General features: G+C 61.7%; 56 protein-coding genes and 2 pseudogenes (2 of these 58 only partly in view). 25 read left to right on the forward strand and 33 right to left on the reverse strand.

Going from position 1 to position 55,282, the window contains the following annotated elements:
• The 4 genes in view from AC07XZ_RS01815 to AC07XZ_RS01830 are tightly spaced (at most 36 nt apart) and all read left to right on the forward strand, a layout consistent with a single transcriptional unit that may run on beyond the window.
• Window positions 1–234, forward strand: partial view of a COG3014 family protein gene (locus AC07XZ_RS01815; protein ID WP_007951845.1) — the end only. 1,161 nt of this gene lie to the left of the window's left edge; 234 of the gene's 1,395 nt are visible here — the last part of the coding sequence; its start codon lies beyond the left edge, outside the window; the stop codon is at window positions 232–234.
• Window positions 235–249: 15 nt separating this feature from the next.
• Complete coding sequence (locus AC07XZ_RS01820; RefSeq protein ID WP_011336502.1) at window positions 250–624, forward strand: YcfL family putative periplasmic lipoprotein; 375 nt, start codon at window positions 250–252, stop codon at window positions 622–624.
• Between the two features lie 36 nt (window positions 625–660).
• Window positions 661–1,248, forward strand: coding sequence for a penicillin-binding protein activator LpoB (gene lpoB, locus AC07XZ_RS01825; RefSeq protein ID WP_007951848.1), 588 nt, complete (start codon window positions 661–663; stop codon window positions 1,246–1,248).
• A gap of 3 nt (window positions 1,249–1,251) precedes the next feature.
• Window positions 1,252–1,995, forward strand: a complete 744-nt coding sequence (locus AC07XZ_RS01830; protein WP_102685846.1) for a penicillin-binding protein activator LpoB — start codon at window positions 1,252–1,254, stop codon at window positions 1,993–1,995.
• 60 nt (window positions 1,996–2,055) lie between these two features.
• Here the strand turns inward: AC07XZ_RS01830 and AC07XZ_RS01835 are convergent, their stop codons facing one another.
• From AC07XZ_RS01835 to AC07XZ_RS01845, 3 genes are all read right to left on the reverse strand, one after another.
• Complete coding sequence (locus tag AC07XZ_RS01835) at window positions 2,056–2,688, reverse strand: LysE family transporter (RefSeq protein WP_102685847.1); 633 nt, start codon at window positions 2,686–2,688, stop codon at window positions 2,056–2,058.
• A 115-nt stretch (window positions 2,689–2,803) separates the two neighbouring features.
• Window positions 2,804–3,385 carry a mechanosensitive ion channel family protein gene (locus AC07XZ_RS01840; protein ID WP_007951853.1) on the reverse strand — a complete coding sequence of 194 codons (582 nt, stop codon included), beginning with the start codon at window positions 3,383–3,385 and terminating at the stop codon, window positions 2,804–2,806.
• Window positions 3,385–5,295 (reverse strand): ATP-binding cassette domain-containing protein, encoded by a 1,911-nt coding sequence (locus AC07XZ_RS01845; protein WP_102685848.1) that lies wholly within the window; start codon window positions 5,293–5,295, stop codon window positions 3,385–3,387. Before AC07XZ_RS01845 ends, AC07XZ_RS01840 begins: the two co-directional genes overlap by 1 nt.
• Before the next feature lie 50 nt (window positions 5,296–5,345).
• Between AC07XZ_RS01845 and AC07XZ_RS01850 the strand changes: the two genes are divergently transcribed.
• Complete coding sequence (locus AC07XZ_RS01850) at window positions 5,346–5,807, forward strand: TIGR02444 family protein (RefSeq protein WP_102685849.1); 462 nt, start codon at window positions 5,346–5,348, stop codon at window positions 5,805–5,807.
• Here the strand turns inward: AC07XZ_RS01850 and AC07XZ_RS01855 are convergent.
• The gene (locus AC07XZ_RS01855) at window positions 5,804–6,970 is read right to left on the reverse strand and encodes an AlgP family protein (protein ID WP_102685850.1); all 1,167 of its coding nucleotides are present in this window, start codon (window positions 6,968–6,970) and stop codon (window positions 5,804–5,806) included. The two genes, AC07XZ_RS01850 and AC07XZ_RS01855, sit on opposite strands and share 4 nt — an antisense overlap.
• A gap of 192 nt (window positions 6,971–7,162) precedes the next feature.
• On the opposite strand from AC07XZ_RS01855, the gene AC07XZ_RS01860 reads away from it, so the two are divergent.
• A complete protein-coding gene (locus AC07XZ_RS01860; RefSeq protein WP_085746772.1) occupies window positions 7,163–7,828 on the forward strand; it encodes an FKBP-type peptidyl-prolyl cis-trans isomerase in 666 nt (221 codons plus the stop codon).
• 60 nt (window positions 7,829–7,888) lie between these two features.
• Here AC07XZ_RS01860 and rsd read toward each other — a convergent pair whose 3' ends face one another.
• The 7 genes from rsd to AC07XZ_RS01895 all read right to left on the reverse strand — a co-directional run bounded on the left by rsd (window position 7,889) and on the right by AC07XZ_RS01895 (window position 14,288).
• Window positions 7,889–8,347, reverse strand: coding sequence for a sigma D regulator (gene rsd, locus AC07XZ_RS01865; protein ID WP_102685851.1), 459 nt, complete (start codon window positions 8,345–8,347; stop codon window positions 7,889–7,891).
• Window positions 8,348–8,532: 185 nt separating this feature from the next.
• Window positions 8,533–9,084 carry a disulfide bond formation protein B gene (locus tag AC07XZ_RS01870; protein WP_085746773.1) on the reverse strand — a complete coding sequence of 184 codons (552 nt, stop codon included), beginning with the start codon at window positions 9,082–9,084 and terminating at the stop codon, window positions 8,533–8,535.
• A 219-nt stretch (window positions 9,085–9,303) separates the two neighbouring features.
• The gene (locus AC07XZ_RS01875; protein WP_102685852.1) at window positions 9,304–10,542 is read right to left on the reverse strand and encodes a heme biosynthesis protein HemY; all 1,239 of its coding nucleotides are present in this window, start codon (window positions 10,540–10,542) and stop codon (window positions 9,304–9,306) included.
• Window positions 10,539–11,681, reverse strand: coding sequence for a uroporphyrinogen-III C-methyltransferase (locus AC07XZ_RS01880; protein ID WP_102685853.1), 1,143 nt, complete (start codon window positions 11,679–11,681; stop codon window positions 10,539–10,541). Before AC07XZ_RS01880 ends, AC07XZ_RS01875 begins: the two co-directional genes overlap by 4 nt.
• Window positions 11,682–11,697: 16 nt before the next feature.
• A complete protein-coding gene (locus AC07XZ_RS01885; RefSeq protein WP_102685854.1) occupies window positions 11,698–12,465 on the reverse strand; it encodes a uroporphyrinogen-III synthase in 768 nt (255 codons plus the stop codon).
• Window positions 12,462–13,403 carry a hydroxymethylbilane synthase gene (gene hemC / locus AC07XZ_RS01890; RefSeq protein ID WP_007951874.1) on the reverse strand — a complete coding sequence of 314 codons (942 nt, stop codon included), beginning with the start codon at window positions 13,401–13,403 and terminating at the stop codon, window positions 12,462–12,464. The genes AC07XZ_RS01885 and hemC overlap by 4 nt, the downstream gene beginning before the upstream one ends.
• 138 nt (window positions 13,404–13,541) lie before the next feature.
• Window positions 13,542–14,288 carry a LytR/AlgR family response regulator transcription factor gene (locus AC07XZ_RS01895; protein ID WP_007951875.1) on the reverse strand — a complete coding sequence of 249 codons (747 nt, stop codon included), beginning with the start codon at window positions 14,286–14,288 and terminating at the stop codon, window positions 13,542–13,544.
• 474 nt (window positions 14,289–14,762) lie between these two features.
• Between AC07XZ_RS01895 and argH the strand changes: the two genes are divergently transcribed.
• The gene (argH, locus tag AC07XZ_RS01900) at window positions 14,763–16,157 is read left to right on the forward strand and encodes an argininosuccinate lyase (RefSeq protein ID WP_011336517.1); all 1,395 of its coding nucleotides are present in this window, start codon (window positions 14,763–14,765) and stop codon (window positions 16,155–16,157) included.
• Between the two features lie 127 nt (window positions 16,158–16,284).
• Here the strand turns inward: argH and AC07XZ_RS01905 are convergent, their stop codons facing one another.
• Window positions 16,285–16,944 carry a glutathione S-transferase family protein gene (locus AC07XZ_RS01905; protein ID WP_102685855.1) on the reverse strand — a complete coding sequence of 220 codons (660 nt, stop codon included), beginning with the start codon at window positions 16,942–16,944 and terminating at the stop codon, window positions 16,285–16,287.
• Between the two features lie 123 nt (window positions 16,945–17,067).
• Here AC07XZ_RS01905 and AC07XZ_RS01910 point away from each other — a divergent pair, with 123 nt between their 5' ends.
• The 3 genes from AC07XZ_RS01910 to AC07XZ_RS01920 all read left to right on the forward strand — a co-directional run bounded on the left by AC07XZ_RS01910 (window position 17,068) and on the right by AC07XZ_RS01920 (window position 20,827).
• Window positions 17,068–17,352: a hypothetical protein gene (locus AC07XZ_RS01910; RefSeq protein ID WP_007951881.1), complete on the forward strand. Its 285-nt coding sequence runs from the start codon at window positions 17,068–17,070 to the stop codon at window positions 17,350–17,352.
• Between the two features lie 191 nt (window positions 17,353–17,543).
• Window positions 17,544–17,789: a TIGR02647 family protein gene (locus AC07XZ_RS01915; RefSeq protein ID WP_007951883.1), complete on the forward strand. Its 246-nt coding sequence runs from the start codon at window positions 17,544–17,546 to the stop codon at window positions 17,787–17,789.
• 194 nt (window positions 17,790–17,983) lie between these two features.
• Entirely contained in the window at window positions 17,984–20,827 is a 2,844-nt protein-coding gene (locus AC07XZ_RS01920; protein WP_102685856.1) for a class I adenylate cyclase, read from the forward strand.
• A 6-nt stretch (window positions 20,828–20,833) separates the two neighbouring features.
• Here the strand turns inward: AC07XZ_RS01920 and rnk are convergent, their stop codons facing one another.
• From rnk to cyaY, 3 genes are all read right to left on the reverse strand, one after another.
• Window positions 20,834–21,244, reverse strand: a complete 411-nt coding sequence (rnk, locus tag AC07XZ_RS01925; protein WP_102685857.1) for a nucleoside diphosphate kinase regulator — start codon at window positions 21,242–21,244, stop codon at window positions 20,834–20,836.
• A 128-nt stretch (window positions 21,245–21,372) separates the two neighbouring features.
• Complete coding sequence (locus tag AC07XZ_RS01930) at window positions 21,373–21,597, reverse strand: DUF1289 domain-containing protein (protein ID WP_045121669.1); 225 nt, start codon at window positions 21,595–21,597, stop codon at window positions 21,373–21,375.
• A 4-nt stretch (window positions 21,598–21,601) separates the two neighbouring features.
• Window positions 21,602–21,934 (reverse strand): iron donor protein CyaY, encoded by a 333-nt coding sequence (cyaY, locus tag AC07XZ_RS01935; RefSeq protein WP_007951887.1) that lies wholly within the window; start codon window positions 21,932–21,934, stop codon window positions 21,602–21,604.
• 239 nt (window positions 21,935–22,173) lie between these two features.
• Here cyaY and lptM point away from each other — a divergent pair, with 239 nt between their 5' ends.
• The 6 genes from lptM to AC07XZ_RS01965 are packed head-to-tail and all read left to right on the forward strand — an operon-like array spanning window position 22,174 to window position 26,781.
• Window positions 22,174–22,347, forward strand: a complete 174-nt coding sequence (gene lptM / locus AC07XZ_RS01940) for an LPS translocon maturation chaperone LptM (protein ID WP_007951888.1) — start codon at window positions 22,174–22,176, stop codon at window positions 22,345–22,347.
• Window positions 22,348–22,356: 9 nt separating this feature from the next.
• The gene (lysA, locus tag AC07XZ_RS01945; protein ID WP_102685858.1) at window positions 22,357–23,604 is read left to right on the forward strand and encodes a diaminopimelate decarboxylase; all 1,248 of its coding nucleotides are present in this window, start codon (window positions 22,357–22,359) and stop codon (window positions 23,602–23,604) included.
• Between the two features lie 4 nt (window positions 23,605–23,608).
• On the forward strand, window positions 23,609–24,439 hold the full coding sequence (gene dapF, locus AC07XZ_RS01950) for a diaminopimelate epimerase (RefSeq protein WP_102685859.1): 831 nt from the start codon (window positions 23,609–23,611) through the stop codon (window positions 24,437–24,439).
• 13 nt (window positions 24,440–24,452) lie between these two features.
• Window positions 24,453–25,178: a DUF484 family protein gene (locus tag AC07XZ_RS01955; protein ID WP_007951894.1), complete on the forward strand. Its 726-nt coding sequence runs from the start codon at window positions 24,453–24,455 to the stop codon at window positions 25,176–25,178.
• A gap of 2 nt (window positions 25,179–25,180) precedes the next feature.
• Window positions 25,181–26,080 carry a tyrosine recombinase XerC gene (xerC, locus tag AC07XZ_RS01960; RefSeq protein ID WP_007951897.1) on the forward strand — a complete coding sequence of 300 codons (900 nt, stop codon included), beginning with the start codon at window positions 25,181–25,183 and terminating at the stop codon, window positions 26,078–26,080.
• The gene (locus tag AC07XZ_RS01965) at window positions 26,077–26,781 is read left to right on the forward strand and encodes an HAD family hydrolase (RefSeq protein ID WP_085746783.1); all 705 of its coding nucleotides are present in this window, start codon (window positions 26,077–26,079) and stop codon (window positions 26,779–26,781) included. The genes xerC and AC07XZ_RS01965 overlap by 4 nt, the downstream gene beginning before the upstream one ends.
• Window positions 26,782–26,847: 66 nt before the next feature.
• Here the strand turns inward: AC07XZ_RS01965 and sutA are convergent, their stop codons facing one another.
• From sutA to glnK, 4 genes are all read right to left on the reverse strand, one after another.
• Entirely contained in the window at window positions 26,848–27,174 is a 327-nt protein-coding gene (gene sutA, locus AC07XZ_RS01970) for a dormancy-specific transcriptional regulator SutA (protein ID WP_007951900.1), read from the reverse strand.
• Between the two features lie 102 nt (window positions 27,175–27,276).
• Entirely contained in the window at window positions 27,277–27,702 is a 426-nt protein-coding gene (locus AC07XZ_RS01975) for a secondary thiamine-phosphate synthase enzyme YjbQ (RefSeq protein ID WP_011336526.1), read from the reverse strand.
• Window positions 27,703–27,917: 215 nt separating this feature from the next.
• Window positions 27,918–29,255: an ammonium transporter gene (locus tag AC07XZ_RS01980; RefSeq protein ID WP_007951904.1), complete on the reverse strand. Its 1,338-nt coding sequence runs from the start codon at window positions 29,253–29,255 to the stop codon at window positions 27,918–27,920.
• Window positions 29,256–29,292: 37 nt separating this feature from the next.
• Window positions 29,293–29,631 carry a P-II family nitrogen regulator gene (gene glnK / locus AC07XZ_RS01985; protein WP_002555808.1) on the reverse strand — a complete coding sequence of 113 codons (339 nt, stop codon included), beginning with the start codon at window positions 29,629–29,631 and terminating at the stop codon, window positions 29,293–29,295.
• A gap of 398 nt (window positions 29,632–30,029) precedes the next feature.
• Between glnK and AC07XZ_RS01990 the strand changes: the two genes are divergently transcribed.
• Window positions 30,030–30,290 (forward strand): accessory factor UbiK family protein, encoded by a 261-nt coding sequence (locus AC07XZ_RS01990; protein WP_007920416.1) that lies wholly within the window; start codon window positions 30,030–30,032, stop codon window positions 30,288–30,290.
• A gap of 302 nt (window positions 30,291–30,592) precedes the next feature.
• Here AC07XZ_RS01990 and AC07XZ_RS01995 read toward each other — a convergent pair.
• A pseudogene (locus tag AC07XZ_RS01995) lies at window positions 30,593–30,846 on the reverse strand (HigA family addiction module antitoxin).
• 486 nt (window positions 30,847–31,332) lie between these two features.
• Between AC07XZ_RS01995 and AC07XZ_RS02000 the strand changes: the two are divergent.
• Window positions 31,333–32,826, forward strand: coding sequence for a YifB family Mg chelatase-like AAA ATPase (locus AC07XZ_RS02000; RefSeq protein WP_102685860.1), 1,494 nt, complete (start codon window positions 31,333–31,335; stop codon window positions 32,824–32,826).
• Window positions 32,827–32,931: 105 nt separating this feature from the next.
• On the opposite strand, the gene AC07XZ_RS02005 is transcribed toward AC07XZ_RS02000, so the two are convergent.
• The 3 genes and pseudogenes from AC07XZ_RS02005 to AC07XZ_RS02015 form a co-directional block, all read right to left on the reverse strand.
• Window positions 32,932–33,792 (reverse strand): methyl-accepting chemotaxis protein, encoded by an 861-nt coding sequence (locus tag AC07XZ_RS02005; protein WP_371921017.1) that lies wholly within the window; start codon window positions 33,790–33,792, stop codon window positions 32,932–32,934.
• Window positions 33,787–34,908 (reverse strand): annotated as a pseudogene (locus AC07XZ_RS02010) (Cache 3/Cache 2 fusion domain-containing protein); the annotation flags it as partial. The gene AC07XZ_RS02005 and the pseudogene AC07XZ_RS02010, both read right to left, overlap by 6 nt.
• A gap of 180 nt (window positions 34,909–35,088) precedes the next feature.
• Window positions 35,089–36,009 carry a LysR substrate-binding domain-containing protein gene (locus AC07XZ_RS02015; RefSeq protein ID WP_085746790.1) on the reverse strand — a complete coding sequence of 307 codons (921 nt, stop codon included), beginning with the start codon at window positions 36,007–36,009 and terminating at the stop codon, window positions 35,089–35,091.
• 157 nt (window positions 36,010–36,166) lie between these two features.
• Here AC07XZ_RS02015 and AC07XZ_RS02020 point away from each other — a divergent pair, with 157 nt between their 5' ends.
• A complete protein-coding gene (locus tag AC07XZ_RS02020) occupies window positions 36,167–37,561 on the forward strand; it encodes a NorM family multidrug efflux MATE transporter (RefSeq protein WP_102685862.1) in 1,395 nt (464 codons plus the stop codon).
• Window positions 37,562–37,603: 42 nt separating this feature from the next.
• On the opposite strand, the gene AC07XZ_RS02025 is transcribed toward AC07XZ_RS02020, so the two are convergent.
• Window positions 37,604–39,274: a putative bifunctional diguanylate cyclase/phosphodiesterase gene (locus AC07XZ_RS02025; protein WP_085746792.1), complete on the reverse strand. Its 1,671-nt coding sequence runs from the start codon at window positions 39,272–39,274 to the stop codon at window positions 37,604–37,606.
• A gap of 264 nt (window positions 39,275–39,538) precedes the next feature.
• Between AC07XZ_RS02025 and rep the strand changes: the two genes are divergently transcribed.
• Complete coding sequence (gene rep / locus AC07XZ_RS02030; protein WP_085731399.1) at window positions 39,539–41,548, forward strand: DNA helicase Rep; 2,010 nt, start codon at window positions 39,539–39,541, stop codon at window positions 41,546–41,548.
• 57 nt (window positions 41,549–41,605) lie between these two features.
• Window positions 41,606–42,178, forward strand: a complete 573-nt coding sequence (locus tag AC07XZ_RS02035; protein WP_007954497.1) for a xanthine phosphoribosyltransferase — start codon at window positions 41,606–41,608, stop codon at window positions 42,176–42,178.
• 69 nt (window positions 42,179–42,247) lie between these two features.
• Here AC07XZ_RS02035 and AC07XZ_RS02040 read toward each other — a convergent pair whose 3' ends face one another.
• From AC07XZ_RS02040 to dadA, 6 genes are all read right to left on the reverse strand, one after another.
• On the reverse strand, window positions 42,248–44,170 hold the full coding sequence (locus AC07XZ_RS02040; protein ID WP_102685863.1) for an acetyl-CoA hydrolase/transferase C-terminal domain-containing protein: 1,923 nt from the start codon (window positions 44,168–44,170) through the stop codon (window positions 42,248–42,250).
• Window positions 44,171–44,306: 136 nt separating this feature from the next.
• On the reverse strand, window positions 44,307–44,723 hold the full coding sequence (locus AC07XZ_RS02045; protein ID WP_102685864.1) for a c-type cytochrome: 417 nt from the start codon (window positions 44,721–44,723) through the stop codon (window positions 44,307–44,309).
• Window positions 44,724–44,905: 182 nt separating this feature from the next.
• Entirely contained in the window at window positions 44,906–45,454 is a 549-nt protein-coding gene (locus tag AC07XZ_RS02050) for a cupin domain-containing protein (RefSeq protein WP_003229444.1), read from the reverse strand.
• Between the two features lie 88 nt (window positions 45,455–45,542).
• Window positions 45,543–46,616, reverse strand: a complete 1,074-nt coding sequence (gene alr, locus AC07XZ_RS02055) for an alanine racemase (RefSeq protein ID WP_102685865.1) — start codon at window positions 46,614–46,616, stop codon at window positions 45,543–45,545.
• A gap of 95 nt (window positions 46,617–46,711) precedes the next feature.
• The gene (locus tag AC07XZ_RS02060) at window positions 46,712–47,065 is read right to left on the reverse strand and encodes a RidA family protein (RefSeq protein WP_039765240.1); all 354 of its coding nucleotides are present in this window, start codon (window positions 47,063–47,065) and stop codon (window positions 46,712–46,714) included.
• A complete protein-coding gene (gene dadA, locus AC07XZ_RS02065) occupies window positions 47,037–48,341 on the reverse strand; it encodes a D-amino acid dehydrogenase (protein ID WP_007954487.1) in 1,305 nt (434 codons plus the stop codon). The genes AC07XZ_RS02060 and dadA overlap by 29 nt, the downstream gene beginning before the upstream one ends.
• Before the next feature lie 154 nt (window positions 48,342–48,495).
• On the opposite strand from dadA, the gene AC07XZ_RS02070 reads away from it, so the two are divergent.
• Window positions 48,496–48,984, forward strand: coding sequence for an Lrp/AsnC ligand binding domain-containing protein (locus tag AC07XZ_RS02070; protein WP_003177284.1), 489 nt, complete (start codon window positions 48,496–48,498; stop codon window positions 48,982–48,984).
• A 4-nt stretch (window positions 48,985–48,988) separates the two neighbouring features.
• Here the strand turns inward: AC07XZ_RS02070 and AC07XZ_RS02075 are convergent, their stop codons facing one another.
• On the reverse strand, window positions 48,989–49,342 hold the full coding sequence (locus AC07XZ_RS02075; protein ID WP_007954485.1) for a YkgJ family cysteine cluster protein: 354 nt from the start codon (window positions 49,340–49,342) through the stop codon (window positions 48,989–48,991).
• A gap of 145 nt (window positions 49,343–49,487) precedes the next feature.
• Between AC07XZ_RS02075 and AC07XZ_RS02080 the strand changes: the two genes are divergently transcribed.
• Window positions 49,488–50,798 carry an NAD(P)/FAD-dependent oxidoreductase gene (locus tag AC07XZ_RS02080; protein WP_102685866.1) on the forward strand — a complete coding sequence of 437 codons (1,311 nt, stop codon included), beginning with the start codon at window positions 49,488–49,490 and terminating at the stop codon, window positions 50,796–50,798.
• A 34-nt stretch (window positions 50,799–50,832) separates the two neighbouring features.
• Here the strand turns inward: AC07XZ_RS02080 and AC07XZ_RS02085 are convergent, their stop codons facing one another.
• Window positions 50,833–51,078, reverse strand: coding sequence for a DUF1127 domain-containing protein (locus AC07XZ_RS02085; RefSeq protein WP_102685867.1), 246 nt, complete (start codon window positions 51,076–51,078; stop codon window positions 50,833–50,835).
• A gap of 179 nt (window positions 51,079–51,257) precedes the next feature.
• On the opposite strand from AC07XZ_RS02085, the gene AC07XZ_RS02090 reads away from it, so the two are divergent.
• Window positions 51,258–52,679, forward strand: coding sequence for an aminotransferase-like domain-containing protein (locus AC07XZ_RS02090; RefSeq protein ID WP_102685868.1), 1,422 nt, complete (start codon window positions 51,258–51,260; stop codon window positions 52,677–52,679).
• Between the two features lie 60 nt (window positions 52,680–52,739).
• Window positions 52,740–54,308 (forward strand): phospholipase D family protein, encoded by a 1,569-nt coding sequence (locus AC07XZ_RS02095; protein WP_102685869.1) that lies wholly within the window; start codon window positions 52,740–52,742, stop codon window positions 54,306–54,308.
• 21 nt (window positions 54,309–54,329) lie between these two features.
• Here the strand turns inward: AC07XZ_RS02095 and AC07XZ_RS02100 are convergent, their stop codons facing one another.
• Window positions 54,330–55,282, reverse strand: the 3' portion of a protein-coding gene (locus AC07XZ_RS02100) for an MFS transporter (RefSeq protein WP_007954456.1). The gene runs 193 nt beyond the window's last position; the window shows 953 of its 1,146 coding nt (coding positions 194–1,146); its start codon lies off the right edge, out of view; the stop codon is at window positions 54,330–54,332.

Genomic DNA, 55,282 nt, shown 5'->3' on the forward strand with positions numbered 1-55,282 from the left:
TGGCGCACCCTGCCGGACACCACTCAAGTGGTACGTCTGCGCTTGAAGAAAGGTGAGCACCAAGTCACTCTGCCGAGCGCCGTCGGTGGCTCTCAGGTCAAGGTGACCGTCGATCAGCGTTATCAGGTGATCACCCTGCGCGCCGTCGGCAATCAGGTGTTCGCCGCAGGCCTCGCCGCCCACGTGACCCCGAGCGCTGGCGCCACCGCCGTGGCCAGCCTCAAACAACCTTAAGAACGGAGTCTTTGCATGCGCTTCAAACTCATCGCCGTCGCCGCCCTCGCCCTGCTGGCGAGCGGTTGCGCCACCCCGCCACCACCGGAGCCGGGCAGTGCCGCGAGCAAGGTCGTGGCCATGGGCCCGCAGAAACACATCGTGGTCGGCGCGATGCGCGTGGCCCGCGAAAACGGCTTCATGACCGTCAACGTGCAGTTGAGCAACACCCTCAACAGCAACAAGACGTTCTACTACCGCTTCGCCTGGCTCGGGCCGGAAGGTTTCCCGATCGCCGAAGAAGAAGTCTGGAAGAGCCAGATGATGTACGGCGCCCAGACCAGCTTCATCCAGGGCATCGCCCCGACGCCGAAAGCCGTGGATTTCCGTCTGGAACTCAAGACGCCTTAAGCCCGACACCCTATTCCCGATTCAGAGAGCATTCCCATGTTTGCACGCTTTTCCTTCATCGCCGTCCTCGCCCTGCTGGCCTCCGGTTGCGCCAACACTTCGCCGACCCTGGGCAGCAAGAACATCAGCTACGGCGACACCAAGGCCGTTGAAACCGTGACCAACGAGTTCGGTTCGACCGACCTGCAGATGATCGCCGAGTCGATGACCCGTTCCCTGGCCCAGTCCGGCATTCTGCAGGGTCGCCCTGTGGTCCAGGTCTACGACGTGAAGAACAAGACCAGCGAATACATCGACACCCGCGAAATCACGACCAGCATCAAGACCCAGCTGATGAAGTCCGGTACCGCCCGTTTCGCCAGCGACAACACCGCGATGCAGAGCCAGGTCGACCAGCTCAAACTGCAAAACCAGAGCGGCCTGTACAAGAAGAGCACCGTGGCCAAGACTGGCAACATGATCGCTGCCAAATACCGTCTTGAAGGTTCGATCAGCTCGATCGTCAAGCGCAGCAGCGACTACAAGGACGTCTTCTACAAATTCAGCCTGCAACTGATCGACGTTGAAAGCGGTCTGGCCGAGTGGATGGACGAGAAAGAGATCCGCAAAACCACGGAGCGTTAATCGATGCGCACATGGATTGGCATGATGGCCCTGGCTTGCGCGTTCAGCGTGCAAGCGGCCCCGAAAGTCGCGGTAACGGATCTGGCGTACCAGGAACGTGTGGAGCAATACATCCACATCGTTTCGTCGAAGAACAACTACCGCGAGGGCTACTACAGCTCCAGCGGTTCTTCGAGCTACGACGAATTCGAAGCCAACACCAGCTACATCGAACAGACCGAACTGCGTAAGTTCACCGGCGACATCAAGGGTGAAATCCTGCGTACCGGCATGTTCCAGCTGGTGCAGGGCACGCCGTACACAGCGTCATCCAAGGGTGACATCTACGATGTGATCAAGCGGATCAAGGCCGGCAACTTCAAGGGTGCCGACTACGTGCTGTTCGGCACCGTGTCGGACATCGACTTCACTCAGGACATGAACGAGCTGGCGCACACCGACAGCTATTCGGCCGTGCTGGGCCTGACGCTGGTGGCCGACTTCAGCCTGATCAATACCAAGACCTACGAAATCACCTCGGCCTTCACGGCGATGGGTGAAGCGCAGGACACCAAACTGGTGAACCACCGCGACATCAAGATCTCACTCAACCGCCCGCGGGTAGTGCGTGAAGTCTCGAAGGCACTGGGCGAAGACGTGGCCGGACAGCTGAGCATGCAGCTCGGTGGTGGCGGTTACGAGCAGCCGCGCGAACCGCAGCAGCGCAACAATCTGCCGCGTGATACGGCGCCAGTGATTCTTCACTGACCGACTGCCGGAAACGAAAAAGGCGACCTGAGAAGGTCGCCTTTTTTGTGCCTGTACGCTTTACACGGCGGCTTTGCGCAACGTCGCCATGAACGCCGCGGCGCCAATGAACAGTCCGGCAAACGTGCGGTTCATGCGTCGCTGCTGTGTCGGTGTGCGCAACAGGCGCAGCACCTTCGACGCCAGACCGGTGTAGCCGGCCATGACGATCAGGTCGACCGCGATCATGGTCACGCCGATCACCACGTACTGGATCAGCAGCGGCGCATGCGGATTGATGAATTGCGGCAGCACCGCGAGCATGAACACCAGCGCCTTGGGGTTGCTGATGTTCACCAGAAAGCCACGGAACACCAGAGCCAGCGGTTTGCCGATCGGGCGTACCGCTGCGTCATCGCTCATGTCCATAGGTAATGCGCGCCACTGCTTGATCGCGAGATAAACCAGGTAGGCGACACCGAACCATTTGATCGCATGGAACGCGGTGGCCGAAGCCGTGAGGATCGCGCCGACACCGGCGCCGACGATGGCAATCTGCACAGCCAGGCCGATCTGCAGGCCCAGGGCATTCCAGTAGCCGCGCCAGAAACCGTATTGCAGGCCGCTGGACATCGACGCAATGGCGCCGGCACCCGGAGAAAGACTGATCACCCAGCAGGCGGCAAAAAACGCCAGCCATGTTTGAAGCTCCATCGCACACCTCGACTTCGGACTCGTGACAATCCTCAAAGCTAATGCGGATTTGGCTGAATGACTACCGATTTTTTGCAGGATGTTGCGGCCGCCGACCAACGTGGCCGGCGCCCGATCACTTTTCGAAACCGCTGGAAGGGAAGATATCCGTGCCGCGCCAGCGTCGCACCGAACGCTGGAAGAACAGGCTGTTGGGCACTTGCACCATGGCGCTGCCGGTGCCGAGCTCTTCAGCCTCGATCAACGTGGTGTAGAGCAGATTGATCGCCACCACCCGGCCTTTGACGCCGGGCTTGTCGGTGGTGTCGACCAGTTCGACCACATCGCCAAGACGGAACGGGCCGACGGTGAAGATCAGAATCGCGCAGAGCAGGTTCGACAACACACTCCACATCGCGAAGAACGCCACCGCCGCCACCGCGACGAAGCCCGACAACGCAGTCCACAGCACGGTGGCCGAGACCCCGAGGCGTTCCAGCACGAAGATCAGCGCACTGCCCATGATCAGCCAGCGCAGTCCGCCGCGCAGCGGCATCAGCAGCTGCGGCGGAAACGGATACTTCTCGCCCAGGCGGGTCAGGAATCGGGCGACGACGCGCTGGGCGAAGTAGCCGGCCAGCAGGATCAGCAGAATCTGCACGCCGAGCCAGATCGGCTCGACCCACATCGCCGGCAATGGAAGTTTGAAGGCGTCCATCAGGACAACGCCTCCAGCTCCGCCTGCATGCTTTCCAGCGTTTCCAGGGCTTCCATCCACGCTTCTTCAAGTTCGCCTTCGCGGACTTTCAGCTTGGCCTGTTCGGCCAGCAGGTCTCGCAATTCGTTCTTGCGCGCCGGCTCGTAAATGTCGCTGTCGCCAAGGCTGGCATCGACCTTCGCCAGTTTCTCGTGCAGCTTGCCGAGCTCGGCTTCGAGCTTGTCGGCTTCGCGCTTGTGCGGCGCCAGTTGCTGACGCAACGCAGCGGCAGCCTGACGCTGGGCCTTCTTGTCGGTCTTGTCCGGGTTGACCGGTGTGTTGCTGACCGGGGCATTGCGCTGACGGTATTCCACCAGCCAGCGGGCGTAGTCCTCGAGGTCGCCGTCGAACTCTTCGACCTTGCCGTCCGCGACCAGGAAGAAGTTGTCGGTGGTGCTCTTGAGCAGGTGCCGATCGTGGGAAACCACCAGCACCGCGCCGCTGAATTCCTGCAACGCCATGGTCAGCGCCAGGCGCATTTCCAGGTCGAGGTGGTTGGTCGGTTCGTCGAGCAGCAGCAGGTTCGGCCGTTCCCAAGCGATCAACGCCAGGGCCAGACGGGCCTTTTCGCCACCGGAAAAATTCAGTACCGGCTCATCGATGCGTGCGCCACGGAAGTCGAAACCACCGAGGAAATCGCGCAGGGTCTGCTCGCGCTCGGTCGGCGCCAGACGCTGCAAGTGCAGCAACGGACTGGCCTTGGCATCCAGCGAATCAAGCTGATGCTGGGCGAAGTAACCGACCACGGTGTTCTCACCGCGAGTCAGGCGCCCGGCCAGCGGTTCGAGCTCACCGGCGAGGTTTTTGATCAGGGTCGATTTACCCGCGCCGTTGGGGCCGAGCAAGCCAATCCGCGCGCCGGGGGTCAGTTGCAGCTTGACCTTCTCCAGCACGGTTTTCTCGCCATAACCCAGACGCGCATCAGATAGGTCGATCAGCGGGCTGGAGATCTTGGTCGACTCGCGGAACACGAAGTCGAACGGCGAATCGACGTGGGCCGCCGACAGTTCTTCCATGCGCTCGAGGGCCTTGATCCGGCTCTGGGCCTGACGGGCCTTGGTGGCCTGGGCCTTGAAGCGGGCGATGTAGCTTTCCATGTGCGCACGCTGCGCCTGCTGCTTCTCGTAGGCCTGTTGCTGCTGGGCCAGACGCTCGGCACGGGCGCGTTCGAACGCGGTGTAGCCGCCACGGTAGAGCGTCAGCTTGCGCTGATCGACGTGGGCCACGTGATCGACCACCTCATCGAGGAAATCCCGGTCGTGGGAAATCAGCAGCAAAGTGCCGGGGTAACTTTTCAGCCACTCTTCGAGCCAGATGATGGCGTCGAGGTCCAGGTGGTTGGTCGGCTCGTCGAGCAGCAGCAGGTCCGATGGGCACATCAAAGCCTGCGCAAGGTTCAGACGCATCCGCCAGCCACCGGAGAAATCTCCTACCTGACGATCCATCTGCTCGTTGGTGAAACCGAGGCCGGCCAGCAATTTGCGCGCACGGGCGTCAGCAGTGTAACCATCGGCGCTGTCGAGTTCGGCGTGCAGGCGGGCCAGCGCGGTGCCGTCGTGGGCCTCTTCGGCTGCCGCGAGCTCACGCTGCACTTCGCGCAGGCGCAGATCGCCGTCGAGCACATAGTCGACCGCCAGGCGTTCGAGCGTGTCGACCTCCTGGCGCATGTGGGCGATACGCCAGTCGGCCGGCAACAGGCAGTCGCCCGAGTCCGGGTGCAACTCACCGCGGAGCAAGGCGAACAGGCTGGATTTGCCGGCGCCGTTGGCACCGATGAGGCCGGCTTTGTGGCCGGCGTGCAGGGTCAGCTCGGCGTCTTCTAGCAGACGTTGCGGACCACGCTGTAAAGTCAGGTTCTGAAGTCGGATCATAATGGCGGCGGAGTCTACCAGCTTCCCCCGCAACTGGCGCGAGTAGCACGATGTCCTCTGACCTGTGGAGCTTTGCCCTTGCCGTCTACGCCCGTCCCGGCGTGCAGGATGCCTGCCTGCGCCTGCAATCGGCGGGGGCCAACGTGTGCCTGATGCTGTGCGGTTTATGGCTGGAACAACGCGATGCGACCTGTGACGAGGCGCGTGCCCGGCAGTTGCTGCAACTGACAGAGCCCTGGGACCGGGAAGTGGTCCAGCCGTTACGCGCATTGCGCATGCATTGGAAAACCCTGGCCGACACCGATCCGGTGCTCAAGGGCATGCGCGAGCAGATCAAGGGATTGGAGCTGGAGGCGGAGCGTGCGCTGCTGTCACGACTGGAAGGTGCCGCGCAGGGCTGGAAGCGTCATTCGAAGGAATCGAGTGACTGGCTGGAAGTGCTGGCCGGCCCTGCGGCCAACCTGAACCGCGACGCGCTGCAGGTGCTGCGCGTCGCGGCGACCGACGCTTAGGAAGCGCTGGACGGGTTGCTGGCGACGCTCGACACCGGCGCCGACGATGGCGTGGTTGCGGTGGTCGAGGTAGTGGCGGCGGATGCCGGTGCTGCGGTCGGAGCCGGGGTTGCCGGTGCGGCAGGTTTGGCAGCAGGTGCAGTGGCCGGTTTTGCTGCAGCTGGTTTTGCTGCTGGCTTGGCGGTAGCCGGCTTGGCAGCGGCAGGTTTTTTCACTGCTGGTTTTGCAGCAGGTTTCGCGGCTGGCTTGGCGGCGGTCGTTGCAGGCTTCGCTGCAGCAGCCGGTTTGGCCGCTGGTTTTGCAGCGGGTTTTGCCGCAGGCTTGGCCGCTGGTTTCGCCGCCGCTTTGGCTGCAGGTTTGGCAGCAACCGGCTTGGCAGCGGTTTTCGCCGCAGGCTTGGCAGCAGCAGTTTTAGCGGCTGGTTTAGCGGCGGCTTTAACGGCTGGTTTTGCTGCCGGCTTGGCGGCTGCTTTGGTGGCTGGCTTGGCAGCTGGTTTTGCAGCGGCAGTTCTTGCCGGAGCCGCTTTCGCAGCAGCGGTTTTCGCCGCAGGCTTGGCAGCTGGTTTTGCAGCAGCCGGCTTGGCGGCAGCTGGTTTGGCCGCTGTGGTTTTAGCCGCAGGTTTGGCAGCGCTGGCTGCTGCGGGTTTCTTCGCGGCTGGTTTTGCAGCGACTTTCACTGGCGCTTTGGCAGGCGATTTGGCCGGTGCTTTTGCAGCAGGTTTGGCGGCCGCTTTTTTCGCAGGTGCCGCTGCAGGTTTAGCCGAACGCAGGGACAACGCCTTGCCGACAGCCTCTTGAACACGACCGACACCCTGGGCCAGTTTCAGGCTTTCCTGGGCATCGCGTTTGAGTTGCAGAATGTAGCTGCGGGTATCGGACTGACGATCCTTCAGCGCATCGAGCAGGTCTTCGAGTTCCTTCACGGCAGCCTTGGCCTTGGTCTGCGCCTTGGCTTTACCGGCTGCTGCTGCGTCCTGCAATTTGGTGCGGGATTTGTGCAGTTTTTCTTGCGCCTTGCCGCGTTGCTTTTCCAGTTTGGCGAGCAGTTTTTCAGCATCAGCCAAGGCTTGGGAGCAAGCGTTTTCCAGATGCTCGAGCAGGCTGCCCGAGAGTTGTTGGAGTAAATGCAACGGAGTGTTTACAGGCTTCTTGGTGGCCGACATGGTTTACCTCCTGGCTGACGTGAGTGCGGCTCATACTAGACCTCTGCTGCTACCGCCGCTAGGGCATGTTGACAGTATCGAAAGCACTCGGTTGCAGGCTTGCGAAAAACTTCTGTGCATTGGCAAAAGCAGTTCACCGTTGCAGACGTTCGCGCTGGCATAATCCACCGCAATTCAGGACGGAGAGTGCCCATGTCGCGCTACCTTTTTTTATCCCTCTGCATGATTTTTTCCGTGGCTCAGGCCGACGAAAAAACCACCGCGAATGACGCTCACGATCTGGCTTACAGCCTTGGTGCCAGCCTCGGCGAACGGCTGCGTCAGGAAGTGCCGCAGCTCCAGATCCAGGCGTTGATCGAAGGCCTGCAACAGGCCTATCAAGGCAAGCCGCTGGCATTGAGCGAAGCACGCATCGAGCAGATCCTCGCCGATCACGAATCGCAGACAGCCGAGCAGGCGGCGATGCCTTCGACTGAAGCGGCGATGGAAAGCGAGCGACGTTTTCTCACCGCCGAAAAAGCCAAACCGGGTGTGAAGGAGTTGGCCGACGGCATCCTGCTGACCGAGCTGGCGCCGGGGAATGGCACGAAGGCCGGTCCGGATGGAAAAGTGCAGGTGCTGTACATCGGTCGATTGCCCGACGGCACCGTGTTCGATCAGAACAGCCAGCCGCAGTGGTTCAATCTCGACAGCGTGATCGCCGGCTGGCGCACCGCGTTGCAGAACATGCCGGTCGGTGCGAAGTGGCGACTGGTGATTCCATCGGATCAAGCGTACGGCGCCGACGGTGCCGGCGACTTGATCGCGCCGTTCACACCGCTGGTGTTCGAAGTGGAATTGCGCGGCGCGACCAGTTGATCGCCCAATAAAAAACGGTGCGCTGTGGGCGCACCGTTTCTGTGTCTTGCGAAGTCCGATTCAGGCCTGAACCGAATCCTCTTCCTTGTGTGCGGTATGCAGCACTTCGATCAGGCAGTCTTCCAGTTCGAAGCGCTCGTGGAGCAGGCCGCCCAGCTCCTTGAATTTCTCCGCAACGCATCTGCCTTCATCGCAAAGGTCGTTGAACGCGAGCAGTTTTTCGGTGATGACATCGATCCGCGGATAGATCGTCTCGGCCAGTTCCAGGCCGCGCTTGTCGTTGAAGGCCTTGGCCTCGCCCGTCAGCTGTTCGTAGATCTCGAAGTGGCCGGCCGAGACGTAATCGACCAGCACGCCGCAGAATTCCTGCAAGGGCTTTCGATCCTCGGACAGTGCCTGAGGTTTGGCGCCCAGCTTGTCATAGGCAGCGATCAATTCCTCACGCTCCTGCAGCCAGCGGTCGATCAGCAGATGAACTCCACCCCAACGTTCCTGAGCATTCTGACAACTTTCGAGCATGGCGATCTCTCTTCCCTTGTGGGTCATGCTGCTCTACACCCGCGCCCCTTCTTGTGAATATTGCTTTGAGAGGCGGCCAGGCAGAGCGTCATCGAGCAACACAATTCCAATGACACGTGCGGGCCAGATTATGCCCGCACGCCTATGGCTTCAAGGTACGCAGGAGAGAAAGTTCATACAAGTGTTTAATCCCTGACCAGCACCGGGTGCGACGGTTGGCCGCTGAGCGGTTGCTGCAACGCCATCCAGACCTGCCGCAGCAACTGGTAAACGGCCAGGATCGACATCCCCACAAAAAACAGCAGGCTCCACTCCGGAATGCTCAGATCGAACAGCGTCCAGGACAATTCCGCGCAATCGGCCGTATCGTTGAACATCCGCATCAGCGCGCATAACCACGGCAGGCTGCTGAACATTTCTTCCGGACCCGGCGCGCAATGCGCCAACCTTTGCAGGGAATCACCTTGCAGCAGCACTTGCCGCCACGCCGCTGTCGTCCCGCCAAGACTGGTGAGCAACGCCATCATCCAGTAAAGCGACAGACCGACACGTTGCGGCCCATGGATCGCAGCCACACCACAACAAAGGGTGAGGACGCTCATGAACAGACGCTGGACCAGACACAGACTGCAAGGCACCAGACCGACCGCATATTCAAGGTAATAGGAAGCTCCCAGGGCCAGAATCCCCGCAGTAAAAGCCATAAAGAACAGGGAGCGTGAGCAGGCCAACGACATGGCTTATCCGTAACAATAAAGACAGGCAGTTACGGTAGAGGAAAGGGCCTCGGGCTTTCAAGGCAGGTCACTGGCGACACTTCAGCAGAAGTGTAGGGAAATCCCGACAGGCACCGAAGGATTCGGTGTAGCCCTCTGTAGGACGTTGCTCTGGAGGAGATTTAACGGTAACTATTCCGTCATCGGAAAGAAAAGGAGGAGCACGCTCCTCCTTTCTGATCACGCCCGAACGGCTACGGGCAATGGCGAAGCCAAAAGTCGTTCATCCAGCATACCGAGCCCTTCCTGGAACAGCAGGTTGCTGCGCTCGGTGTCACCCAGCCGGGCCAGCAGGCGCGCCAATTCGGCGCACGCTTCCGGATTGCGCTGTACTCGCAGGCTGCTTTCCAGATAGTCCCGTGCCTTGCCCCACAGGCTGGCTTGCAGGCACAGGCGCCCCAGCGTCAGCAGCAGGCTGGCATCACCCGGATGATCCTTGAGCCAGCCTTCGGCCGTCTGCAACTGACGCGCCGGATCGCTGCCGCGCACCAGACCGTAAAGGCGCGCCAGATGGCTGTCGTACTTGCGCTTGAGCGCCGTGCGCAGCACTTCTTCCGCTTCGACCTGAGCGCCCAACTGACGCAATTGCTCGGCATAGGCCAACACCAGCGCCGGCTCCTGGCGCTGGGCAGAAGTCAGTTGCTGCCAGGCGCGGTTGAGCGACTGCAAACCGACGGCTCCATCCTCTTCACGCTGGGCCGCCAGGGAAAGGTTTTCCCCCCAGGCACGACGCTCGAGCTCGGACAGTTCGGCCGGTGGCAGAACTTTGTCTTTGCGCAGCTCCGGCAACAGCCGGATCACCGACGACCAGTCACCGCGCTGCTGATGCAGACGCTGCAATTGACGCAAGGTCTGGACATTGTGCGGATGGCGCTCGTGCATCGCCTGCAAGGTGACCAGCGCCCCATCGGTATCACCACGATCGGTCTGCAACTGCGCATGGCTGAGAGCGATCGCCAGCTCGGCCTGCGGCTGACGCTCGAGGGCGCGTTCCAGCAGGCGATCGCTTTCCTCGTAGTTGCCTTGTTCGTTGGCGGCGCGGGCGGCACCCAGGTAATACAGCAACGGCTGGCGCTCGGCTTCGGCGGCCCGGTAAAGGTGACGCTGGGCACTGGCCCAGCGACCTTCGGCCAGATCGAGCTGACCGTGCTCGATCGCCACTTGCACGCGACGGCTGCGGTTGCGACGCGACCAGGGATTGACCACGCCGCCCGAGGTCAGCACCAGTTCGACCAGCGCCTTGATACCCCAGACCAGCAGCCACAGCACCGCCACCACCGCCAGGGTCGCCCACAGGCTCGATTCATAACGAAAGCTTTTGTAGGCGACCAGCACGTATCCGGAATGCTCGGCAATCGCCAGGCCCAGCGCCGCCGTTGCCGCGATCACCAGAAACACGATCACATACAGGCGCTTCATGGTGTCGCCTCCTGCGCGGTGCTGGCGGCTGGTTTGGCGAAGGGTTTCACCGAGTCTTCGGCGTTGACGTTACGGCGCTCCAGATACGCCTGAACCGCACTCAAGGTTCCAGCGAGATCCGGCGTGTTGACGGTAACCGGTTGCTTGCTCAATTCCGCGACCTGCTCGAGCATGATCTTGCTCTGCGGGTTGTCCGGATTGAAGTTGCCCGTGAGGACGTCACGCGCTTCTGCAAGGGCCTGGGTGTACACCGGCGCCTGACCGTTGAGCGCGGCCCACTGCGCCTGTTCGAGCGAAAGGCTCAGGGCCAGACGCACCTGGCTCAGACTCTGGCCAGCAAGCAGCGGCCGAACATTTTTGTCAGCGTTGAAATCGATGCGGATGTAGCGCGAGAGCTGATCCCACCACTGCGCCCAGCGACTGGCGCCGTCGCCATCGGAGGTCAGGCCCAGCAGCGAATCGCCGCGATCCTTGTATTCCGGCGCCAGCTCGGTGAGGCCGACGACCTGATCACGCAAGGCGCCCAGGCGCAGGAACAGCCCGGTGCGATCCGGTTGCTCGGTGCTGCGCAGCGCCACCAGGGTTTTCGCCACTTGCTCACGAGCGGCGAACGAGCCGGGATCATTCTGCTCGCGCAGGATTTCATCGGCACCCTGCACCAGCGCCTGGGCGCTGCTGATGTCCTGGAGGGCGGAAAGACGCAGGCTGGCCAGACGCAGCAAGTGCTCGGCCTCGGCCAGACGCCAGTCCTTGCGGCTGGCGCCAAGGACGGTTTCCAGACGTTGATTGAGGCGCTGCTGATCGCCCTGAAGTTGCGACACCAGACGCTGGCGATCGGCAAGTTCATCGGCGCCGGGCAATTGCCCGAGGCGCTCGGTCAGTCGTTGCTCATTGAGCTTCAGGGTCTGGGCCTGATCGTTCAACGCCTGGACCTGGCTCAACTGATTCTGAGTGCTGGTCTGCAGGTGTCGCACCTGCCAGACACCCCAGCCACCCACCGCAACACCGGCGGCGCCGAGCAGCAGCGCGAGAATGGCCAATCCGTTGCCTCGGCGCGGTTCCGCGGCCGGTGGCGGTGCATCAACCGGTGAATCGATCACAGGTTGAACGTCATCTTTAGGCAAGGCTGTTTCGCTCACGTATCCATCCTTTGCATTAGAGAACGGGCACGGGATGCTCCCGTAACGCCGTCAGCAAGGCCGCGGCACTCGCGCCGCGACAATCCACAACTGTTCGGGCCCCGGCGGCACTGGCCTGCTCGGCAACCCTTGGGCTTGGAACAAACAACGGCAACTGCGCAAGTACAGGCCAGTTGTCGCCAGCCAGTTGGCGCAGGTGCTCGAAACCCTGTCCACTGCTGACCACCAGCCCGTTCAGGCGTTCCGCTGCAATCCTGCGGGGCAGCTCCTGCGGCGGATAGTCGGGCAGGTCGCGACGGTACAACTCCAAGTATTCGACACTAGCACCAAGCGCGCGCAGGCGCTCGGCCAGCAGCTCGCGTCCGCCCTCCCCGCGCAGGATCAACACCTGCGAGCCGGGCTCTGCCACCGCCGCCAGCAGACGCGGCAATTGCAGCAAGGCTTCGCTGTCGTCGCCCGCGTCCGGGAAGCTCACATCCAGCCCCCGATCCCGAAGGATAGCGGCGGTCGCTGCACCCACGCTGAACCACGGCATCGTCGGAGTCGCCAGACCCAAAGAGTCGAGCAGATCCACCGCGATCCGCGCCGCCGGTTTGCTGACCACGATCACCGAGCTGTAACGCGGCAGTTGCGTGATCGTGCGGCGCATTGTGTCAGAGACCGGCAGGGGCGCGATTTCCAAAAGCGGCAGACAGCTGCTGAAAAACCCTTGCTCGGCCAGCACGGCGGCGAGCGCCGAACAGTCCTCCGCCGGGCGCGTCAGCAGCAGGCGCCAGGCGGTCACTCGTGACCTGCCTCGCCGTAGACTGCCTTGAGAATATCGTCGGCGCCCTGGCTGAGCAGGTCTTCGGCCACCTGCACACCCAGCGTCTCGGCTGCGGCACGCGGTGCACGAGCCTGTGCGCTGAGCAGCTTGCCGCCACTCGGTTCGCCCACCAGACCGCGCAGCCACAACTGATCGCCTTCGAGCACGGCGTAGCAGGCAATCGGCACCTGGCAGCCGCCATTCAGATGTTTGTTGAGGGCACGCTCGGCGGTGACACGGTCGGCGGTGTCGGCGTGATGCAGGGGTGCGAGCAAGGCATGTATTTCGGTGTCGGCACTGCGGCATTCGATACCGACGGCGCCCTGACCACCGGCCGGCAGGCTGTCGTCGACGCTGATGGCCGAGGTGATGCGGTCTTCGAAACCGAGGCGGATCAGACCGGCTGCCGCGAGGATGATTGCGTCGTACTCGCCGGCGTCGAGCTTGGCCAGACGGGTGTTGACGTTACCGCGCAGGAAACGGATCTCGAGATCCGGACGGCGCGTCAGCAACTGAGCCTGGCGACGCAGGCTGGAGGTGCCGACGATGCTGCCGGCTGGCAACGCATCGAGGCTGGAATATGTATTGGAGACAAACGCGTCACGGGGATCTTCGCGCTCGCAGATGCAGAACAGACCGAGGCCTTCGGGGAAATCCATCGGCACGTCTTTCATCGAATGCACGGCGATGTCGGCTTCGTTTTCCAGCAGCGCGGTTTCCAGTTCCTTGACGAACAGGCCCTTGCCGCCGATTTTCGACAGGGGCGAATCAAGCAGCTTGTCGCCGCGACTGACCATGGGCACCAGCGTCACCAGCAGGCCCGGGTGGGCTGCTTCCAGACGGGCTTTGACGTATTCGGCCTGCCAGAGGGCCAGAGCACTTTTGCGGGTGGCGATGCGGATTTCGCGAGAGGACATGGATCAATCCGTACTGAATAGATACGGCGGATAATAACAGCTCAGCCAAATCCACTTTGACCTGAATCAGAAACGGCGTGGCCTCCCTGGCCTGCGATGCCTGGTGAATGAAACGAAGAACCGCCCGGAGCCTGCGGACTAAAGCCCCTGCATCATTTTGCGCACGCCCGCCACATGCCGGCGGCTGACGATCAGCGCATCTCCGTTGAGGCCCTTGAGGAACAACTGGAAGTGGCCCAGCGGTGTGCGCTGCAATCGCTCGATGCGGTCGCGGGCGACCAGCGCGTTGCGGTGGATCCGCACGAAGCGCTCGCCGAATTCGTCTTCCAGCGCCTTGAGCGGTTCATCCAGAAGGACTTCGCCACCTTCGTGGCGCAAGGTCACGTATTTGTGGTCGGCAATGAAGTACACCACCTGATCCAGCGGGATCAATTCGATGCCTTTGCGGGTCCGGGCGCTGATGTGGCTGCGCGGGCCGTTACCGCTTTCGGCGGCAGGACGGGTCAGGGCCGAGAGCTGGGCCCGGTTGGGACGTTCAGCCCGTTTCAGGGCGTCATGCAGATGTTCGGTTCGCACGGGTTTCACCACATAGCCCACGGCGCTGGCCTGCAGGGCTTCCACGGCAAATTCATCGGGACCTGCGCAAAACACCACGGCTGGCGGGGTTTCGCGTTCGCACAGACGGGCAGCCACCTGCAGGCCATCGAGGCCCGGCATGCGGATATCGAGCAGCACGATATCCGGCTTGTGGCTGTCGATCAGCGCCAACGCCTCTTCGCCATTGGTGGCGCTGGGCTCCAGGACTGTGTAGCCCTCGAGCTCGCTCACCATTCGGCTGAGTCGCTCGCGGGCCAGTGGTTCGTCATCAACGATCAGGACATTCATATTGCGCTGGATTCCTGCGTGAGTCTCGCACAAGGATAGCGTAGACAAGTGGAGTGACGTCCGTCACCGCGATCCACGCTAAGACTAGCGCGAGCGCCAAAAAGTGCCGTACGTCGGCCGGCAATATTTGCCGACACCTGCAACGTACCGCCTGACGCCCGTCGCCGACTGCGTTTTACGCAGGGTATGCCAATGGCCAATACACCCACCCCTCTCTCTTCTTATAGTCGGTGGCCGGACCTTTGCGCGATCCGCCGCCACGTCGACCCCTATGTCCTACTGTAGACGCTCGTCGGGCCGATATTGCTCAATCGAAAAATATCCTTGCGCAAATCCCCCGGCGACACCGGCGACTATGGATCAGGCCATGAGAAAAAAACGTATCGACCAGTGTCAGCGACAGGATTGGCAACCCTGTTATTATCCGCGCCAGCGTTTCACGCCTTCTTTCTTCAAGCCGATACGAGCGAATTCATGAGCACTGACAAGACCAATCAGTCCTGGGGCGGCCGCTTCAGTGAACCCGTCGACGCCTTCGTCGCCCGCTTCACCGCCTCCGTCACTTTCGACCAGCGCCTGTATCGCCACGACATCATGGGCTCGATCGCCCACGCCACCATGCTGGCCAAGGTCGGCGTGCTGACGGATGCCGAGCGCGACAGCATCATCGATGGCCTGAAGACCATCCAGGGCGAAATCGAGGCCGGCCAGTTCGACTGGCGCGTCGACCTCGAAGACGTGCACATGAACATCGAAGCACGCCTGACCGACCGCATCGGCGTCACCGGCAAGAAGCTGCACACCGGCCGCAGCCGCAACGACCAGGTCGCCACCGACATCCGCCTGTGGCTGCGTGACGAGATCGACCTGATCCTGAGCGAAATCACCCGCCTGCAAAAAGGCCTGCTGGAGCAGGCCGAGCGTGAAGCCGCCAGCATCATGCCGGGCTTCACCCACCTGCAGACCGCTCAGCCAGTGACCTTCGGGCACCACATGCTGGCCTGGTTCGAAATGCTCAGCCGCGACTACGAGCGTCTGGTCGACTGCCGCAAGCGCACCAACCGCATGCCGCTGGGCAGCGCCGCGCTGGCCGGCACCACTTACCCGATCGACCGCGAATACACCGCGCAACTGCTGGGCTTCGACGCCGTCGGCGGCAACTCGTTGGACAACGTGTCCGACCGCGACTTCGCCATCGAATTCTGCTCGGCCGCCAGCATCGCGATGATGCACCTGTCGCGCTTTTCCGAAGAGCTGGTGCTGTGGACCAGCGCGCAGTTCCAGTTCATCGATCTGCCGGACCGTTTCTGCACCGGCAGCTCGATCATGCCGCAAAAGAAAAACCCCGACGTGCCAGAGCTGGTACGCGGCAAGACCGGCCGAGTGTTCGGTGCGCTGATGGGCCTGCTGACCCTGATGAAAGGCCAGCCGCTGGCCTACAACAAGGACAACCAGGAAGACAAGGAACCGCTGTTCGACGCCGCCGACACCCTGCGCGACTCGTTGCGCGCCTTTGCCGACATGATCCCGGCGATCAAGCCTAAGCACGCGATCATGCGTGAAGCGGCGCTGCGCGGCTTCTCCACTGCCACTGACCTGGCCGACTACCTGGTACGCCGTGGCCTGCCGTTCCGTGATTGCCACGAGATCGTCGGTCATGCCGTGAAGTACGGCGTCGACACCGGCAAGGATCTGGCGGAAATGAGTCTGGAAGAACTGCGCCAGTTCAGCGACCAGATCGAGCAGGACGTGTTTGCCGTGCTGACCCTGGAAGGCTCGGTGAATGCCCGTGACCACATCGGCGGCACTGCACCGGCGCAGGTCAAGGCTGCCGTGGTTCGCGGTCAGGCGTTGATCGCCAGCCGCTAAAAGCCAAAAACATCGCTGGCAAGCCAGCTCCCACAGGTTCAGTGTCGAACATGCAATTGTGTTTCAACCGAAAACCCTGTGGGAGCGGGCTTGCCCGCGATGACTGATTTCAAAACGCTACAAAATGCTACTTTTTGGCTGCGATCATCGCCAAAAACGCCGGCATCGCCGCATCCTTGTCCGCCGCAATCTTCTGCACATTTGGATTCTGCTCAAGTCGCTCCAGCAGTGCCTTGGCCTTCGGCATCTGCGCCAGCAAATCCAGACCGAACAGCTTGTGCCCCACCGCAACTGCCAACGGCACGCTGTAGAGGAAGTACAAATCCGCAATGCTCAAGCTGTCGCCCGCCACATACGGAGCGAACTTGCCGTGGCGCCCCAGCGCCGCAAAACCCAGCAGCAATTCAGCCTTGGTTTTTTCCTTGATCGCCTCCGGCAGCGCCGTACCGAAAAACGCTTCGCCGTAACAGGCTCGGGCCGGCAGCTCGATATACAGCTCGATTTCCTTGGCCACTGCCAGCACCTGAGCACGGGCAAACGGCTCGGTCGGCAACAGCGGGACACCCTTTTGACTGCTTTCGAGGTATTCGAGCATCACCATCGTTTCGTTGATGTAACCACCTTCGGCCCCCAGCACCGGCACCTTGCCACGCGGGCTGATGGCCAGAGACTCAGGCGTAGGCGTCGGGTAGAACGTGACCTCTTCGAACGGCAGGCCTTTTTCCAGCAGCGCCAGTTTGACCATGTTGTAGTAGTTGCTGACGGAGAATCCATAGAGCTTGAACATCACATAGCCTCCAGGCCGTGCGGGGTGGGCAGTGCCTGTTTATAGATCGCACCAGGGATTCGCGCCAGCAGCATCACGCTGCTGAATGCGGGTAAACTGGCGCCTTTCCTTGAGGAGCCTGCCATGAGCGAGCCGACTGACATCGACAATGATGAAGAAGAGTTCACCGAATCGACGCTGATCGAAGCGATCGAGAACCAGATCGAAAGCGACAACCCGCCAGCGGCCAAGGCAACCTTCAACAAGCTGACGCTGGTCGGTTACGAGCGTGATGACATCCTGAATCTGATGGCCCACGTGCTGGCCTGTGAAATCGACGCGATGCTCGACGAAGACCGCGCGTTCGATACCGAGTGGTACGAAACCGCGCTGCGCGCACTGCCCGAGTTGCCACCGGAAAAGCAGTAAACGGCCCCTCGCTGTGGGAGCAGACCTGCTCCCACACAATTTGTCACCCATCTTCGCGGCCTTCTGCCGCCCCCTGACTACACTGGAATCCACCCCGGGATAAAAACCCTGACACGCGCACTGGACAGGCCGCGCCGGCAGGTTCACCTTAGGGGCGCTGTCGTCCAATTCCTAGAAAGTCTGGAGTCCTTATGTCGCTTACCCCTGAGTTGGTTGCCGAACTGGAAGTCCTCGCACTCTTCAACCTGGACAGTTCCCAGGAAGGTCTGAAAATTCATCAGACCGCTGCCCCGAAGCACATTGCCGCCGCACAACGCCTGTTCGAAAAAGAACTGACAGACCAGCCCGATGGCGGTTACCTGACCAGCCTCGGTCGCGATGCCGCACAGAACGTGCAAACCGTACTGACGATTCTCAAAGAGCAGCAAACCGCCTGATCCTCCCGACTTTGCCCACGGAAACCCCTGCCACGGGATTTCCGCGGGCCAGCCATGAACGTCGCCCATCGCCGCGCGATAGAAATCTGACGTCAAAAAACAAATTCAGCTTAAAACTCCTGTCGCTCAGGCGCTAAACTCCCGGACACCCGAGACCATTTGCCTCCGAGCCCTGCGCGCCGGTTTGAGCCGACATGACCCGCACCCATGAAATCCGCCCCGACCTGGACGAAGGCATCGACCGCAAGGTACTCAGCCAGCTACGTGCACGTTTTCTCAAACTCAATGAAGGCCGCCTGAACCGGGCGCTGGAAGGTCTTTCGACGCGCCAGCAAAGTGTGCTGACGCTGCTGCCGCTGTTTTTCCACGTCAATCATCCGCTGTTGCCGGGTTATGTCTCGGGCAGTACGCCGGCCGGGCTGTCGAATTACGAACCGGAAGCCGATGCGCTTGCCGAAGCCCAGCGCCTGACCCGCTCGTTCTCCTACAAGCCGCGTCACGGCAGCAACCCGCCACGGCCGATTCATGGGCTGTTCCTGATGGGCAGCCTCGGCACGCTGGCCCAGGCCGACCAGAGCGACATGGACGTGTGGGTCTGCCACGCCCCCGACCTGAGCGACAGCGAACTGGCCGAGCTGCGCAAGAAATGCCAGTTGCTCGAAACCTGGGCTGCCAGCCAGGGGGCCGAAGCGCACTTCTTCCTGATCGACCCGGTGCGCTTCGTCAAAGGCGAACGCGATACCCAGCTCAGCTCCGAAGATTGCGGCACTACCCAGCACTATCTGCTGCTGGACGAGTTCTACCGCACCGCGATCTGGCTCGCCGGGCGCACGCCGATCTGGTGGCTGGTGCCGGTCTACGAAGAACGTGCCTACGACGCGTACACCCACACCCTGATTTCCAAGCGTTTCATCCGCAACGATGAAACCCTCGACCTGGGGCCGATGGCGCACATTCCGCCGGGCGAGTTCGTCGGCGCCGGGCTGTGGCAACTGTTCAAGGGCATCGAGTCACCTTACAAATCGGTGCTCAAGCTGCTGCTGACCGAGGTTTACGCCAGCGAACATCCGCAGGTGCAATGTCTGAGCCTGCGCTTCAAGCAGGCGGTGTTCGCCAACCGGCTGGATCTCGACGAGCTGGACCCGTACATGGTGGTCTACCGGCGGATCGAGGAATACCTCACTGCGCGCAACGAGCCGGAGCGCCTGGAGTTGGTACGCCGCGCGCTGTACCTCAAGGTCAACCGCAAGCTCACCGGCAACACCCGCACCCAGAGCTGGCAGCGTTCACTGCTGGAAAGACTGGCCAGCGAATGGCACTGGGATCAGCGGCAACTGGCGCTGCTCGACAGCCGCAGCCAGTGGAAAGTCCGCCAGGTCAGCGCCGAGCGCCGGGCGCTGGTCAACGAACTGAATTACAGCTACCGCTTCCTGACCCAGTTCGCCCGCACCGAACAGACTGTCAGCCTGATCAACAAGCGCGACCTCAACGTTCTAGGCCGGCGCCTGTATGCAGCATTCGAACGCAAGGCCGACAAGGTCGAGTTCATCAATCCCGGCATCGCCCCGGACCTGGCCGAAGACACCCTGACCCTGGTGCAATCGCCGAACAAAAAGGAACCGGGACAAACCCAGTGGGGCCTGTACAACGGCAGCCTTACGGCGCTGGAGTGGGAACACTTCGCGCCGATCAAGCGCAGCCGCGAGTTGCTGGAGCTGCTGACCTGGTGCCACCGCAACGGCGTGATCGACAGCAGCACCCGACTGGCCCTGCACCCCGGCACCAGCGATTTGAGCGAGTTCGAGCTGTTCAACCTGCTCGGCAGCCTGCAACAAAGCATCGCCCTGCCCTTGTCGACCGTTGCCGAAGAACCGCTGCTGCGCGCCGCCGTGCCGAGCGAAGTGCTGATGCTGGTGAATGTCGGGGTCGACCCGCTCAAACATCACCGCGACCTCAACATCCTGATGACTACCGAACGCACGGACTCCCTGAGCTACGCCGGCGTGCGCGAAAACCTGGTGCTGACCCTGGATCAGGTCACGCTCAACAGCTGGAACGAAGTGCTGGTCAATCGCTTCGACGGCCCGCATGCCTTGATGGACTGCCTGCGCGATTACCTCAACAACCTGCCGCGTGGATCGCAGCAGCCGTCGCTGCGGGTGCGCTGTTTCTGTCACAACCGCGCGCAGTTCATCGCCCGCCGGGTGGAAGAAATCGTCGACACCGCGCAGACCCTGTTGCTCAGTGATCTGAATCACCGCTACCTGATCCAGGTGCAGCAGCACTATCACGTGCTGGAGCTGGTGCCGGGCCAGGTCAGCCATGTCGCCCTCGCCACCCTGCCGGCGCTGCTCGATTACCTGGGCGAGGAACAGCCGCGCTACAGCCCGCTGCACCTGGACCCGATGGCGCTGGAAGACCACGACCTGGCGTTGATCCTGCCGATGGGCCAGCCCGAATGCATTCAGGTGTTCTACCGGATCACCGAGCGAACCGCCGAGCTGTACGTACTCGACGAGTTCAATGCGCTGTGGCAACAGCACTTGCCCTATCACGACGAGCAAAGCCTGTTGGTGCCGCTGCAGCGGTTCCTGCAATCGATCCAGTTCCGCCGCGAAGCGCTGCTGCCGATGGATGCGGGCCATGCCGCCAGCCTTGAAATCTTGTATTACCAGTTATTGCCATCAGGGCCGGGACGCGCACGACGGGTCGAAATGCGCCCGGCGCCGCAGACGCCGGTCAACAAACCGTTCTACGACGTGCAGGCGATCGTCGGCAAAGCCGCACCCGGCGAAGTGCAGGTCACGCTGTATTGCAATCAACGGGAATTCAGCGAGCTGGAACATGGCGACCAGCTGTTCAGCGTGGTCGCCCGGGAGATCGTCGGGCAGCGCCGGGAAAGCGAGCGCTACCGCTGCTACATCACCGACCTGGACCTGTCGGGTGTGATCGGTGACGGGCAGAGTTCGAGCAATCTGTATCTGCGTTACAAGGCCGACCTGGAACGCTCTCTGAACGAGGCGCTCGAGCAGGTCTGAGGCGGGTTACTCCGGGAAATCACCGCCGTTGGCCGGCTGCGATTCGACTTCGAGCAAAGTCAGTTTCAGGATCTTGCCACCCGGAGCCGGCCAGTCGATGTGCTGACCAACCTTCAAGCCCAGCAGCGCACTGCCGACCGGGGCCAGGATCGAGACTTTGCCTTCGTCGGCGTTGGCGTGCTTCGGGTAGACCAGGGTCAGGTGGTAGTCCTTGCCACTGCTCTCTTCGCGGCAGTGCACACGGGAATTCATCGTCACGACATCGGCAGGCACTTCATCGTGACCGACCAGGGTATCGGCGCGGTCCAGTTCGGTTTGCAGCGCGATCACGCCCGGCAGCGTGTCATCCAGGCTGTCGATCAGGCGCTCCAGACGTTGCACGTCCAGACGGGTAAGGGTGATGGAAGGTGCGGTCATGATCCGGGCAGACTCCTTTCTTCTGCACACAAAAAAAGCAAAACCCCGCCAAAAAAGACGGGGTTTTCACCAGGCCTCGATGGGTTGAGGCGTTTCCGGACACTATCACAGCTCAAAAAATATACAAGCTACGCTCCGGCGAGCTGCCGGCGCTGAGCCGCCTGCGCGCAAATCACCCGGCGGCGCTCGTCATCGGCCGAACGCCACTCGCGGATGTCTTCGACATGGCGCATGCAGCCGAGGCAGACCTTCTGTTCATCCAGCCGGCACACGCCGGTGCACGGCGAAGGGACGGCCGGGCTGACGTTGCTGTAGAGCGGCTTCGGCGGACGGACGGGCGCAGTATCAGTCACGAAATCACAGGCCTTCGAAATCGAATTCGGTGCCGGCCTGCTGCTTGACGATGCGCTCGAGCATTTCGCCCAGCTGTTCTTCGCTCTTGTCGCACATCCAGCGTTCGCTTTCTTCGTCGTAGTCGAAGTGGAAACCGCCGGACACCGCGGCCAGCCACAGCTGACGCAACGGTTCCTGACGACTGAAGATCAGCTGGGTGCCGTTCTCGAACTTGACGGTCAGCACACCGGCCGAGTTCTCCATGTCGATGTCCAGGTCGCTGTCGTCGAAGATGTCTTCCAGTTTTTCCTGGGTTTCATCGACCAGATCGTGGAAACGGGCTTCGGACAAACTCATTGCGGCAACCTCAAAAAATGTCTGATCAGGCTCAAGCGCCGCAAGATACGGACGCTGCCAGCCGATTGCAAAGGATAACGACCAAGCGCCCTGCCCGGCGACGAAATATCCACCCGCCACGCGGGAAAAGTTTCCGCGCCGCAGCCCGAGCCCCGCCGGACGGGAGTTCCGTCGCATAGGCAAGCTGCCGGGTGGCCGGTATACTCCGGCGCAATTAACGCATTTTCAAGGATTTCGCCATGAAGCGCCTGATCTCTTCCCTTGCTGCGCTCGTCGCGGTTGCCTGTCTCGTTTCGGCCTGCGGTCAGAAAGGCCCGCTGTACCTGCCCGATGAAGATCAGGACCCGGCCGAGCAAGCCCAGTCTTCGCAAAAGCAGCCTGTCTCCAAGGCACACAAGCACGACGTTTACTAAGGGATCGCCATGGACGCTTTTAACTACCGTGGCGGGGAACTGTTCGCGGAAGGTGTGGCGCTGTCCGCCATCGCCGATCGCTTCGGCACACCGACCTACGTCTACTCCCGCGCGCACATCGAGGCCCAGTACCTGGCCTACGCCGATGCGCTGGCCGGCATGCCGCACCTGGTGTGCTTCGCGGTCAAGGCCAATTCCAACCTCGGCGTCCTGAATGTCCTGGCCCGTATCGGTGCCGGTTTCGACATCGTTTCCCGTGGCGAGCTGGAGCGTGTTCTGGCCGCCGGCGGCAGCCCGGACAAGATCGTGTTCTCCGGCGTCGGCAAGACCCGTGACGACATGCGCCGTGCGCTGGAAGTCGGCGTGCATTGCTTCAACGTCGAATCCACCGACGAGCTCGAGCGCCTGCAAGTGGTCGCCGCCGAACTGGGCGTTCGTGCGCCGATCTCGCTGCGCGTGAACCCGGACGTCGATGCCGGCACCCACCCGTACATTTCCACCGGTCTCAAAGAGAACAAGTTCGGCATCGCCATCGCCGACGCCGAAGACGTGTACGTGCGTGCCGCGCACCTGCCGAACCTGGAAGTGGTCGGCGTCGACTGCCACATCGGTTCGCAACTGACCACCCTGCCGCCGTTCCTCGATGCCCTCGATCGCCTGCTGGATCTGGTCGATCGCCTCGGCGATTGCGGCATCCACCTGCGTCACATCGATCTCGGTGGCGGCCTGGGTGTGCGTTATCGCGATGAAGAGCCGCCGTTGGCCGCCGATTACATCAAGGCTGTACGCGAGCGTCTGGTCGGTCGTGATCTGGCGCTGGTGTTCGAGCCAGGCCGCTTCATTGTCGCCAACGCCGGTGTGCTGCTGACTCAGGTCGAGTACCTCAAGCACACCGAGCACAAAGACTTCGCTATCGTCGACGCGGCCATGAACGACCTGATCCGCCCGGCGCTGTACCAGGCCTGGATGGACGTGACCCCGGTCAAGCCACGCGATACTGCTGCGCGTACCTACGACATCGTCGGCCCGATCTGCGAAACCGGCGACTTCCTCGCCAAGGAACGCGAACTGGCGCTGGAAGAAGGCGATCTGCTGGCCGTGCATTCGGCCGGTGCCTACGGTTTCGTGATGAGCTCCAACTACAACACCCGCGGCCGTGCCGCTGAAGTGCTGGTGGATGGTGATCAGGCATTTGAAGTGCGTCGCCGCGAAACCGTGGCCGAGCTGTTTGCCGGCGAAAGCCTGCTGCCGGAGTAACCCCATGCTGCTGCGTTTTACCAAGATGCACGGCCTGGGCAACGACTTCATGGTTCTCGACCTGGTCAGCCAGCACGCGCATATTCAGCCCAAGCACGCAAAAATGTGGGGCGACCGGCACACCGGCATCGGTTTCGACCAGTTGCTGATCGTCGAAGCGCCGAGCAATCCGGATGTGGATTTCCGTTACCGGATCTTCAACTCCGACGGTTCCGAAGTGGAGCAGTGCGGCAACGGTGCGCGCTGCTTCGCCCGCTTCGTGCTCGACAAACGCCTGACCGCCAAACGGCAGATCCGCGTCGAGACCAAGGGCGGCATCATCGAACTGGACGTGCGTAACGACGGCCAGATCGGCGTTAACATGGGCGCCCCGCGCCTGGTGCCGGCGGACATTCCGTTCCAGGCGCCGGAGCAGGCCCTGAGTTATCAGGTCGATGTCGACGGTGCGCCGGTCGATCTGGCCGCGGTGTCCATGGGCAACCCCCATGCGGTGCTGCGGGTCAGCGATATCAACACTGCACCGGTGCATGAACTGGGGCCGAAAATCGAACACCATCCGCGCTTTCCGGCGCGGGTCAACGTCGGTTTTCTCCAGGTCATCGACCGCCATCGCGCGCAACTGCGCGTCTGGGAACGCGGCGCCGGGGAAACCCAGGCCTGCGGCACCGGTGCCTGCGCTGCTGCTGTAGCTGCGATCAGTCAGGGGTGGATGGATTCGCCACTGCTGATCGACCTGCCGGGCGGGCGTCTGTCCATTGAGTGGGCAGGCCCCGGCCAACCGGTGTTGATGACCGGCCCGGCAGTGCGCGTATACGAAGGACAAGTGCGTCTTTGAGTGAGCAGAAGCCATGACCGATAAGCCTCAGGTACCCGCCCGACAGTCCGGTGAATCAGCGTCCGAGAGCCTGGAGGCGGCAGCGGTTGCCGCGTACCTGGAGGCTCATCCGGACTTCTTCGTCGAGCATGAAGAACTGCTGCCGTCCCTGCGCATCCCCCATCAGCGAGGCGATACCGTCTCGCTGGTCGAGCGTCAGATGGCCATCCTGCGCGACCGCAACATCGAGATGCGTCATCGTCTCTCGCACTTGATGGACGTCGCCCGGGACAACGATCGCCTGTTCGACAAGACCCGCCGCTTGATCCTCGCCCTGATGGACGCCGCCACTCTGGAAGACGTGGTGATCAGCGTCGAAGACAGCCTGCGTCAGGATTTTCAGGTGCCCTTCGTCAGCCTGATCCTGCTGGGCGACAACCCGGCCCCGGTCGGCCGCTGGGTGACCCACGCCGACGCGCAAACCGCCATCGGCGGATTGCTCACCGAAGGCAAGAGCGTCAGCGGCAGTCTGCGTGAACATGAACTGGACTTCCTGTTCGGCGAAGAACAGCGCAAGCAGATCGGCTCCACCGCCGTGGTCGCCGTCAGCCATCAGGGCATCCACGGGATCCTGGCCATCGCCAGCCGTGATCCGCAGCACTACAAGAGTTCGGTCGGCACGCTGTTCCTCAGCTACATCGCCGAAGTCATGGGTCGCGTGCTGCCACGGGTCAACAGCTCCCTGCGCTCGGTACGCTGAGCATGGAACGACAACTGGACGCTTACTGCGAACACCTGCGCAGTGAGCGGCAGGTGTCGCCGCACACGCTGTCGGCCTACCGACGCGACCTCGACAAAGTCCTCGGCTGGTGCAACAAACAGAACATCGGTAGCTGGCAGGCGCTGGACATCCAGCGCCTGCGCAGCCTGATCGCCCGCCTGCATGCCCAGGGCCAGTCCTCACGCAGTCTGGCGCGCCTGCTCTCAGCGGTGCGCGGGCTCTATCACTATCTGAATCGTGAAGGTCTCTGCGATCACGATCCGGCCACCGGCCTGGCACCGCCCAAAGGCGAACGTCGGCTGCCGAAAACCCTCGACACCGATCGCGCCCTGCAACTGCTTGAAGGTGCCGTGGAGGACGATTTCCTCGCGCGGCGCGATCAGGCGATTCTGGAGTTGTTCTATTCCTCCGGACTGCGTCTGTCGGAGCTGACCGGGCTCAATCTCGATCAGCTCGATCTGGCCGACGGCATGGTTCAGGTGCTCGGCAAGGGCAGCAAGACGCGTCTGTTGCCCGTCGGCAAAAAGGCCCGGGAAGCACTGGAGCAATGGCTGCCGCTGCGGGCGCTGACCAATCCGGCGGACGACGCGGTATTCGTCAGCCAGCAAGGCCGACGCCTTGGCCCGCGCGCGATTCAGGTGCGGGTCAAACTGGCCGGCGAACGCGAGCTGGGACAGAACCTGCACCCGCACATGCTGCGGCACTCCTTCGCCAGCCATTTGCTCGAGTCCTCTCAGGACCTGCGAGCGGTGCAGGAACTGCTCGGCCACTCGGACATCAAGACCACCCAGATCTATACCCACCTGGACTTCCAGCACCTGGCGGCGGTCTACGACAGCGCCCATCCACGGGCCAAACGCATGAAAGGCGACGATTCATGAGCATCCAGTTGATCACCTTCGACCTCGACGACACCTTGTGGGACACCGCCCCGGTGATCGTCAGCGCCGAAGCGGTTTTGCGCGAATGGCTGAGCGAACATGCGCCGAATCTGGGCGCGGTGCCGGTCGAGCATCTGTGGTCGATCCGCGAGCGGGTGCTGGCCAACGAACCGGGCCTGAAGCACCGCATCAGCGCGTTGCGCCGGCGCGTGCTGTTCCATGCGCTGGAAGAAGCCGGGTACGCCCACGGCGAAGCGTCGGATCTGGCGGACAAGAGTTTTGAAGTGTTTCTGCATGCGCGGCATCAGATCGAGGTGTTCCCGGAGGTCGAGCCGATCCTGGAAACCCTCGCCAAGCATTACGCCCTCGGGGTGGTCACCAACGGCAACGCCGATGTCCGTCGTCTCGGGCTGGCGGATTACTTCAAGTTTGCGTTGTGTGCCGAAGACATCGGCATAGCCAAGCCGGATGCTCGACTGTTCCATGAAGCGTTGCAGCGCGGCGGCGTGAGCGCCGAAGCCGCTGTGCATATCGGCGATCACCCGGGGGATGACATCGCCGGGGCGCAGCAGGCCGGTCTGCGAGCGATCTGGTTCAACCCGGCCGGCAAGGACTGGGAAGCGGAGCGCCTGCCGGATGCCGAGATTCGCAGCCTGAACGATCTGCCTGCCGTACTCGCTCGCTGGAACAGCCGCGGCTAGATTTCTTTCGCCCATGTAAAAAGCCCGCAGCGACGGCGGGCTTTTTCAGCAAGCAAGCGACACGCCTCAGATAGGGCGGCTGCCGTACTTGTTGTCCGGCTTCTTGGGCGGATCGGCGACCACGTTGGCCTCCACTTCCTGCACCTTGCCGCCGCGCGCAAGGAACTCTTCCATGGCCTTGGCCAGGGCATCGCGCTCCTTGTTCTTGGCTTCGATGCTCGGCAACTCGTCGACCGACACCGCAGCCTTGGCCTTGCCTTTGGCAGCCGGGGCCGGCGTATCGTCACCGCCATCGTCTTCAGCAACGTCTTCCGCTGCTGCTTCCAGACCGTCTTCGGCCTCGTCTTCGTCGCCTACTTCGAGGTCGTCGTTTTCCAGATCATCGTCGCTCATGTTCTACCTCATGACTTGCGAAAAGCAGATTAGTTATAGACCAGCTTTGGCGACTGTCGAAAGTCGCCGGAAAAAAATCGGTAACCATTGGTGACCAACGGTTTATGCCCCTTCACCGTGCAAGGTGGCGAGGACTTTACGGGCACCGCCATGATCACGGTGCTCGCCCAGGTAAACGCCTTGCCAGGTGCCCAGTGCCAGTCGGCCCGCCGTTACCGGCAAACTGATCTGGCAGCCCAGCACGCTGGCCTTGAAGTGCGCCGGGAGGTCGTCCAGGCCTTCGTCGTTATGCTCATAGCCGTCTGCTCCTTGTGGGATCAGACGATTGAAAAATCGTTCGAAGTCGCGACGTACCGCCGGATCGGCGTTCTCGTTGATGGTCAACGACGCCGAGGTATGCTGCAGCCACAAATGCAACAGACCGACCCGGCATGCCTTGAGTTCAGGCAGGCCGGCGAGCAACTCGTCCGTCACCAGATGAAAGCCCCGGGGCCGTGCCCGCAGGGTTATCAGAGTCTGTTGCCACATACAGTTCTCCGCACGTTCGGGGCGCATTCTAGCGCGCTCTGGAAAAAAACAAAGGCCCTAATATTCCTTCAATGATGTAAGCCTTTGGCCGCAGAAAAACACTCGTCGTAAACACGACCAAAGCAGTACGAAAAATCCTTTCAGCTGTATCAGGGAAGACAAATTCCAGACAAAAAAATGCCCGGCGAGCCGGGCAAGTTTTTTGCGGCGCGTGCTTACAGGTTGTAGCCGCGCTCGTTGTGTTGTGCCAGATCCAGGCCGACCGATTCTTCTTCCTCGGTCACGCGCAGACCCATCACGGCATCCAGTACCTTGAGGATGATGAAGGTGACGATCGCGGTGTAGATCACGGTGAAGCCGACGCCTTTGCACTGAATCCAGACTTGTGCGGCGATGTCGGTGACGGTGCCGAAGCCACCCAGCGACGGTGCAGCAAACACACCGGTCAGGATCGCGCCGAGGATACCGCCGATACCGTGCACGCCGAAGGCGTCCAGGGAGTCGTCATAACCGAGTTTGCGTTTCAGGGTGGTAGCGCAGAAGAAGCACACCACGCCTGCCGCCAGACCGATCACCAGTGCGCCCATCGGGCCCACGGTGCCAGCCGCCGGAGTGATCGCGACCAGACCTGCGACGACGCCGGATGCGATACCCAGTGCGCTTGGTTTGCCGTGAGTGATCCACTCGGCGAACATCCAGCCCAGTGCCGCAGCGGCGGTCGCAATCTGGGTCACCAGCATCGCCATGCCGGCGGTGCCGTTGGCGGCAGCAGCGGAACCGGCGTTGAAGCCGAACCAGCCAACCCACAGCATCGCTGCGCCCATCAGGGTGTAACCCAGATTGTGTGGCGCCATCGGGGTGGTCGGGAAGCCTTTGCGTTTACCCAGTACCAGGCAGGCAATCAGACCGGCCACACCGGCGTTGATGTGCACCACGGTGCCGCCGGCGAAGTCGAGTACGCCCCAGTCCCACATCAGGCCACCGTTGCCGGACCAGACCATGTGCGCGATCGGTGCGTAGACCAGGGTGAACCAGATGCCCATGAAGATCAGCATCGCGGAGAACTTCATCCGCTCGGCGAACGCACCGACGATCAGCGCCGGGGTGATGATCGCGAAGGTCATCTGGAAGGTGATGAAGACCGCCTCGGGGAACAGCGCCGCCGGGCCGGTCAGGCTCGCTGGGGTGACGCCGGCCAGGAACGCCTTGCCGAAACCGCCCACGAACGAGTTGAAGTTGACGACGCCCTGCTCCATGCCGGTGGTGTCGAACGCGATGCTGTAGCCATAAATGACCCACAGGACGCTGATCAGACCGGTAATGGCGAAGCACTGCATCATCACGGAAAGAATGTTTTTCGACCGAACCATGCCGCCGTAGAACAGCGCGAGGCCAGGAATGGTCATGAACAGCACGAGGGCTGTGGAGGTGAGCATCCAGGCGGTGTCGCCGGAGTTCAGGACTGGAGCTGCCACTTCGTCTGCCGCCATGGCCAGGCCGGGCATTACGATAGACAACAGGGCTCCTAGCCCTGCGAATTTACGCAGAGTCATATTGTTTTCTCCTGGGGCGTTGGGTTTGTGGCGGCGTTTAGATCGCGTCGGTATCGGTTTCGCCGGTACGGATGCGGATCGCCTGTTCCAGATTGACCACGAAGATCTTGCCGTCACCGATCTTGCCGGTGTTGGCAGCCTTGGTTATCGCCTCGATAACCCGATCCAGATCCTTGTCGTCGATGGCAACGTCGATTTTCACCTTGGGCAGAAAATCGACCACATACTCCGCGCCGCGATACAGCTCGGTGTGACCCTTCTGCCGACCGAAGCCTTTGACTTCAGTAACGGTAATGCCCTGCACGCCGATTTCGGACAGCGACTCGCGCACGTCGTCCAACTTGAACGGCTTGATGATGGCAGTGACTAGCTTCATGAAACTCTCTCCCGAATTGGTGGACTTGCCCCAGGAAAACAAACCCGACTCAAGTCTAAGCGCAGTGCCTGGCTTTGTAACGCTTCGTTGTCGACGCCAGCTAACCGCTCCAGACGAAACTCCCCGCTCCGTCTGCCGCACTGCATTCGTCACAGCGACTGCATCAGTGCATGGGTCGAAGGTGACTAAGCAGAAAGCTTGCCATCTCGCCAAAAACCACTGATTTCAATCCCTTGGCCGCTGCGGCAGATGCCATCACCCAAATGGCACTCGGGATACGCACAACAACGGTGCGTGGCCGTGCATCCAGTTGCGCGAAAAGCGTGCATCCGTGCCTGCACGAATGACTATAGACACTGCGTGATACACTGCCGGCCATAGTTTCCAGGACATATCCCATGCTCGCGCCCAAAGACTTCCTCGACGCCCTGAGCGGCACCGCCTCCCGCCTGTTCAGCGGCGACACGCCCTTGCCAAAAGCCGAAATCGAAAGCCAGTTCAAAATGCTGCTGCAAAGTGCCTTCAGCAAACTGGACCTGGTGAGCCGCGAAGAGTTTGACAGTCAGATGGTCGTGCTGGCGCGCACTCGCGCCCGGCTCGAGAGCCTTGAGGCGAAGGTGGCGGAGATGGAAGCGAAGCTGACGCCGCCAGCTGAGTGAGTCCTCATCCCAGCCTGCCACTGGCTGGCGGAATTTCGTTGATGCTTGTGCCAGCGATCAAACATGCATAACCTCGGGATACGCGAGTGTGTCCACTAAGGATGCGCAGGCCTTGGCCTCACCGAAGCCTGCAACTGAAAACCGTCTCCTCAAGGCGGTTTTTTTCGTCTCGATATAACTGCAACAATCGGTTTTCTGAGGAGTAGTCACAGCAACTGTTCAGCTCCCCGCCGTACGACCTTGGATTCAGATCAAGCGCAATGCGCCAGCCGCTCCACTTGATCACGGACGGAAACTCCTCTCTAAACTTCAGCTTTTCGCAAATCGTAAGTCGACTGAAGATTCATCCAGAACTCAGGTGTGGTGTTGAGGTGGATGGCCAGCCTGATTGCCAAATCGGCGCAGATCCTGAGCTGGCATTTCACAAGCTTCTCGATCTCGGTTCAGGCCATTTTGTGGGCATGGCCAAGTCCATGACCGTCATGCCCAATGGCTCCATGAATTCCTTATTCAGCACCTCGCGCGGATGAATCGGGCGCATACCATTGCGGTCCATTTTTCGCCTCCAGAGGCTGCATTGAGCGGCCAAACTGGAGCATCCGACTTTGCGATACAAGACCGTCGAGTCGCTTTCGCTGGCGTCCTACAACTATTAGGGCATGCCCCTACAAAAATCAGCGCCTGCGCCTATTTAAGTTGTCCTTACGCCTGTCATTACATTAGCGACACCCATCAGGAAGGAGGTCTCTGTGAAGGATAAAAAGAGAAAGACAAAGCTACTTCAGGTTGTTGAACTACACCTCGAAGCACTCCGACTGGCTGGAAATTGTCAGCCAATCAACGGAGGTTTATTGAAGTTGCCGTTACGTGCGGACCTGAGCTTGAGCCAAGTGGTCTGTTAGCAGGCAGAAGATGAATGCATAGGCCCGCACAACCGCTTTCTGATACGTCTTGTAAACCTCTACTCAAACGCTAGAACCCCGCTCAACTACCCTTCAAAAACCCGCAGGAAGCGGCCCCCGATTCAACTCAAGGAACGACCATGTCCCTCGCCATCGTCCATAGCCGCGCCCAGATTGGCGTGGATGCCCCCGCTGTCACCGTTGAAATTCACCTCGCCAATGGCTTGCCCTCGCTGACCATGGTCGGCCTGCCCGAAGCGGCGGTGAAGGAGAGCAAGGACAGGGTGCGCAGCGCGATCATCAATTCCGGGCTGCAGTTCCCTGCGCGGCGGATCACGTTGAATCTGGCGCCGGCGGATCTGCCCAAGGATGGCGGGAGGTTCGATCTGGCGATTGCGCTGGGGATTCTGTCAGCGAGTCTGCAGGTGCCGACGTTGACGCTGGATGACGTGGAATGTCTGGGTGAGTTGGCGTTATCCGGCGCAGTCCGGGCGGTGCGCGGGGTTTTGCCGGCGGCGCTGGCGGCGCGCAAAGCCGGGCGGACATTGGTGGTGCCGCGGGCGAATGCTGAGGAGGCTTGTCTGGCTTCGGGACTCAGGGTGATCGCGGTGGATCATCTGCTGGAAGCAGTGGCGCATTTCAATGGGCATACACCGGTCGAGCCGTATGTCTCGGATGGGCTGATCCACGCAGCGAAACCCTATCCCGACCTGAATGAAGTCCAGGGCCAACTGGCGGCCAAACGGGCGCTGCTGATTGCCGCCGCCGGTGCCCACAACCTGCTGTTCAGCGGGCCACCGGGGACGGGCAAGACGTTGCTGGCCAGTCGTTTGCCGGGCTTGCTGCCTCCGCTGGCCGAGAGTGAAGCGCTGGAAGTGGCGGCGATTCAATCCGTCGCCAGCGGCGCGCCGCTGACTCACTGGCCGCAACGCCCGTTCCGCCAACCGCATCACTCGGCTTCCGGGCCGGCATTGGTCGGTGGCAGTTCAAAACCTCAGCCCGGCGAAATCACCCTCGCCCATCACGGCGTGCTGTTTCTCGATGAGTTGCCCGAGTTTGATCGCAAGGTGCTGGAGGTTCTGCGCGAACCGCTGGAATCCGGCTGCATCGTGATCGCAAGGGCCAAGGAACGGGTGCGGTTTCCCGCGAGATTCCAACTGGTCGCGGCGATGAATCCCTGCCCCTGTGGATATCTCGGCGAACCGAGCGGCAAGTGTTCGTGCACGCCGGACATGGTGCAGCGCTATCGCAACAAACTGTCGGGGCCGTTGCTGGACCGGATCGATTTGCACCTGACGGTGGCGCGGGAGGCGACAGCGTTGAACCCTGCGGTGAAACCGGGAGAGGACAGCGCCAGCGCGGCCACATTGGTCGCAGAGGCCCGCGATCGTCAGCAAAAACGCCAGGGCTGTGCCAATGCATTTCTCGATTTGCCGGGGCTGAAGAAGCACTGCAAGTTATCCACAGCCGATGAAACCTGGCTGGAGACGGCGTGCGAAAGACTGACCTTGTCGCTGCGCTCGGCGCATCGTCTGCTCAAGGTCGCGCGGACGCTGGCGGATCTGGAGAAGTGCGCGGATATCAGTCGCGAACATCTGGCCGAAGCGTTGCAGTATCGACCGGCGACTCAGTAAGTGTCGAGGTCGTGGCGGGCCCAAACGCAAGCAGGCTCGCTCTCACAGGTCCAACAAAAACCCTGTGGGAGCGAGCCTGCTCGCGATAGCTATTTCAGAGACGCCTCACCGGAAGCGGTCGACTTCCTGGCGCAGGTCGGCTGCCAGGCCTTCCAGTTCCTTGGCGGTGATGGCCAGGTTCGATACCACTTCGCGCTGCTCGCTGTTGGCCATCGCGATGCTCTGCAAGTTGCTGCTGAGCAAAGTCGCGGTGCTGCTCTGCTCCTGAGTCGCGGTGGTGATCGCGGCAAACTGCTCACCCGCCGAGCGGCTTTGCTCGTCAATGCGCGCCAGCGCCGACGCCACATTAGCATTGCGCGACAGGCCTTCCTGCATCAGCAGGTTGCCCTGCTCCATGTTGCTGATGGCGTTGCCGGTTTCCTGCTGAATGCTGTTAATCATGCTGGAAATTTCATCCGTCGCCTGACGGGTACGCGAGGCGAGGCTGCGCACTTCGTCGGCCACCACGGCAAACCCGCGACCTTGTTCACCGGCACGGGCCGCTTCGATGGCAGCGTTGAGTGCCAGCAGGTTGGTCTGTTCGGCAATCGAGGTGATCACGCTGACGATGCCGCCGATTTCCTGGGAGCGCTGACCCAGGGTGTTGATCACGGTCGCGGTGGTGTTCAGCGCACCGGCAATCTGCTCCAGCGAGGAAGATGCTTCTTCCATCGACGTGCGACCGATCTGGGTCTGCTGGGCATTTTCCTGAGCCAGACGCTGGGTGTTGCCCATGTTGTCGGCAATGTTCAGCGAAGTGGCGGAGAACTCTTCAACGGCGCCGGCCATGCTGGTGATTTCGCCAGACTGTTGCTCCATGCCTTCATAGGCGCCGCCAGACAGACCGGACAGCGCTTGAGCCCGACGGTTGACCTCTTCCGAGGCGCGGCGGATGTGCTCGACCATGGTCGACAGGGCCTGGCTCATCTGGTTGAACGCGCGGGCCAACTGGCCAATCTCGTCGTTGCTCGACACACTCAGGCGCACGCTCAGATCGCCGGCGCCCAGGGCTTCAGCCTGGCGGACCAGATCGCCCAGCGGTGCCAGTTTGCTGCGCAGCAACCAGACCACGGAGCCGACCGCCAGCAGCATCGCCAGCAGACTGCCGATGGCCAACTGAGTGCCGACGCTCCAGGTCACCGCGCGGATCTCGGCTTTCGGCATGCTCGCCACCACCGACCACGGGCCACCCTCGAACGGCACGGCGATGCTGTAGAAGTCTTCGGACTTGTCGCTCCAGAACTGTCCTTTACCCGGCGTTTTCGCCAGACCGTTGATTACAGGAACCGCTTGATCCAGCGCCTGCACGCCCGCCGGGGCCACCAGCCATTGGTTTTTCTCGTCCAGCAATGCCAGCGAACCGGTCTGGCCGATGCGGAAGCGCTTGAGATTGGCGAACTGGGCGTTCTGCGCGTCGGTGTAATCGAAGCCGACGAACAACACCGCGATTACCTTGCCGCTGCTGTCACGCACCGGGGTGTACTGAGTCATGTAGGAGCGATCGAACAGCAAGGCGCGACCGACGTAACCCTGCCCCGCCATCAATTTCGCATAGGCCGGGTGAGCGTGGTCGAGCACGGTGCCGATGGCGCGGGTGCCGTCTTGTTTGCTCAGAGAGGTGCTGACGCGAATGAAGTCTTCGCCGCTGCGCACGAACAGCGTGGCAACGCCCGCCGTCATCTGCTTGAACTCGTCGACTTCCTTGAAGTTGTTGTTCAACACTTCGCTGCCCAAGTGCAGGCCCGGGGTCTGGGTGCCCGCAACATTGACCGGCTCGCTCGGGTGAATGCTCAGGCCCGCGATGAAGCGCTTCTCGAACAACCCGCTCAGGCGCTGGGTGCTTTCGCGCAGCGTGCCGTGAAAAGTGCTCAGCTGGTCGGCGAGCAGGCGTGCCTCGCTGGCCAGGTGTTCTTCACGGGTGGCGAGGTTGGCGGTGTCCAGCGAACGCAGGGCGAACACCGTACTGCCGCTGATGACTATCGCCAGTATCACGGCGAGCGCGAGGCCCAGCTGCGAGGCGATCCGAGCGCGAGGTTGAGACATGGACAGCTCCTGGCCGAACTTCCGATCCTCCTTGATCGCAGCTCGGGTAATTTTCTAATGGGGGTAAATCGTGGCCACCGGCACGACGGTTCCACATGCACGTATTCGGCGGTAAAACCGAATACTTGAGCGAACAGCAGGGTTATGGCGAAAGGCCGGCATTGTGCAGGCTCGAACGTTTCAGCTCAAGCGCGTGACCGCCGGCAGCGCCATGGCGCGGACTTCGCCTTGCAGGAAGTCGCTCAGACGGCGCAAACGTTCACCTCCCGGACGGGTCTTTGGCCACACCAGGTAATAATTCAGGCCGCTGGCGACCGCCGTCGGCCACGGCAGACTCAAGCGTCCTTGCGCGACATCCTCGGCCACCATCAGCAGATCACCCATGGAAACCCCATAGCCCCGAGCCGCCGCAATCATCCCGAGTTCCAGAGTATCGAACACCTGTCCGCCCTTGAGCGACACCTGATCCGACAGCCCCATGTGCTCCAGCCAACTGCGCCAGTCGCGGCGGTCCGGCGTCGGGTGCAGCAATTCGGCGCTGGCCAGCCGCGCCACGTCCCACGGCTGATCGTTGAGCAGATTCGGCGCGCCGACCGGAATCAGCTCCTCCGGAAACAGCAGGCTGGCTTCCCAGTCCGGCGGGAAATGCCCGTCACTCAACAACACCGCGCAATCGAAGGGCTCGTTATTGAAGTCCACCGAATCCACGTCCATCCACGCGCTGGTCAGTTGCACCTCGTTACCTGGCTGCAGATGACGAAAGCGACTGAGCCGCGCCAGCAACCAGCGCATGGTCAGGGTCGACGGGGCTTTCATGCGCAGGATGTCATCTTCGGCGCGCAAGGTATTACAGGCACGTTCCAGCGCGGCAAAGCCATCACGGATGCCCGGCAGCAGCAGGCGCGCCGACTCGGTCAGTTGCAGATTACGCCCGCTGCGGTGGAACAAGCGGCAGGCGAAGTGCTCTTCGAGCGTGCGGATGTGCCGGCTCACCGCACTTTGAGTGATCGACAACTCTTCGGCTGCCCGGGTGAACGAACTGTGGCGGGCCGCCGCTTCGAATGCGCGCAGGGCATACAAGGGTGGAAGACGACGGGACATGCACAACGCTCCAATGGCGGGATTGCGCCAACTTAGCAGAATCGCGGCAGGATGAGTTTTAATCATGCTACCCATCCTTTTTATCCCTTTGTGCAACCCGCGCCAAACCCTGAGAATCGACGGTTTCTTGCTCCCTCTTTTATAAGGATGTGAAAACATGCAGCGTCCTGTGCGTACCGAACTCTGGGCCATCCTGCGGCTGGCGGGGCCGTTGATCGCCTCGCAGTTGGCGCACATGCTGATGGTGCTGACCGACACCCTGATGATGGCGCGCCTCAGTCCCGAAGCGCTGGCCGGCGGCGGTCTGGGCGCGGCGAGTTATTCGTTCGTGTCGATCTTCTGCATTGGCGTGATTGCGGCAGTCGGCACTCTGGTGGCGATTCGTCAGGGCGCCGGCGACATCATCGGCGCCGCCCGCCTGACCCAGGCCGGGCTATGGCTGGCGTGGCTGATGGCACTCGGTGCCGGGCTGCTGTTGTGGAATCTGAAACCGGTGCTGTTGCTGTTCGGCCAGACCGAGACCAACGTCAACGCCGCCGGGCAATTTCTGATCGCCCTGCCGTTCGCCCTGCCCGGCTACCTGAGTTTCATGGCCCTGCGCGGTTTCACCAGCGCCATCGGCCGGGCAACGCCGGTGATGGTCATCAGCCTCGCCGGCACGGTGGCCAACTTCCTGCTCAATTACGCGCTGATCACCGGCATGTTCGGCCTGCCGCAGCTCGGGCTGACCGGTATCGGCCTGGTCACGGCGATTGTCGCCAACTGCATGGCACTCGCACTGGCCTGGCACATTCGCCGGCATCCGGCCTACGACGCTTACCCGCTGCGTGAAGGCCTGTCGCGGCCGAACCGGCAGTACCTGAAAGAACTCTGGCGCCTGGGTCTCCCGATCGGCGGCACCTATGTGGTGGAAGTCGGGCTGTTCGCCTTCGCCGCGTTGTGCATGGGCACCATGGGCAGCACGCAACTGGCGGCGCACCAGATCGCTCTGCAAATCGTCTCGGTGGCGTTCATGGTTCCGGCGGGGATGTCGTATGCGATCACCATGCGCGTCGGCCAGCATTACGGCGCCGGGCAATTGAGCGATGCGCGGATGTCCGGGCGGGTCGGCATCGTCTTCGGAGCAGTGGTAATGCTGGGGTTTGCGATGGTGTTCTGGCTGCTGCCGAATCAGTTGGTCGGCTTGTTCCTCGACCATAACGATCCGGCGTTTGCCGAGGTGATTCGTCTGGCGGTGAGCCTGCTCGCCGTGGCAGCGTGGTTCGAGCTGTTCGACGGCACGCAGACGATTGCCATGGGCTGCATCCGCGGGCTCAAGGATGCCAAGACCACATTTCTGGTCGGGCTCGGTTGCTACTGGCTGATCGGTGCGCCGGCGGCGTGGCTGATGGCGTTCCATCTGCACTGGGGGCCGACCGGCGTCTGGTGGGGTCTGGCGCTTGGGCTGGCCTGTGCGGCGGTGAGCCTGACGCTGGCATTCGAATGGAAGATGAAGCGAATGATTCGGCTTGAGCCGCAACCTCAAGGCTTCAAGATCGCTCAGCCGGAATGAGTTTCCCTGTGGAAGCAAGCTCGCTCCCACAGGGACTTGAGGCTAAACCACAATGCCCAGCGGCGGCTGACTGGCATCAGCCACCAGGTAATCAACCAGTTCCGTCAACGGCAACGGCTTGCTGATCAGGTAACCCTGCACCTGATCGCAACCGAACCCGCGCAACAGATCCAGTTGCTCGCGGGTTTCCACCCCTTCGGCAACCACTTCCAGGTGCAGGTTGTGCGCAAGGTTGATCATCGCGTGCACCAGTTTGCGGTTCTCTTCGCGCTGCTCCATGCCACCGACGAAACTCTTGTCGATCTTCAGCAAGGTGATCGGCAGGCTGTTGAGATGCACGAACGACGAGAACCCGGTGCCGAAATCATCCAGCGAGAAACGCACGCCGAGGCGACCGAGCGCGTCCATGGTCTGCTTGACCAGATCGCTGCGGCGCATCACGGCGGTTTCGGTGAGTTCGAATTCCAGCCACTGCGCTTCGACTCCGCGCTCGGCAATCAGACGGCTGAGCGTCGGCAGCAACTGGCTGTCCTGAAACTGGCGGAACGACAGGTTGATCGCCATATGCAGCGCCGGCAATCCGCGTTCGCGCAACGCCTGCATATCGCGCAGGGCCCGGGAAATCACCCAGTAACCCAGCGGCACGATCAGACCGCTCTGCTCGGCCAGCGGCACGAATTCGCTCGGTGGTAGCAGGCCGCGTTCGCTGTGGCGCCAGCGCACCAGCGCTTCGAGGCCGACGATCTGGCCGTCCTGCAGGTTCAGGCGCGGCTGGTAATGCAGCTCCAGCTCGTCACGACGCAAGGCCCGGCGCAGTTCGCTTTCGAGGTCGGCCATGCTCCGCGCGTTGCGGTTGATTCGTTCGTTGAAAATGTGAAAGGTGCAGCCCTGAGTGCTCTTGGCCTGCTGCATGGCGATATGCGCGTGCCACATCAGCGGATCGGCACCGCCCTGGGCGCGGGCATGGGCGATGCCCAGGCTGGAGCCGATCAAAAGGCTTTCGCCGTCGACCCAGTAAGGTTCAGCCAGGGCCTCGGTGATGCGTTCGGCCATCCATTCGGCCCGTTGCGGGGCGCGGCGGGTATCGATCAGCAAGGCGAATTCATCGCTGCCGAGGCGCGCCAGTTGATCGCCGACTTCCAGCTGGCTTTTCAGGCGTGCGACGACTTGCAGGATCAGGCGGTCGCCGGCCTGGTGGCCGAGGGCGTCGTTGGCGTGGCGGAAGTTGTCGAGATCAAGATGCCCGAGGGCCAGGCCGCGGCCGTCATTTTCGGCGAGGCGCGCCGTCAGAAGAGTCTGGAAACCCTGACGGTTGGCGATGCCGGTCAGCGGATCCTGCTCGGCCAGGCGTTGCAGGGTGTTTTCCAGCACGCCGCGTTCGCGCACATGCCGCAGGCAACGCCGTAGCATGCCGGCATCGAGGGCATCGAATACCAGCCAGTCGCTGACGCCGTCGGGCGCGGTCGCCGGCTCGTGTTCCAGAAGCAATACCGTCGGCAGGCTGCAACGGCCGGGCGCCGGCTGCAACGCGGGAACGGTCAACAACACCGCGTGGCGGTTGTCTTCGAACAGACTGCTGACCGACTCCCAGCTCGGCGCGCTGATCAGCACCGCCGCACTCCCCAACGGAGCCAGACACTCGCGCAATAACGCTGTCCACGCTGGCTCTTCGGCCAGTAGCAGCAAACGCAAGGGTTCGACAGGCGTAGTCAAGCTGACTCCCTAGACTCTGCAATGATGTGGGCGGCGGGCATTATGCCGTTGCGGCTACCAATGACCAAACGACAACGGTTATCAAAACGTTATTTTGTGTCACGAATGAGAACATTAGCCGCAAAATCACCGCGCATCCTGCGTGAAAGTAACAAAACCGGCAAATTTGAATCGCGTGCTGCGTCACAAGTCGGAGAGAGCAGCACAAATCGCTGAGCCTGTTAAAATGCCGGCCCATTTCGTCAACGACTCCCGAATTTTCGTATGTCCCGACTCAATCCCCGGCAGCAAGAAGCCGTGAACTACGTCGGCGGCCCTCTATTGGTGCTCGCCGGTGCTGGCTCCGGCAAGACCAGTGTGATCACGCGCAAGATCGCGCACCTGATCCAGAACTGCGGCATCCGTGCCCAATACATCGTCGCCATGACCTTCACCAACAAGGCCGCGCGCGAGATGAAGGAACGGGTCGGCACCCTGCTGCGTGCCGGGGAAGGTCGCGGCCTGACGGTCTGCACCTTCCACAACCTGGGCCTGAACATCATCCGCAAGGAACATGAACGGCTGGGCTACAAACCCGGTTTCTCGATCTTCGACGAAACCGACGTCAAGTCGCTGATGACCGACATCATGCAGAAGGAATACGCAGGCGACGACGGCGTCGACGAGATCAAGAATATGATCGGCGCCTGGAAAAACGATCTGATCCTGCCGGCCGAGGCCCTGGAAAACGCCCGTAACCCCAAGGAACAGACCGCCGCCATCGTCTACACCCACTATCAGCGCACGCTCAAGGCGTTCAACGCGGTGGACTTCGACGACCTGATCCTGCTGCCGGTTAAACTCTTCGAAGAGCACGCCGACATCCTCGAAAAGTGGCAGAACAAGGTGCGTTACCTGCTGGTCGACGAATACCAGGACACCAACGCCAGCCAGTATTTGCTGGTGAAAATGCTCATCGGCAAGCGTAACCAGTTCACCGTGGTGGGCGACGACGACCAGTCGATCTACGCCTGGCGCGGCGCGCGGCCGGAAAACCTGATGCTGCTCAAGGACGACTACCCGTCCCTGAAAGTGGTGATGCTGGAGCAGAACTACCGCTCCACCAGCCGCATCCTGCGCTGCGCCAACGTGCTGATCTCGAACAACCCGCACGAATTCGAAAAGCAGTTGTGGAGTGAAATGGGCCACGGCGACGAGATCCGCGTGATCCGCTGCCGCAACGAGGACGCCGAAGCCGAGCGCGTGGCCATGGAAATCCTCAGCCTGCACTTGCGCACCGACCGCCCGTACAGCGATTTCGCGATCCTCTATCGCGGCAACTACCAGGCCAAGCTGATCGAGCTGAAACTGCAGCACCATCAAGTGCCATACCGTTTGAGCGGCGGCAACAGCTTCTTCGGGCGTCAGGAAGTGAAAGACCTGATGGCCTACTTCCGCCTGATCGTGAACCCGGACGACGACAACGCCTTCCTGCGGGTGATCAACGTGCCGCGCCGTGAAATCGGCTCGACGACCCTGGAAAAACTCGGCAACTACGCCACCGAACGCAAGATCTCGATGTACGCCGCCACCGACGAACTCGGCCTGGGCGAGCATCTGGACAGCCGCTTCACCGATCGCCTGTCGCGCTTCAAGCGCTTCATGGACAAGGTACGCGAGCAATGCGCCGGCGAAGACCCGATCTCCGCCCTGCGCAGCATGGTCATGGACATCGACTACGAGAACTGGCTGCGCACCAACAGTTCCAGCGACAAGGCCGCGGACTACCGGATGAGCAACGTCTGGTTCCTGATCGAAGCCTTGAAGAACACCCTGGAAAAAGACGAAGACGGCGAAATGACCGTCGAGGACGCCATCGGCAAACTGGTCCTGCGTGACATGCTCGAGCGTCAGCAGGAAGAAGAGGACGGCGCCGAAGGCGTGCAGATGATGACCCTGCATGCGTCCAAGGGCCTGGAATTCCCTTACGTGTTCATCATGGGCATGGAAGAGGAAATCCTCCCGCACCGTTCCAGCATCGAAGCCGACACCATCGAAGAAGAACGCCGCCTGGCCTACGTGGGCATCACCCGCGCGCGCCAGACTCTCGCGTTTACCTTCGCCGCCAAGCGCAAACAGTACGGCGAGATCATCGACTGCGCGCCAAGCCGCTTCCTCGATGAGCTGCCGCCGGACGACCTGGCCTGGGAAGGCAACGACGACACACCGACCGAAGTCAAAGCCGTGCGGGGCAACAGCGCACTGGCTGATATACGCGCGATGTTAAAGCGCTAGAATTGACCACTTTTTACTAGACCTTCGACGCACAAAGCGTCAAATGAGGACAGCTTCATGGAAGCATTGCACCAGAAAATCCGCGAACTAGGCATTGTGCTTTCCGACCAGGTCCTGAAGGTCGACGCCTTCCTGAACCACCAGATCGACCCGGCCCTGATGAAGCTGATCGGCGACGAGTTCGCCACGCTGTTCAAGGATTCGGGCATCACCAAGATCGTCACCATCGAAGCCTCGGGCATCGCTCCGGCGATCATGACCGGTCTGAACCTCGGCGTGCCGGTGATCTTCGCCCGCAAGCAACAGTCCCTGACCCTGACTGAAAACCTGCTGTCGGCGACCGTTTACTCGTTCACCAAGAAGACCGAAAGCACCGTGGCCATCTCCCCGCGCCACCTGACCAGCAGCGACCGCGTGCTGATCATCGACGACTTCCTGGCCAACGGTAAGGCATCCCAGGCGCTGATCTCGATCATCAAGCAGGCCGGCGCCACCGTCGCGGGCCTGGGCATCGTGATCGAGAAGTCGTTCCAGGGCGGCCGTGCGGAACTGGATTCGCAGGGTTACCGCGTCGAGTCGCTGGCTCGCGTGAAGTCGCTGAAGGATGGCGTGGTGACTTTCATCGAGTAACCCGGCTTCATCGCATTATCCCTGTGGGAGCGGGCAAGCCCGCTCCCACAGTTGGTTTTACGGTGAACATTATTGCGCGGTAGCTTTGAGGCCAGTAAGCAACAACCGCTGAAACAGGTCTTCCTTCAGACCTTCCGGATCAGTGAGCTGCATGCGCGCCAGATGCTCCGGATACAGCGAAGCCTCAGGCGCATCCAGCGCCGCCTTGCCCAGCTCCAGAATCTCGGTCAGCTTGAATTTGCTCTTGAGCCAGTTCAGCGCCCGCAGCAAATCCTTCTCGACCTCAGTGAAATCACAGCCCAGCGGATACTCCGGAAACAGGTTCGGATGCCGCGCGGCAATCGCCTGCAAGCGTTGCGGGGTGTTGTCGGTAAAGCGCGGATCGAGACGGAAATCCTCCGGCAGCTTGCCGACCTTCTGCGCCTGCTCGATCAGCCCCTGCTGGAAGCGCGAATCGCTGATGTTCAACAGCGCCTCTATCACCACCGCATCCGACTTGCCGCGCAGATCGGCGATGCCGTACTCGGTGACCACGATATCGCGCAGGTGCCGTGGAATCGTGCAATGGCCGTATTCCCAGACAATGTTCGAGCTGACATCGCCGCCGGATTCGCGCCAGCTGCGCAGCAGCAGGATGGAGCGCGCATCGTGCAGCGCATGCCCCTGGGCAACGAAGTTGTACTGCCCGCCGACGCCGCTGAGCACCCGCCCGTCTTCCAGTTGATCCGCCACCCCGGCACCCAGCAGGGTCATGGTGAACACGGTGTTGATGAACCGCGCATCCAGACGCTGCAGACGTTTGAGTTCTTCCTGACCGTACAGCTCGTTGATGAAGCTGATGCGGGTCATGTTGAATTCAAGGCGTTTGCTCAGCGGCAACTCACGCAAGCGTTCATAGAAACTGCGCGGCCCGAGGAAGAAACCGCCGTGGATCGACAGGCCGTCGGTTTGCGCCGCTTCGTCGAGGGTCCCGCCGTTGGCTTGCTCCTGAGTCTGTACATCCGGGTAGACCTTGCGACGGATGATCCCGGCTTCGGCCAGCACCAGCAGGCCGTTGACGAACATTTCGCTGCAACCGTACAGGCCTTTGGCGAAGGGTTCGATGCCGCCCTCGCGTTCGATCAACTGCGCCCACTGGCTGAGGTTCACATCGGCCAGCAGGTCCTTGTATCCGGCGTTGTCGGCCTGACGCGCCAGCAATGCAGCGGTCAGCGCATCGCCCATCGAGCCGATGCCGATCTGCAAAGTACCGCCATCGCGCACCAAGGTACTGGCGTGCAAACCGATGAAGTGATCCTGAAACCCGACGGGCATGTTTGGTGTGGAGAACAGTGTGCTGCTGTCCTTCTCGTCGATCAGCAGGTCGAAGGTATCGATATCGACTTCCGCATCGCCGGGCATGTACGGCAACTCGGTGTGCACTTGGCCGACCAGCAGGATCGTTTCCCCCGCTGCCCGGCGTTTGGCGATCATCGGGAACAGGTCGAGGGTGATGTCCGGGTTGCAGCTCAGGCTCAGGCGATCCGGGTGTTCGCTGCTGCTGGCGAGCAACTGCGCCACCAGGTTCAGGCCGGCGGCGTTGATATCACGGGCGGCGTGGCTGTAATTGCTGCTGACGTAATCCTGCTGGGCCGGCGCGCTGTTGAGCAGACTGCCGGGCTGCATGAAGAATTGCTCGATGCGGATGTTGGACGGCAGGCTGTCACGGTGCAGGTCGGCGAGGAATTCCAGTTCCGGGTAATCGCCGAACACCCGCTCGACGAAGGGTTCGATGAAGCGCTTCTGCAAACCATCGCCCAAGGCCGGACGGCCGAGGCACAAGGCGGTGTAGATCGTCAGCTGACGTTCGGGCAATCCGGCAACCCGCCGGTACAGCGCGTTGACGAAGGGATTGGGTTTGCCCAGCCCCAGCGGCAGGCCCATGTGGATGTGCGCCGGCAACCGCGCCAGCACGTCGTCCACTGCCTGTTCGATCGAACACAACTGCACCATCTGAAGCCTCCTGCCCGTTCCGTGAATAGAGGTACGACCGAGATTGCCGGTTGTTTGCTGCAAAGAACAGCCTCAGGCCTGAATCGCGGGCACAAAAAAACCGTCCGGAGACGGTTTTTTTCGTCAGAAGCGCGGCTTATTTCAGGCCGGACATCTTCTGGATCGCGCCCTTGAGCTCTTCATCGGAGCAGTCGGCGCAGGTGCCTTTCGGCGGCATGGCATTGATGCCCGTGATGGCCTTGGCCAGGATGCCGTCGAGGCCGCCCTGGTGATCGGCGCGCTCTTTCCAGGCTGCCGCATCACCGATTTTCGGTGCGCCCAGCAGGCCGGAGCCGTGGCAAGCGTTGCAATGTTTGGCAATCACTTCGTCCGGCGTCTTGGCGCCGCCACCGCCGCCTGCCGAAGCAGCGACTTCCATCCCCTTGCACTCTTGCCCTTGAACACACACCTGGCCGACCGGCTCGAGGCGTTTGGCAATGTCGTCATTCGTCGCAGCTTGAGCGCTGACAGCCCAGAGGGCCAGTACGGTTGCTGGTGCAGCCAGCATTTTCATAATTAGGTTCACGCGTTCACCCTCAATGGTGGCTATTCACGCCTGCGGCCACGGTTCGCAGGCGGGCGCAAGTATAGCGGTTAGCCCGCTTCACTGAAACAACCCCAAAGTCGAAGGGGTTATATCGCGCTGTGGAAAAACGTTTCGGGTGCCTTCGCCGGTATGGCCTGGCGCCTCTTTGTTTAAAAATTCGCCGGCGTGGCTGCGCTGATTAGTCGCGCCGGTGCATCGAACGGATTACGGAAACGATGCGGCTTGGTACTTTCAAAGTAGTAGCTGTCGCCGGCTTCGAGGATAAAAGTTTCAAGACCCACCACCAGCTCCAGGCGCCCTTCCACCAGAATCCCGGTTTCCTCGCCTTCGTGGGTGAGCATTTCTTCGCCGGTGTCGGCGCCCGGCGGGTAGATTTCATTGAGGAACGCGATGGCCCGACTCGGGTGCGCGCGGCCGACCAGTTTCATGGTCACGGCGCCGTCGGAAATGTCGATCAGCTCGTTGGCCTTGTAGACGATCTGGGTCGGTTTTTCCTGCAAAATCTCTTCGGAAAAGAACTCGACCATGGACATGGGAATCCCGCCAAGAACTTTCCTCAGCGAACTGATCGAAGGGCTGACGCTGTTCTTTTCGATCATCGAAATGGTGCTGTTGGTGACGCCCGCGCGCTTGGCGAGTTCACGCTGGGAAAGCCCTTTGAGCTTGCGGATCGATTGCAGTCGTTCACCGACGTCCAAGGCTGGAGCCTCCTGATGTTGTAGAAATATTGAGCGTTATCATGGCGACAGCGTTCAGTATTTACAACACTTGGGCCCCGCTAGCGCTTCAACCCTCGGAATAGAGCCTTGGCACCCGGCGCAGGTTGCAGAAGATCTGGTACGGAATGGTGTCCGCCCACTTCGCCACGTCGCTGGCGAGGATGTTCTTGCCCCACAACTCGACAGTCGATCCGAGGCCGGCTTGCGGCACGTCGGTCAGGTCGATGCACAGCATGTCCATCGACACCCGGCCAAGAATGCGGCTGCGCTGACCGGCCACCAGTACCGGAGTGCCGGTCGGCGCCTGACGCGGATAACCGTCGGCGTAACCCATGGCGACCACGCCGATGCGCATCGGTTTGTCGGTGATGAATTTCGCACCGTAACCCACCGGTTCGCCGGCCGGCAGCTCGCGCACGCTGATGACTTTCGATTCCAGGGTCATCACCGGTTGCAGGCGCTCGGCCACGGCGTTGGCTTCTTCGAACGGAGTGGCGCCGTAGAGCATGATGCCCGGACGCACCCAGTCGCTGTGAATCTGAGGCCAGCCCAGCACCGCCGGCGAATTGCGCAGGCTGACTTCAGCGGCCAGGCCCTGACGCGCGGCTTCGAACACGGCAACCTGCTCGGCGCTGCTCTGCTCGTGCAGCTCATCGGCCCGGGCGAAGTGGCTCATCAGCACGACTTTCGCTACGTTGCCGCTGGCCAGCAGACGCTGATAAGCCGCCGGGTAATCCTTCGGATGCAGGCCCACACGGTGCATGCCCGAATCGAGCTTCAGCCATACGGTGATCGGTTTGCTCAACGCCGCCTGCTCGATCGCTTCGAGCTGCCACAGCGAATGCACCACGCACCAGAAATCGTGCTCGACGATCAGCGCCAGCTCATCGGCCTCGAAAAAGCCTTCGAGCAACAGCACCGGCGCGCGAATCCCGGCGGCACGCAGCTCCAGGGCCTCTTCGATACACGCCACCGCGAAGCCGTCCGCTTCAGCCTCCAGCGCCTGGGCGCAACGCACTGCGCCATGGCCGTAGGCATCGGCCTTGATCACCGCCAGTGCCTTGGCACCGGTGACTTCACGGGCGATACGGTAATTGTGACGCAGGGCTTGAAGGTCGATCAGGGCACGGGCAGGACGCATGGCAGCAGACTTCTTGGCGGTCATGGGAATAAAAACCGGCGCTGGCTGACGGCGTGAACCGCCAACAGCACCGGGAGAGGGATCTTTAGAACGGGTTACGGCAACGCGGCGACGATGGAGATTTCGACCAGGATGCTCGGCTTGGCCATCTTCGCTTCAACCGTGGCACGGGCCGGGGCGGCGCCTTTGGGCAGCCACTGATCCCACACCGAATTCATGCCGGCAAAGTGCGCCTCGATATCGTTCAGGTAGATCGTCGCCGACAGCAGATGCTGTTTGTCGGTGCCGGCCAGATCGAGCAGGCGCTCGATATTGGCGAGTACGTCGCGGGTCTGCTGTTCGACACCGGCGTTGAAGTCATCGCCGACCTGCCCGGACAGATACACCGTACCGTTGTGGCTGACGATCTGACTCATGCGCTCATTGGTGAGCTGGCGCTGGATTGCCATGCTTTGCGGACTCCTGGGTGGTGTTGCCATAACGGGAAATATCGAGGCCTTCGGCGCTGATCTGTGGCTTTTTCTTCGCCATCAAATCAGCCAGCAAGCGACCGGAGCCGCACGCCATGGTCCAGCCGAGGGTGCCGTGACCGGTGTTCAGGAAGAGGTTCTTGAACGGGGTGGCGCCGACGATCGGCGTGCCATCCGGGGTGGTTGGACGCAGGCCGGTCCAGAAACTCGCTTCGGCCAGATTGCCGCCCTGAGGATAAAGGTCGTTGACGATCATCTCCAGGGTTTCGCGCCGACGCGGGTTCAGCGACAGGTCAAAACCGGCGATCTCCGCCATGCCGCCGACGCGGATGCGGTTATCGAAACGGGTGATCGCGACTTTGTAAGTCTCGTCGAGAATGGTCGAAGTCGGGGCCATCGCCGGGTTGGTGATCGGCACGGTCAGCGAGTAGCCCTTCAACGGATACACCGGGGCCTTGATGCCCAGCGGCTTGAGCAGTTGCGGCGAGTAGCTGCCGAGGGCCAGCACGTAGCGGTCAGCGGTTTCCAGCTTGCCGTCGATCCACACGCCGTTGATGCGGTCACCGGCGAAGTCGAGCCGCTGGATGTCCTGGCCGAAGCGGAACTCCACACCGAGCTTGGTGGCCATTTCGGCGAGGCGGGTGGTGAAGATCTGGCAGTCGCCGGTCTGGTCGTTCGGCAGGCGCAGGGCACCGGCGAGGATGTCGGTGACACCGGCCAGAGCCGGTTCGACGCGGGCAATGCCGGCACGATCGAGCACTTCGAACGGCACGCCGGACTCTTTCAATACAGCGATGTCCTTGGCGGCGTTATCCAGTTGCGCCTGGGTGCGGAACAACTGGGTCGTACCGAGGCTGCGGCCTTCGTAGGCGATGCCGGTTTCGGCGCGCAATTCGTCGAGGCAGTCGCGGCTGTACTCGGACAGACGCACCATGCGCTCCTTGTTCACCGCGTAACGGTTGGCAGTGCAGTTGCGCAGCATCTGCGCCATCCACAGGTACTGGTCGATGTCGGCGGTGGCCTTGATCGCCAGCGGTGCGTGGCGTTGCAGCAGCCACTTGATGGCTTTGAGGGGTACGCCCGGCGCGGCCCACGGCGAGGCGTAGCCCGGCGAGACCTGGCCGGCGTTGGCAAAACTGGTCTCCATGGCCGCGGCGGGCTGCCGGTCGACCACCACCACTTCAAACCCGGCACGGGCCAGATAGTAAGCACTGGCGGTACCGATGACGCCGCTACCCAAGACCATAACGCGCATTTTGTATCCCTCATCGCGGCGTGCCGCGTACGTCTGTTGTTAGAGCAATGATGCGCGCAGTGTAAAAAAGATTTGCCAGTGCTTTTCACTGTATAAGCGCCTATATTTGGCGACAATTCTCGGCAAAAACCCTTTTCACGGAGGCGCATCCCCTATGCGTACCAACACTCAGACCAAACGTGAGCTGGACAAGATCGACCGCAACATCTTGCGGATCCTGCAGGCGGACGGGCGGATTTCATTCACCGAGCTGGGCGAGAAGGTCGGGCTCTCCACCACGCCTTGCACGGAGCGGGTGCGGCGCCTGGAGCGCGAGGGGATCATCATGGGCTACAACGCCCGCCTGAATCCGCAGCACTTGAAGGGTAGTCTCCTGGTGTTCGTCGAGATCAGCCTCGACTACAAATCCGGCGATACTTTCGAAGAGTTCCGACGTGCGGTGCTGAAATTGCCCCACGTGCTGGAATGCCATCTGGTGTCAGGGGATTTCGACTATCTGGTGAAGGCGCGGATTTCCGAGATGGCCTCGTACCGCAAGCTGCTGGGCGACATCCTGCTCAAGCTGCCGCACGTGCGTGAATCCAAGAGCTACATCGTGATGGAAGAAGTGAAAGAGAGCCTGAGCCTGCCGATTCCGGACTGAACGCTCAGACCAGCACCTGCCGGTTTTCGGCCATGTACTCGAACACCTGCTTCTCGACCCGTGGGTGAATCAGCTCCACCGGCCGCCGGCCGTTGGGGCACGGCAAGGTCTGGGTGGTGCCGAACAACCGGCAGATCAGCGGCCGTTCGTCATACACCGTGCAGCCATTCGGTCCCAAGTGCACACAGTTGAGCTCTTCCATCGCTGCGTCCTGCTCGGCGCGGGTCTTGCGCGGCAGGCGGGACATTTCCTCGGGCGAGGTGGTCACCGGCCCGCAGCAGTCATGGCAGCCCGGCACGCACTCGAACGTGGGAATCTGCTGACGCAGGGTGCGGATTTTCTGACTGTTGCAGCTCATTGCAGCGGTAACCGGAGCGGAATAGGCGGCAATTGTGCCGCAAAAGCCGTGATCCAGACACCACGGGCCGACCAATGTTGCCCGGCCTCGGGCCTGCGGCTTATGCTCCGTCAAATTTTCTCGACACCCGCTCAGGATGACGCCCATGAATGCCCGCGCCCAAGCCACCGCGAGCCAACCCCACGTTGCCTCTTATTACGCCGCCAGCAGCCTGCCGCAACCCGACCATCCGGTGCTGCAAGGTGAACTGATTGCGGACGTGTGCGTGGTCGGCGGCGGTTTCTCCGGGCTGAGCACCGCTTTGGAACTGGCTGAACGGGGTTTGAGCGTGGTGCTTCTGGAGGCGCACCGGATCGGCTGGGGCGCCAGCGGTCGCAACGGCGGGCAGCTGATTCGCGGGGTCGGTCACGGCCTCGATCAGTTCGCCAACGTGATCGGCGCCGACGGCGTGCGTCAGATGAAACTCATGGGCCTGGAAGCGGTGGAAATCGTCCGCCAGCGCGTCGAAAAATTTCAGATTCCCTGCGACCTGACCTGGGGTTACTGCGACCTCGCCAACAAACCTTCCGATCTGGAAGGCTTTGCCGAAGACGCCGAAGAGCTGCGCAGCCTCGGTTACCGCTACGAAACCCGCCTTCTGCAAGCGAACGAAATGCACACAGTGGTTGGCTCTAACCGCTACGTTGGCGGCTTGATCGATATGGGATCTGGTCATTTGCACCCGCTGAACCTGGCACTCGGCGAAGCCGCAGCGGCGCAGCAACTGGGTGTGAAGCTGTTCGAGCAATCGGCGGTCACTCGCATCGACTACGGCCCGGAAGTCCGGGTGTATACAGCGCAAGGTTCGGTGCGGGCGAAGACCCTGGTGCTGGGCTGCAATGCCTATCTCAACAATCTGAATCCGCAACTCAGCGGCAAGGTACTGCCGGCCGGCAGCTACATCATCGCCACCGAACCCCTGAGCGAAGAACAGGCCCACGCCCTGCTGCCACAGAACATGGCGGTCTGCGACCAGCGTGTAGCGCTTGATTACTACCGGCTCTCGGCGGATCGTCGTCTGTTGTTCGGCGGCGCCTGCCATTACTCGGGGCGTGATCCGAAAGACATCGGCGCCTACATGCGGCCCAAGATGCTGGAGGTGTTCCCGCAGCTCGCCTCGGCGAAGATCGATTATCAGTGGGGCGGGATGATCGGCATCGGTGCCAACCGTCTGCCGCAGATTGGCCGGCTCGCCGACCAGCCGAACGTGTATTACGCCCAGGCCTATTCCGGCCATGGCGTGAATGCCACGCACCTGGCGGGCAAGCTGCTGGCCGAGGCTATCAGCGGCCAGCACAGCGGTGGCTTCGACCTGTTCGCCAAAGTGCCACACATCACCTTCCCCGGCGGCAAGCATCTGCGCTCGCCGCTGCTGGCGTTGGGGATGCTGTGGCACCGGCTTAAAGAGTTGGTCTGAGATCGTTCCCACGCAGAGCGTGGGAACGATCCCTCTAAATCCGCCAGAACGGCTTCAACCCTTCCTCCAGCGCCTGCTCGCGGGTCAGCCCGATGTCCTTGAGCTGTTCCGGCGTCAGGCGCAGCAACGCCTTGCGCGTGTGCAGACGATGCCAGAACAGGTCCCAGCGACTCAGGCCGGACGGTGCGTTGCACATGCTCTCGTTGCGCGCTTTGTCCTGTTGCCCTGCCTCCAGTTCCTGACTGTGTAACGTCAGCCGCACATCGCTCAAACCGTTCATTTTCATTGCTCCTGTTTACTTGGGTAGCCAGAGATTCCATGATGCGCGGGCGAGCAAAAGCATTACAGATTCAACACATCTGTATTATTTCCATACAGATTTGCTGTCTCTGAGACTGAATTGTCGATTTACGCCGCATCTGTACTGGTTTAACGAATCATCTGCATCGAGGCAGTGCCATGACGCTCTATGTGAATCTCGCCGAATTGCTCGGCACCCGCATCGAACAAGGCTTCTACCGTCCTGGTGATCGCCTGCCCTCGGTGCGCGCCTTGAGCGTAGAACACGGAGTCAGCCTGAGCACGGTGCAGCAGGCCTATCGGATGCTGGAAGACAGCGGCCTGGCCACGCCGAAACCCAAATCCGGGTACTTCGTGCCGGTCGGGCGTGAGTTGCCCGAACTGCCGGCAGTCGGGCGCCCCGCGCAACGGCCGGTGGAAATTTCCCAGTGGGATCAGGTGCTGGAACTGATTCGCGCCGTGCCGCGCAAGGACGTGGTGCAACTCGGTCGCGGCATGCCGGACATCTCGTCGCCGACGATGAAGCCGCTGCTGCGCGGGCTGGCCCGTATCAGCCGCCGTCAGGACATGCCCGGTCTGTATTACGACAACATCCACGGCACCCTCGAACTGCGCGAACAGATCGCCCGGCTGATGCTCGATTCCGGCTGCCAGTTGAGCGCCAGCGATCTGGTAGTCACCACCGGTTGCCATGAAGCGCTGTCTACCAGCATCCACGCAATCTGCGAGCCCGGTGACATCGTCGCGGTGGATTCGCCGAGCTTCCACGGCGCCATGCAGACCCTCAAAGGGCTGGGCATGAAAGCCCTGGAAATCCCCACCGACCCGCTCACCGGCATCAGCCTCGAAGCGCTGGAACTGGCGCTGGAGCAATGGCCGATCAAGGTCATCCAGCTCACGCCCAACTGCAACAACCCGCTCGGCTACATCATGCCGGAGTCGCGCAAACGTGCCCTGCTCAACCTGGCCCAGCGCTTCGACGTGGCGATCATCGAGGACGATGTGTATGGCGAACTGGCCTACACCTACCCGCGTCCGCGCACGATCAAATCCTTCGACGAAGATGGCCGAGTCTTACTCTGCAGTTCATTTTCCAAGACGCTCGCGCCGGGATTGCGCATCGGCTGGGTCGCGCCCGGTCGCTATCTCGAACGCGTGCTGCACATGAAATACATCAGCACTGGCTCCACTGCGCCCCAGCCGCAGATTGCTATCGCCGAATTCTTAAAAGCCGGGCACTTCGAACCGCATTTGCGGCGGATGCGCACGCAATACCAGCGCAATCGCGACGTGATGATCGACTGGGTGACGCGTTACTTCCCGGCCGGTACCCGCGCGAGCCGTCCGCAAGGCAGCTTCATGCTCTGGGTCGAACTGCCGGAAGGTTTCGATACGCTGAAACTGAATCGTGCGCTGCACGATCAGGGCGTACAGATTGCCGTCGGCAGCATCTTTTCCGCCTCGGGCAAGTACCGCAATTGCCTGCGCATGAACTACGCTGCCAAACCGACAGCTTTGATCGAAGAGGCAGTGCGCAAGGTCGGTGCGGCAGCGATCAGACTGCTGGCCGAAGCCGACTGACTTTTCACGAGCAAACAGCGTCCATATGCCCAACCCTGCCGCCAACCGGAACGATCCCACGTGAGCTTCAGACAGCCCCTACCCGCTCTGCTGGTACTCTCCACGTTCCTTGGCGGTTGTGCGTCTATCGACGTACCGCGCGAACCGAGCCAGGCGTTGCCGGCGGCCGACTCCGCGTTCGGCCGTTCGATCCAGGCCCAGGCGGCGCCCTACAAGGGCCAGTCCGGCTTTCGCCTGCTGTCCAACAGCACCGAAGCCTTCACCGCTCGCGCCGAGCTGATCCGCAACGCACAACGCAGCCTCGACTTGCAGTACTACATCGTCCATGACGGCATCAGTACGCGAATGCTGGTGGAGGAAGTGTTGAAGGCCGCCGATCGTGGCGTGCGGGTGCGGATCCTGCTGGACGACACCACCAGCGACGGCCTCGACCTGATCATCGCCACACTGGCGGCACATCCGCAGATCCAGATTCGCCTGTTCAATCCGCTGCACCTGGGGCGCAGCACCGGCGTGACCCGGGCGGCCGGGCGGCTGTTCAACCTGTCGCTGCAACACCGGCGGATGCACAACAAGTTGTGGCTGGCGGACAATAGCGCGGCCATCGTTGGCGGGCGCAATCTGGGCGACGAATATTTCGACGCCGAGCCCAACCTGAATTTCACCGATATCGACATGCTCAGTGTCGGGCCGGTCGCCGAACAGCTCGGGCACAGTTTCGACCAGTACTGGAACAGTGCCCTGAGCAAGCCGATCGACGAATTCCTCTCCAGCAAACCCTCGGCCAAAGACCTGCAGAACACCCGCACACGCCTGGAAGAATCCCTCGAAGAAACCCGCAAACAGAATCACGCGCTGTATCAGCAGTTGATGACCTACCGCACCGACCCGCGCATGGATATCTGGCGCAAAGAGCTGATCTGGGCCTGGAACCAGGCGCTGTGGGATGCGCCGAGCAAGGTACTGGCCAAGGGCGAACCCGAACCGCAATTGCTGCTGACGACCCAACTGGCACCGGAGCTCACGGGTGTCAGCAAAGAACTGGTGATGATTTCTGCCTACTTCGTGCCGGGGCAGCCGGGGCTGGTCTATCTGACCGGCCGCGCTGATGCCGGCGTGTCGGTGAGCCTGCTGACCAACTCACTGGAAGCCACCGACGTGCCGGCGGTGCACGGTGGTTATGCGCCGTACCGCAAGGCGCTGCTGGAACATGGCGTGAAGCTGTTTGAGCTGCGGCGCCAGCCTGGGGATAACTACGGCAGCGGCCCGCACCTGTTTTACAGCAAGTCCTATCGTGGCTCGGATTCGAGCCTGCACAGCAAGGCGATGATCTTCGACGGCAAAAAATCGTTCATCGGCTCGTTCAATTTCGACCCGCGCTCGGTGCTGTGGAACACCGAAGTCGGGGTGTTGGTGGACAGTCCCGAACTGGCAGCCCACGTACGCGAACTGGCCTTGCAAGGCATGGCGCCAGCGCTCAGCTACGAAGCGAAACTGCAGGACGGAAAAGTGGTGTGGGTCACCGAGGACAACGGTCAGATGCACACGCTGACCAAGGAGCCGGGGAGTTGGTGGCGGCGCTTCAATGCGTGGTTCAGCACCACCGTGGGACTGGAGCGGATGCTGTAACAGCCCGCTCCAGCCGGCATATCAGGCGGGCTCCGGCACCTTGCCGAACGCCCCTTGCCGCGACAGCAGAATCACCAGCCCGAACGCCCCGGCCGCCATCAGCCACGGCAATGCGTGCCCGCTGATCCACTGACTGCCAGCCCCCGCCATCAACGGCCCGATCAGACAACCGACACCCCACAGCTGAGCAACATGCGCATTTGCCCGCACCAGCGCATCGTCGCGGTAGCGCTCGCCGATCAAAATCAGCGAAAGAGTAAACAAGCCACCGGCACTGGCGCCGAACAGCACCCACAGCGGCCAGATCAGCAAAGTGTCGAGCAGCATCGGGATCGCCAGACTCGACAGCATCAGCACCACAGCGCAGCCGGTGAACAGGGTCCGCCGTGACAGATAATCGGCCAGCGCACCGATGGGCAATTGCAGCAGCGCATCGCCCACCACCACGGTGCTGACCATCGCCAGCGCGATTTCGGCGGTGAAGCCCTGTTGCAGGCAATACACCGGCAACAGGGTCAGGATCATCGCCTCGAACGCGGCGAACAGCGACACCGCCCAGGCGATGGCCGGCAGTTCGCGAGCGAAACCCCACAAATCACCGAAAGTCACGCTGCTGGCCTCGCTGCTGGGCGCGCCGCTGCGACCCAGCAGCAGAAACGGCGAAGCGATCAGCAGACCGACACCCACCCAGAAACCGTAATCGTGATCGGTGCCCAGTGCGCCCAACAGCAACGGACCAGACAGTTGGCTCAACGCATAACTGCTGCCATACAGCGCCACCAATCGACCGCGCCAGTGCTCGACCACCAGTTGATTGATCCAGCTCTCGCCGAGGATGAACACGATGGTCAGGATCACCCCGATCATCAGCCGCAGCACCAGCCAGATCGGGTAGCTCGGCAGCAGCGCCAGCAGACCGATGGACAGTGCCCCGGCCCACAGGCACAGGCGCATCAGGTTCGCCGTGCCGAAAC

The sequence above is a fragment of the Pseudomonas sp. GW458-11-26-14-LB4 genome (assembly GCF_059423925.1).

Coding starts and splice junctions, on each gene's coding strand:
- AC07XZ_RS01820 (WP_011336502.1), top strand. CDS start 250: ATGCGCTTCAAACTCATCGCCGTCGCCGCCCTCGCCCTGCTGGCGAGC.
- lpoB (WP_007951848.1), top strand. CDS start 661: ATGTTTGCACGCTTTTCCTTCATCGCCGTCCTCGCCCTGCTGGCCTCC.
- AC07XZ_RS01830 (WP_102685846.1), top strand. CDS start 1,252: ATGCGCACATGGATTGGCATGATGGCCCTGGCTTGCGCGTTCAGCGTG.
- AC07XZ_RS01835 (WP_102685847.1), bottom strand. CDS start 2,688: ATGGAGCTTCAAACATGGCTGGCGTTTTTTGCCGCCTGCTGGGTGATC.
- AC07XZ_RS01840 (WP_007951853.1), bottom strand. CDS start 3,385: ATGGACGCCTTCAAACTTCCATTGCCGGCGATGTGGGTCGAGCCGATC.
- AC07XZ_RS01845 (WP_102685848.1), bottom strand. CDS start 5,295: ATGATCCGACTTCAGAACCTGACTTTACAGCGTGGTCCGCAACGTCTG.
- AC07XZ_RS01850 (WP_102685849.1), top strand. CDS start 5,346: ATGTCCTCTGACCTGTGGAGCTTTGCCCTTGCCGTCTACGCCCGTCCC.
- AC07XZ_RS01855 (WP_102685850.1), bottom strand. CDS start 6,970: ATGTCGGCCACCAAGAAGCCTGTAAACACTCCGTTGCATTTACTCCAA.
- AC07XZ_RS01860 (WP_085746772.1), top strand. CDS start 7,163: ATGTCGCGCTACCTTTTTTTATCCCTCTGCATGATTTTTTCCGTGGCT.
- rsd (WP_102685851.1), bottom strand. CDS start 8,347: ATGCTCGAAAGTTGTCAGAATGCTCAGGAACGTTGGGGTGGAGTTCAT.
- AC07XZ_RS01870 (WP_085746773.1), bottom strand. CDS start 9,084: ATGTCGTTGGCCTGCTCACGCTCCCTGTTCTTTATGGCTTTTACTGCG.
- AC07XZ_RS01875 (WP_102685852.1), bottom strand. CDS start 10,542: ATGAAGCGCCTGTATGTGATCGTGTTTCTGGTGATCGCGGCAACGGCG.
- hemC (WP_007951874.1), bottom strand. CDS start 13,403: ATGTCCTCTCGCGAAATCCGCATCGCCACCCGCAAAAGTGCTCTGGCC.
- AC07XZ_RS01895 (WP_007951875.1), bottom strand. CDS start 14,288: ATGAATGTCCTGATCGTTGATGACGAACCACTGGCCCGCGAGCGACTC.
- argH (WP_011336517.1), top strand. CDS start 14,763: ATGAGCACTGACAAGACCAATCAGTCCTGGGGCGGCCGCTTCAGTGAA.
- AC07XZ_RS01905 (WP_102685855.1), bottom strand. CDS start 16,944: ATGTTCAAGCTCTATGGATTCTCCGTCAGCAACTACTACAACATGGTC.
- AC07XZ_RS01910 (WP_007951881.1), top strand. CDS start 17,068: ATGAGCGAGCCGACTGACATCGACAATGATGAAGAAGAGTTCACCGAA.
- AC07XZ_RS01915 (WP_007951883.1), top strand. CDS start 17,544: ATGTCGCTTACCCCTGAGTTGGTTGCCGAACTGGAAGTCCTCGCACTC.
- AC07XZ_RS01920 (WP_102685856.1), top strand. CDS start 17,984: ATGACCCGCACCCATGAAATCCGCCCCGACCTGGACGAAGGCATCGAC.
- rnk (WP_102685857.1), bottom strand. CDS start 21,244: ATGACCGCACCTTCCATCACCCTTACCCGTCTGGACGTGCAACGTCTG.
- cyaY (WP_007951887.1), bottom strand. CDS start 21,934: ATGAGTTTGTCCGAAGCCCGTTTCCACGATCTGGTCGATGAAACCCAG.
- lptM (WP_007951888.1), top strand. CDS start 22,174: ATGAAGCGCCTGATCTCTTCCCTTGCTGCGCTCGTCGCGGTTGCCTGT.
- lysA (WP_102685858.1), top strand. CDS start 22,357: ATGGACGCTTTTAACTACCGTGGCGGGGAACTGTTCGCGGAAGGTGTG.
- dapF (WP_102685859.1), top strand. CDS start 23,609: ATGCTGCTGCGTTTTACCAAGATGCACGGCCTGGGCAACGACTTCATG.
- AC07XZ_RS01955 (WP_007951894.1), top strand. CDS start 24,453: ATGACCGATAAGCCTCAGGTACCCGCCCGACAGTCCGGTGAATCAGCG.
- xerC (WP_007951897.1), top strand. CDS start 25,181: ATGGAACGACAACTGGACGCTTACTGCGAACACCTGCGCAGTGAGCGG.
- AC07XZ_RS01965 (WP_085746783.1), top strand. CDS start 26,077: ATGAGCATCCAGTTGATCACCTTCGACCTCGACGACACCTTGTGGGAC.
- sutA (WP_007951900.1), bottom strand. CDS start 27,174: ATGAGCGACGATGATCTGGAAAACGACGACCTCGAAGTAGGCGACGAA.
- AC07XZ_RS01975 (WP_011336526.1), bottom strand. CDS start 27,702: ATGTGGCAACAGACTCTGATAACCCTGCGGGCACGGCCCCGGGGCTTT.
- AC07XZ_RS01980 (WP_007951904.1), bottom strand. CDS start 29,255: ATGACTCTGCGTAAATTCGCAGGGCTAGGAGCCCTGTTGTCTATCGTA.
- glnK (WP_002555808.1), bottom strand. CDS start 29,631: ATGAAGCTAGTCACTGCCATCATCAAGCCGTTCAAGTTGGACGACGTG.
- AC07XZ_RS01990 (WP_007920416.1), top strand. CDS start 30,030: ATGCTCGCGCCCAAAGACTTCCTCGACGCCCTGAGCGGCACCGCCTCC.
- AC07XZ_RS02000 (WP_102685860.1), top strand. CDS start 31,333: ATGTCCCTCGCCATCGTCCATAGCCGCGCCCAGATTGGCGTGGATGCC.
- AC07XZ_RS02005 (WP_371921017.1), bottom strand. CDS start 33,792: ATGAGCCAGGCCCTGTCGACCATGGTCGAGCACATCCGCCGCGCCTCG.
- AC07XZ_RS02015 (WP_085746790.1), bottom strand. CDS start 36,009: ATGTCCCGTCGTCTTCCACCCTTGTATGCCCTGCGCGCATTCGAAGCG.
- AC07XZ_RS02020 (WP_102685862.1), top strand. CDS start 36,167: ATGCAGCGTCCTGTGCGTACCGAACTCTGGGCCATCCTGCGGCTGGCG.
- rep (WP_085731399.1), top strand. CDS start 39,539: ATGTCCCGACTCAATCCCCGGCAGCAAGAAGCCGTGAACTACGTCGGC.
- AC07XZ_RS02035 (WP_007954497.1), top strand. CDS start 41,606: ATGGAAGCATTGCACCAGAAAATCCGCGAACTAGGCATTGTGCTTTCC.
- AC07XZ_RS02040 (WP_102685863.1), bottom strand. CDS start 44,170: ATGGTGCAGTTGTGTTCGATCGAACAGGCAGTGGACGACGTGCTGGCG.
- AC07XZ_RS02045 (WP_102685864.1), bottom strand. CDS start 44,723: ATGAAAATGCTGGCTGCACCAGCAACCGTACTGGCCCTCTGGGCTGTC.
- alr (WP_102685865.1), bottom strand. CDS start 46,616: ATGCGTCCTGCCCGTGCCCTGATCGACCTTCAAGCCCTGCGTCACAAT.
- AC07XZ_RS02060 (WP_039765240.1), bottom strand. CDS start 47,065: ATGGCAATCCAGCGCCAGCTCACCAATGAGCGCATGAGTCAGATCGTC.
- dadA (WP_007954487.1), bottom strand. CDS start 48,341: ATGCGCGTTATGGTCTTGGGTAGCGGCGTCATCGGTACCGCCAGTGCT.
- AC07XZ_RS02070 (WP_003177284.1), top strand. CDS start 48,496: ATGCGTACCAACACTCAGACCAAACGTGAGCTGGACAAGATCGACCGC.
- AC07XZ_RS02075 (WP_007954485.1), bottom strand. CDS start 49,342: ATGAGCTGCAACAGTCAGAAAATCCGCACCCTGCGTCAGCAGATTCCC.
- AC07XZ_RS02080 (WP_102685866.1), top strand. CDS start 49,488: ATGAATGCCCGCGCCCAAGCCACCGCGAGCCAACCCCACGTTGCCTCT.
- AC07XZ_RS02085 (WP_102685867.1), bottom strand. CDS start 51,078: ATGAACGGTTTGAGCGATGTGCGGCTGACGTTACACAGTCAGGAACTG.
- AC07XZ_RS02090 (WP_102685868.1), top strand. CDS start 51,258: ATGACGCTCTATGTGAATCTCGCCGAATTGCTCGGCACCCGCATCGAA.